57 protein-coding genes and 1 tRNA gene (2 of these 58 running past the window's edge) are annotated in these 57,671 nt (G+C 41.5%); 50 read left to right on the top strand and 8 right to left on the bottom strand.

Annotation, left to right across the window (positions count from 1 at the left end):
• On the bottom strand, positions 1–325 hold the 5' end (the start) of the coding sequence (locus tag OCV88_RS03295; protein WP_158424199.1) for a PHP domain-containing protein. 530 nt of this gene lie to the left of the window's left edge; only the first 325 of its 855 coding nucleotides appear in the window; its start codon is at positions 323–325; its stop codon lies off the left edge, out of view.
• A gap of 285 nt (positions 326–610) precedes the next feature.
• On the opposite strand from OCV88_RS03295, the gene infC reads away from it, so the two are divergent.
• The 28 genes from infC to OCV88_RS03155 all read left to right on the top strand — a co-directional run bounded on the left by infC (position 611) and on the right by OCV88_RS03155 (position 32,869).
• On the top strand, positions 611–1,102 hold the full coding sequence (infC, locus tag OCV88_RS03290; protein ID WP_262590711.1) for a translation initiation factor IF-3: 492 nt from the start codon (positions 611–613) through the stop codon (positions 1,100–1,102).
• A 27-nt stretch (positions 1,103–1,129) separates the two neighbouring features.
• Positions 1,130–1,327 (top strand): 50S ribosomal protein L35, encoded by a 198-nt coding sequence (gene rpmI, locus OCV88_RS03285; protein ID WP_158424197.1) that lies wholly within the window; start codon positions 1,130–1,132, stop codon positions 1,325–1,327.
• Positions 1,328–1,350: 23 nt separating this feature from the next.
• Positions 1,351–1,707 carry a 50S ribosomal protein L20 gene (rplT, locus tag OCV88_RS03280; RefSeq protein WP_158424196.1) on the top strand — a complete coding sequence of 119 codons (357 nt, stop codon included), beginning with the start codon at positions 1,351–1,353 and terminating at the stop codon, positions 1,705–1,707.
• A 318-nt stretch (positions 1,708–2,025) separates the two neighbouring features.
• Positions 2,026–2,097, top strand: a tRNA-Glu gene (locus OCV88_RS03275).
• A 431-nt stretch (positions 2,098–2,528) separates the two neighbouring features.
• Positions 2,529–4,235 carry an AAA family ATPase gene (locus OCV88_RS03270; RefSeq protein WP_158424195.1) on the top strand — a complete coding sequence of 569 codons (1,707 nt, stop codon included), beginning with the start codon at positions 2,529–2,531 and terminating at the stop codon, positions 4,233–4,235.
• 301 nt (positions 4,236–4,536) lie between these two features.
• A complete protein-coding gene (locus OCV88_RS03265) occupies positions 4,537–5,004 on the top strand; it encodes a ribosome maturation factor RimP (RefSeq protein WP_158424194.1) in 468 nt (155 codons plus the stop codon).
• Between the two features lie 31 nt (positions 5,005–5,035).
• A complete protein-coding gene (gene nusA, locus OCV88_RS03260) occupies positions 5,036–6,316 on the top strand; it encodes a transcription termination factor NusA (RefSeq protein WP_158424193.1) in 1,281 nt (426 codons plus the stop codon).
• A complete protein-coding gene (rnpM, locus tag OCV88_RS03255) occupies positions 6,309–6,581 on the top strand; it encodes an RNase P modulator RnpM (protein ID WP_158424192.1) in 273 nt (90 codons plus the stop codon). Before nusA ends, rnpM begins: the two co-directional genes overlap by 8 nt.
• Positions 6,568–6,888 (top strand): L7Ae/L30e/S12e/Gadd45 family ribosomal protein, encoded by a 321-nt coding sequence (locus OCV88_RS03250; RefSeq protein ID WP_262590617.1) that lies wholly within the window; start codon positions 6,568–6,570, stop codon positions 6,886–6,888. The genes rnpM and OCV88_RS03250 overlap by 14 nt, the downstream gene beginning before the upstream one ends.
• A gap of 13 nt (positions 6,889–6,901) precedes the next feature.
• Positions 6,902–9,757: a translation initiation factor IF-2 gene (gene infB, locus OCV88_RS03245; RefSeq protein WP_158424191.1), complete on the top strand. Its 2,856-nt coding sequence runs from the start codon at positions 6,902–6,904 to the stop codon at positions 9,755–9,757.
• 15 nt (positions 9,758–9,772) lie between these two features.
• A complete protein-coding gene (gene rbfA / locus OCV88_RS03240) occupies positions 9,773–10,150 on the top strand; it encodes a 30S ribosome-binding factor RbfA (protein ID WP_158424190.1) in 378 nt (125 codons plus the stop codon).
• Positions 10,151–10,173: 23 nt separating this feature from the next.
• Entirely contained in the window at positions 10,174–11,139 is a 966-nt protein-coding gene (locus OCV88_RS03235) for a DHH family phosphoesterase (RefSeq protein WP_158424189.1), read from the top strand.
• Positions 11,132–12,049, top strand: coding sequence for a tRNA pseudouridine(55) synthase TruB (gene truB, locus OCV88_RS03230; RefSeq protein ID WP_158424188.1), 918 nt, complete (start codon positions 11,132–11,134; stop codon positions 12,047–12,049). The genes OCV88_RS03235 and truB overlap by 8 nt, the downstream gene beginning before the upstream one ends.
• A 3-nt stretch (positions 12,050–12,052) precedes the next feature.
• On the top strand, positions 12,053–12,979 hold the full coding sequence (locus OCV88_RS03225; RefSeq protein ID WP_158424187.1) for a bifunctional riboflavin kinase/FAD synthetase: 927 nt from the start codon (positions 12,053–12,055) through the stop codon (positions 12,977–12,979).
• A gap of 208 nt (positions 12,980–13,187) precedes the next feature.
• Positions 13,188–13,454 carry a 30S ribosomal protein S15 gene (gene rpsO, locus OCV88_RS03220; protein ID WP_158424186.1) on the top strand — a complete coding sequence of 89 codons (267 nt, stop codon included), beginning with the start codon at positions 13,188–13,190 and terminating at the stop codon, positions 13,452–13,454.
• 269 nt (positions 13,455–13,723) lie between these two features.
• A complete protein-coding gene (locus OCV88_RS03215) occupies positions 13,724–15,826 on the top strand; it encodes a polyribonucleotide nucleotidyltransferase (protein ID WP_158424185.1) in 2,103 nt (700 codons plus the stop codon).
• A 124-nt stretch (positions 15,827–15,950) separates the two neighbouring features.
• A complete protein-coding gene (locus OCV88_RS03210; protein ID WP_158424184.1) occupies positions 15,951–16,832 on the top strand; it encodes a S8 family peptidase in 882 nt (293 codons plus the stop codon).
• Between the two features lie 35 nt (positions 16,833–16,867).
• Complete coding sequence (locus tag OCV88_RS03205; RefSeq protein WP_158424183.1) at positions 16,868–17,629, top strand: segregation and condensation protein A; 762 nt, start codon at positions 16,868–16,870, stop codon at positions 17,627–17,629.
• Positions 17,630–17,657: 28 nt separating this feature from the next.
• Positions 17,658–18,227 (top strand): SMC-Scp complex subunit ScpB, encoded by a 570-nt coding sequence (scpB, locus tag OCV88_RS03200; RefSeq protein ID WP_158424182.1) that lies wholly within the window; start codon positions 17,658–17,660, stop codon positions 18,225–18,227.
• 445 nt (positions 18,228–18,672) lie between these two features.
• Positions 18,673–20,505, top strand: coding sequence for an NAD(P)-binding protein (locus OCV88_RS03195; protein ID WP_158424181.1), 1,833 nt, complete (start codon positions 18,673–18,675; stop codon positions 20,503–20,505).
• A complete protein-coding gene (locus OCV88_RS03190) occupies positions 20,499–22,232 on the top strand; it encodes an NADH-dependent [FeFe] hydrogenase, group A6 (RefSeq protein WP_158424180.1) in 1,734 nt (577 codons plus the stop codon). Before OCV88_RS03195 ends, OCV88_RS03190 begins: the two co-directional genes overlap by 7 nt.
• Before the next feature lie 192 nt (positions 22,233–22,424).
• Positions 22,425–23,687, top strand: coding sequence for a D-alanyl-D-alanine carboxypeptidase family protein (locus OCV88_RS03185; RefSeq protein WP_158424179.1), 1,263 nt, complete (start codon positions 22,425–22,427; stop codon positions 23,685–23,687).
• 41 nt (positions 23,688–23,728) lie between these two features.
• Positions 23,729–24,652 (top strand): MurR/RpiR family transcriptional regulator, encoded by a 924-nt coding sequence (locus tag OCV88_RS03180; RefSeq protein ID WP_158424178.1) that lies wholly within the window; start codon positions 23,729–23,731, stop codon positions 24,650–24,652.
• Complete coding sequence (locus OCV88_RS03175) at positions 24,649–25,926, top strand: BaiN/RdsA family NAD(P)/FAD-dependent oxidoreductase (RefSeq protein ID WP_158424177.1); 1,278 nt, start codon at positions 24,649–24,651, stop codon at positions 25,924–25,926. The genes OCV88_RS03180 and OCV88_RS03175 overlap by 4 nt, the downstream gene beginning before the upstream one ends.
• A 62-nt stretch (positions 25,927–25,988) precedes the next feature.
• Entirely contained in the window at positions 25,989–26,669 is a 681-nt protein-coding gene (gene cmk, locus OCV88_RS03170; RefSeq protein ID WP_158424176.1) for a (d)CMP kinase, read from the top strand.
• The gene (gene ispH / locus OCV88_RS03165; RefSeq protein WP_158424175.1) at positions 26,666–27,520 is read left to right on the top strand and encodes a 4-hydroxy-3-methylbut-2-enyl diphosphate reductase; all 855 of its coding nucleotides are present in this window, start codon (positions 26,666–26,668) and stop codon (positions 27,518–27,520) included. The genes cmk and ispH overlap by 4 nt, the downstream gene beginning before the upstream one ends.
• On the top strand, positions 27,501–28,583 hold the full coding sequence (rpsA, locus tag OCV88_RS03160) for a 30S ribosomal protein S1 (RefSeq protein ID WP_158424174.1): 1,083 nt from the start codon (positions 27,501–27,503) through the stop codon (positions 28,581–28,583). Before ispH ends, rpsA begins: the two co-directional genes overlap by 20 nt.
• Before the next feature lie 302 nt (positions 28,584–28,885).
• Positions 28,886–32,869: a DUF4062 domain-containing protein gene (locus OCV88_RS03155; protein ID WP_158424173.1), complete on the top strand. Its 3,984-nt coding sequence runs from the start codon at positions 28,886–28,888 to the stop codon at positions 32,867–32,869.
• Between the two features lie 70 nt (positions 32,870–32,939).
• On the opposite strand, the gene OCV88_RS03150 is transcribed toward OCV88_RS03155, so the two are convergent.
• On the bottom strand, positions 32,940–34,136 hold the full coding sequence (locus OCV88_RS03150; RefSeq protein WP_158424172.1) for a ribonuclease H-like domain-containing protein: 1,197 nt from the start codon (positions 34,134–34,136) through the stop codon (positions 32,940–32,942).
• Between the two features lie 34 nt (positions 34,137–34,170).
• Between OCV88_RS03150 and OCV88_RS03145 the strand changes: the two genes are divergently transcribed.
• The 14 genes from OCV88_RS03145 to OCV88_RS03080 all read left to right on the top strand — a co-directional run bounded on the left by OCV88_RS03145 (position 34,171) and on the right by OCV88_RS03080 (position 47,274).
• Complete coding sequence (locus OCV88_RS03145) at positions 34,171–34,563, top strand: hypothetical protein (protein ID WP_158424171.1); 393 nt, start codon at positions 34,171–34,173, stop codon at positions 34,561–34,563.
• Between the two features lie 61 nt (positions 34,564–34,624).
• The gene (gene rsxC / locus OCV88_RS03140) at positions 34,625–35,944 is read left to right on the top strand and encodes an electron transport complex subunit RsxC (protein WP_158424170.1); all 1,320 of its coding nucleotides are present in this window, start codon (positions 34,625–34,627) and stop codon (positions 35,942–35,944) included.
• Between the two features lie 26 nt (positions 35,945–35,970).
• On the top strand, positions 35,971–36,912 hold the full coding sequence (locus OCV88_RS03135; protein ID WP_158424169.1) for an RnfABCDGE type electron transport complex subunit D: 942 nt from the start codon (positions 35,971–35,973) through the stop codon (positions 36,910–36,912).
• A complete protein-coding gene (locus OCV88_RS03130; RefSeq protein WP_317258584.1) occupies positions 36,912–37,532 on the top strand; it encodes an RnfABCDGE type electron transport complex subunit G in 621 nt (206 codons plus the stop codon). Before OCV88_RS03135 ends, OCV88_RS03130 begins: the two co-directional genes overlap by 1 nt.
• On the top strand, positions 37,525–38,259 hold the full coding sequence (gene rsxE, locus OCV88_RS03125) for an electron transport complex subunit RsxE (protein WP_158424167.1): 735 nt from the start codon (positions 37,525–37,527) through the stop codon (positions 38,257–38,259). Before OCV88_RS03130 ends, rsxE begins: the two co-directional genes overlap by 8 nt.
• Before the next feature lie 14 nt (positions 38,260–38,273).
• Positions 38,274–38,849 (top strand): electron transport complex subunit RsxA, encoded by a 576-nt coding sequence (rsxA, locus tag OCV88_RS03120; protein ID WP_158424166.1) that lies wholly within the window; start codon positions 38,274–38,276, stop codon positions 38,847–38,849.
• Between the two features lie 12 nt (positions 38,850–38,861).
• A complete protein-coding gene (gene rnfB / locus OCV88_RS03115; protein ID WP_158424165.1) occupies positions 38,862–39,656 on the top strand; it encodes an RnfABCDGE type electron transport complex subunit B in 795 nt (264 codons plus the stop codon).
• Positions 39,657–39,819: 163 nt separating this feature from the next.
• A complete protein-coding gene (locus OCV88_RS03110; protein WP_262590616.1) occupies positions 39,820–40,890 on the top strand; it encodes a bifunctional glycosyltransferase family 2/GtrA family protein in 1,071 nt (356 codons plus the stop codon).
• Positions 40,887–41,951, top strand: coding sequence for a phosphodiester glycosidase family protein (locus tag OCV88_RS03105; RefSeq protein WP_158424163.1), 1,065 nt, complete (start codon positions 40,887–40,889; stop codon positions 41,949–41,951). The genes OCV88_RS03110 and OCV88_RS03105 overlap by 4 nt, the downstream gene beginning before the upstream one ends.
• 1 nt (position 41,952) lies before the next feature.
• Entirely contained in the window at positions 41,953–42,228 is a 276-nt protein-coding gene (locus OCV88_RS03100) for a hypothetical protein (protein ID WP_158424162.1), read from the top strand.
• Between the two features lie 16 nt (positions 42,229–42,244).
• Positions 42,245–44,569 (top strand): HAD-IC family P-type ATPase, encoded by a 2,325-nt coding sequence (locus tag OCV88_RS03095; RefSeq protein ID WP_158424161.1) that lies wholly within the window; start codon positions 42,245–42,247, stop codon positions 44,567–44,569.
• Between the two features lie 5 nt (positions 44,570–44,574).
• Positions 44,575–45,117 (top strand): phosphatase PAP2 family protein, encoded by a 543-nt coding sequence (locus OCV88_RS03090; protein ID WP_317258583.1) that lies wholly within the window; start codon positions 44,575–44,577, stop codon positions 45,115–45,117.
• Between the two features lie 34 nt (positions 45,118–45,151).
• Positions 45,152–46,570: a HAMP domain-containing sensor histidine kinase gene (locus OCV88_RS03085; protein ID WP_158424160.1), complete on the top strand. Its 1,419-nt coding sequence runs from the start codon at positions 45,152–45,154 to the stop codon at positions 46,568–46,570.
• Positions 46,571–46,575: 5 nt separating this feature from the next.
• Positions 46,576–47,274, top strand: a complete 699-nt coding sequence (locus OCV88_RS03080) for a response regulator transcription factor (RefSeq protein ID WP_158424159.1) — start codon at positions 46,576–46,578, stop codon at positions 47,272–47,274.
• A 20-nt stretch (positions 47,275–47,294) separates the two neighbouring features.
• On the opposite strand, the gene OCV88_RS03075 is transcribed toward OCV88_RS03080, so the two are convergent.
• Positions 47,295–48,311, bottom strand: coding sequence for an FAD:protein FMN transferase (locus OCV88_RS03075; RefSeq protein WP_158424158.1), 1,017 nt, complete (start codon positions 48,309–48,311; stop codon positions 47,295–47,297).
• A gap of 188 nt (positions 48,312–48,499) precedes the next feature.
• On the opposite strand from OCV88_RS03075, the gene proB reads away from it, so the two are divergent.
• The 4 genes from proB to OCV88_RS03055 all read left to right on the top strand — a co-directional run bounded on the left by proB (position 48,500) and on the right by OCV88_RS03055 (position 51,469).
• Complete coding sequence (proB, locus tag OCV88_RS03070) at positions 48,500–49,345, top strand: glutamate 5-kinase (protein WP_158424157.1); 846 nt, start codon at positions 48,500–48,502, stop codon at positions 49,343–49,345.
• Between the two features lie 11 nt (positions 49,346–49,356).
• A complete protein-coding gene (locus OCV88_RS03065; RefSeq protein WP_158424156.1) occupies positions 49,357–49,584 on the top strand; it encodes a DUF896 domain-containing protein in 228 nt (75 codons plus the stop codon).
• Positions 49,556–50,128: a 5-formyltetrahydrofolate cyclo-ligase gene (locus OCV88_RS03060; RefSeq protein WP_158424155.1), complete on the top strand. Its 573-nt coding sequence runs from the start codon at positions 49,556–49,558 to the stop codon at positions 50,126–50,128. The genes OCV88_RS03065 and OCV88_RS03060 overlap by 29 nt, the downstream gene beginning before the upstream one ends.
• Positions 50,129–50,224: 96 nt before the next feature.
• Complete coding sequence (locus tag OCV88_RS03055) at positions 50,225–51,469, top strand: glutamate-5-semialdehyde dehydrogenase (protein ID WP_158424154.1); 1,245 nt, start codon at positions 50,225–50,227, stop codon at positions 51,467–51,469.
• Positions 51,470–51,721: 252 nt separating this feature from the next.
• On the opposite strand, the gene OCV88_RS03050 is transcribed toward OCV88_RS03055, so the two are convergent.
• The 5 genes from OCV88_RS03050 to OCV88_RS03030 are packed head-to-tail and all read right to left on the bottom strand — an operon-like array spanning position 51,722 to position 54,866.
• Positions 51,722–52,435 (bottom strand): PHP domain-containing protein, encoded by a 714-nt coding sequence (locus OCV88_RS03050; RefSeq protein WP_158424153.1) that lies wholly within the window; start codon positions 52,433–52,435, stop codon positions 51,722–51,724.
• Positions 52,419–52,769, bottom strand: coding sequence for a hypothetical protein (locus tag OCV88_RS03045; RefSeq protein ID WP_158424152.1), 351 nt, complete (start codon positions 52,767–52,769; stop codon positions 52,419–52,421). Before OCV88_RS03045 ends, OCV88_RS03050 begins: the two co-directional genes overlap by 17 nt.
• Entirely contained in the window at positions 52,738–54,069 is a 1,332-nt protein-coding gene (locus OCV88_RS03040) for a [Fe-Fe] hydrogenase large subunit C-terminal domain-containing protein (protein WP_158424151.1), read from the bottom strand. Before OCV88_RS03040 ends, OCV88_RS03045 begins: the two co-directional genes overlap by 32 nt.
• Before the next feature lie 25 nt (positions 54,070–54,094).
• Entirely contained in the window at positions 54,095–54,517 is a 423-nt protein-coding gene (locus OCV88_RS03035) for an ATP-binding protein (protein WP_158424150.1), read from the bottom strand.
• The gene (locus OCV88_RS03030; RefSeq protein WP_158424149.1) at positions 54,507–54,866 is read right to left on the bottom strand and encodes a DRTGG domain-containing protein; all 360 of its coding nucleotides are present in this window, start codon (positions 54,864–54,866) and stop codon (positions 54,507–54,509) included. Before OCV88_RS03030 ends, OCV88_RS03035 begins: the two co-directional genes overlap by 11 nt.
• A gap of 332 nt (positions 54,867–55,198) precedes the next feature.
• Between OCV88_RS03030 and OCV88_RS03025 the strand changes: the two genes are divergently transcribed.
• The 4 genes in view from OCV88_RS03025 to nuoF are tightly spaced (at most 18 nt apart) and all read left to right on the top strand, a layout consistent with a single transcriptional unit that may run on beyond the window.
• Entirely contained in the window at positions 55,199–55,675 is a 477-nt protein-coding gene (locus tag OCV88_RS03025; protein ID WP_416795181.1) for an NADH-quinone oxidoreductase subunit NuoE family protein, read from the top strand.
• Positions 55,675–56,232 (top strand): ATP-binding protein, encoded by a 558-nt coding sequence (locus OCV88_RS03020; protein ID WP_158424147.1) that lies wholly within the window; start codon positions 55,675–55,677, stop codon positions 56,230–56,232. Before OCV88_RS03025 ends, OCV88_RS03020 begins: the two co-directional genes overlap by 1 nt.
• 13 nt (positions 56,233–56,245) lie before the next feature.
• Positions 56,246–56,620 (top strand): (2Fe-2S) ferredoxin domain-containing protein, encoded by a 375-nt coding sequence (locus tag OCV88_RS03015; protein WP_158424146.1) that lies wholly within the window; start codon positions 56,246–56,248, stop codon positions 56,618–56,620.
• An 18-nt stretch (positions 56,621–56,638) separates the two neighbouring features.
• On the top strand, positions 56,639–57,671 hold the 5' portion of the coding sequence (nuoF, locus tag OCV88_RS03010) for an NADH-quinone oxidoreductase subunit NuoF (protein ID WP_158424145.1). The gene runs 758 nt beyond the window's last position; the window shows 1,033 of its 1,791 coding nt (coding positions 1–1,033); it begins with the start codon at positions 56,639–56,641; the stop codon falls past the right edge of the window.

The following is a 57,671-nucleotide window of genomic DNA, read 5'->3' as shown; positions in this document are numbered from 1 at the left end:
GAACCATTTTTTCATTTCGATGATCTCTGAAATCTCTGAACTGCCGGAGCTGATCTGTGAGAGCTTTGTTTTTATAATCAATATAAAGACCCACTACATGAATTTCTTTTCCATGATATTCAGTTGAAAATTCTGTTCCGGGGATCAGTTCTAACTGAAATCTGTCAGCTGCCATAAGGGCCTCCTCAATGCCGTCCACACTGTCGTGATCTGTAAGGGCAATAGCCAAAAGCCCCGTTTTGTGAGCAAGTTTTACAAGTTCTGCAGGTGTACATGTACCGTCAGATGCAGTAGAATGTACATGCAGATCAATAAATTTATCCATAATAACAATGTCCTTTCTGAAGGAAAATTTCCGTTTTTATCATAACGGATAATCAATATTTCGTAAAGAAAAAAGCTGGAAAGAAAAATCGTAAACAGTATTGACGAACATATAAATTTATGTTAGATTAAATGAGTTGTTAGAAACAAAGTAGAGTATCCACTCTCACCTTAGCGCAATTGGGCGACTATGGTTCATATTTCAAATACAATTTGGATTGATTGTGGATAGTCTGCCTATCCACTTTTTTTATTTTGGAGGTGTAAAACCATTAGCGAGTTAAAGATTAATGAACAGATCAGGGATAAGGAAGTACGCTTAATTGGTACAAACGGAGAGCAGCTTGGAATCATGTCTTCTAGAGAAGCTTACAGACTGGCACAGGAAGCAGAGCTGGATTTAGTGAAAATCGCGCCTACTGCAAAGCCGCCGGTTTGCAAAATTATTGATTACGGAAAATACCGTTATGAGCTGGCAAGAAAAGAAAAAGAGGCCAAGAAAAAACAAAAAACCGTAGAGGTGAAAGAAGTAAGATTATCTCCGAATATCGAGACAAATGATCTGAACACCAAAATGAACGCAGCAAGAAAGTTCATTTCCAAAGGAAATAAGGTAAAAGTAACGCTTCGTTTCCGCGGCAGAGAAATGGCCCATGTGCAGAACAGCAGACATATTCTGGATGATTTTGCCAAGGAACTGAGTGATATTTCTACAGTGGAAAAGGCACCAAAACTTGAAGGCCGGAGTATGAGCATGGTTCTGGCTGAAAAACGTTAGAGACTATTTATTAAGGAGGAAACAACAATGCCAAAAATGAAAACAAGCAGAGCAGCTGCAAAACGTTTCAAAAAAACAGGAACAGGTAAATTAAAAAGAAATAAAGCTTATAAAAGTCATATCTTAACTAAGAAAACAACTAAGAGAAAAAGAAATCTTAGAAAAGCTGCAATGACAGATGCTTCTAATGTTAAGAACATGAAGAAAATTTTACCATATCTGTAAGATAGTTAAGGAGGATAGAAATCATGGCAAGAATTAAAGGCGGCTTAAACGCTAGAAAAAAACATAATAGAGTATTAAAATTAGCAAAAGGCTACAGAGGAGCAAGATCCAAACAGTATCGTGTAGCAAAACAGTCTGTCATGAGAGCCTTAACAAGTTCTTATGCAGGAAGAAAACAGAGAAAAAGACAGTTCAGACAGTTATGGATTGCGCGTATTAACGCTGCAGCAAGAATGAACGGTTTATCATACAGCAAATTTATGTATGGTTTAAAACTGGCAGAAGTAGAAATCAACAGAAAAATGCTGGCAGAAATGGCAGTCAACGACGCAGCAGGCTTTACATCCTTAGTAGAAGTAGCCAAAGCAAAACTTGCTTAAGCTACAAGCCATGCATAAAAAAAGAATCCTCTGCTCTGAGAGAAATATTCATATTTCGAAAAGAGCAGAGGATTCTTTTTTTATATACGGCGCCAGCCGTGCATCGAGAAAATCTACGATTTTCGAGATGGGCATGGAGAAAGCCAAAGGAGAAAATCTACGATTTTCGAGATGGGGATGGCGAAAGCCAGTTGAGAAAATCTACGATTTTCGAGATGGGGATGGCGAAAGCCATTTTATGTTTTTTTCAGTTTTTTGAAAAAATTGTAAAAAGTACTTGCTTTTTTAGAAACAATATAATATACTAATTTTCGTTGAGGTTCGTTGGTCAAGAGGTTAAGACGCCGCCCTCTCACGGCGGAATCACGGGTTCGATTCCCGTACGAACTGCTGACTGTTTTTAACAGCCCAACCCGAAGAATGAGGATGCTGCAAAGTCATCAAATCAGATGATTGAGCGGCATCCTCATTCTATTTTTCACTCTATAGGAAATACCGTGTTGTGATAAAGCTGATAAGTATCGATTCCTATAGAGCAAAAAAACGCTCCGCTGTGGATCGCACTGCGGCGGAGCGGAGAATCCTGTCGTGGCAGGATTCTTTTTCACTTTAATAGGAAATACCGTGTTGTGATAAAGCTGATAAGTATCGATTCCTATAGAGCAAAAAAAACGCTCCGCTGATGATCGCACTGCGGCGGAATGGAGTCATGTTGCTTGCGCAACCCGCCGCCGCAGGATTCTTTTTCATAAGAATGGTTCATTGCCCCATTTTTGTGGTATACTCAATTTATACTGGAATTCTGTAACAGAAGGGAGATCATGTTGAATACACCATTGCCAATCGGTTTTGATGATTTTAAAGAAATTATTACAGGTAAATATTATTATGTGGATAAATCATGGTTTATCAAAGAACTTTTAGATCAGAAAGCAAAAGTTAATCTTTTTACCAGACCACGACGTTTTGGCAAGACGCTTAATCTGAGTATGCTCCGGTATTATTTTGAACGGACGGAAAATAAAGAAGATAACCGCAGTCTGTTTGATGGTCTGAAAATTATGCAGGCTGGCAGGCAATATACACAGGAGATGGGACAGTATCCGGTTATTATGCTGACGCTTAAATCTGCAAAACAGGGAACCTATGAATATGCATATACCTGTCTGTGTGAAGCAATTGCCAATGAATATGATCGTCATAAAATGATTATATCTGCCCTTGAATATGCGGATAAAGATAAATTCAACCGGATTCGTAATCAGCAGGGAGGGCCCGGTGATTACCTGACGTCGCTGGCTTTTTTATCCAAATGTCTTTACACTTATTACGAAAAGCCAGCGGTTATTCTCATTGATGAATACGATGTTCCCCTTGAGAATGCTTATTATAACGGTTTTTATGATGAGATGATTTGCTTTATCCGTTCGCTGTTTGAGTCAGCACTGAAAACAAATCCTTATCTGGCTTTTTCGGTTGTAACAGGCTGTTTGAGAATTAGCAAAGAATCTGTTTTTACCGGATTGAATAATCTGGATGTTATTTCTATTTTAAATGAAGATTATGATGAATATTTTGGATTCGTTCAAAAAGAAGTAACTGAGATGCTGTCGTTTTATCACTGTGAAGCAAGTATGCCCACCATGAAAGACTGGTATGATGGTTATCTGTTTGGACAGACAGAAGTTTATAATCCATGGAGTGTCATCAATTATATAAAAAGATTGTTGATTAACCCAAATTCATTTCCAACTGCCGCTTGGAGCAATACCAGCTCCAACAGTATAGTCAAAGATTTAGTCTATCATGCAAGCAGTGAGGTACGTGAACAAATTGAAAAGCTGATGAATGGTGAAACTATTGAGAAACGTATTCATGATGATATCACCTATGAAGATATCCATACTTCGGAAGAAAACCTTTGGAATTTTCTTTATTTTACAGGATATCTAAAAGGCGTATCTGTCCGGATGGATGGTGTCAATCGTTATATTACTATGGCCATTCCAAATAAAGAAGTACTTTATATTTATGACAACACTGTGACGAACTGGTTTAGGGATGAAGTAAAGATCAAAGATCTGTCTGCCATGTATGCGGCTATGCTGAAAGGGGATGTGGCTGTTTTTCAGCAGCTGCTGACTCAGGAGCTGCGTGGGACCATCAGTTATATGGATAATAAAGAAGCCTTCTACCATGGCTTTCTCGTCGGTATTTTGGCAAATCTTAAGGATTATTTGGTTAAATCAAATCGAGAAGGTGGAACAGGACGTTACGATATTTGTATTTATCATCTGGATGAGACCATTCCTCCGGTTGTCATTGAATTAAAAATTGCCAGGACTTTTGCTGACATGGAAAAGAGAGCACAGGAAGCTCTTAACCAGATTGAAGAAAAGCAGTATGATGCCTGGCTGCCTGATGAAGGATATACTGCCTGGATCCGGTATGGCATCGCTTTTTATAAAAAAAAGTGTATGATTAAGATGGAACGGAAAAAAATCCTGTCCTACAGCGATTCTTTTTAAGATTCCCCTTGAATTACTGTACACAAAGTGTTATGATGGTAAACAAGAATATAAGATTATTAAAAAGGAGAGTGGGTGAAAGCCCACTCTTCATTTGTGATATGGGAAATATTTTGGGATTTACTGTATTATGAATGAAGTTCTCCCGGAGGGAACGCAAAGCGGCTGACAGGTGCGATACGTCAGGGGCTTTGTCACAGGTAAAGAATCCTGCTGCCAGAATTTCCTGTATAATAAGATATATTTAGCAGAGCGCGCAGCGCTCCTTTTATTTGTTTGATAGAGAAAGAAGGTGACAGAAATGTCGAAAAGAGAACTATATGAAGCGAAAACAGAAGAACTGATTCTGCCAATTACAGATAAATATCAGTTTGAACTTGTGGATGTGGAATATGTAAAAGAAGGCGGAACCTGGTATCTGCGGGCATATATAGATAAAGAAGGCGGAATTACCGTTGATGACTGTGAACTTGTCAGCAGAGAAGCCAATGAATTGCTGGATGAACAGGAATATATCGAAGATTCCTATATTTTTGAGGTAAGCTCTCCGGGGCTTGGGCGTCCTTTGAAAAAAGAAAAAGATTACATCCGCAGTATGGGGAAGGAGCTGGAAATCAGAACGTACCGGGCTTTTAATAAGCAAAAGGAGTTTTATGGTATTTTAAAAGCTTATGATGATAAAACAGTGACCATTGAGAACCAGGACGGAGAAGAGCAGCTATTTCAGAAAAGTGACATTGCATTAATTCGACTTGCTTTTGATTTTTAGTTAAGTGAATAACAGGAGGAAAAAGGAAAAAATGGCTAGATCAACCAAAAACAGCGATGCGAACGAATTATTAGAAGCGTTAACGATTTTAGAAAAAGAAAAGAATATCAGTAAAGATACATTATTGGAAGCAATCGAAAATTCATTGATTACTGCCTGTAAAAATCATTTTGGAAAATCAGATAATATTAAAGTTACCATAGATCCGGTAACCTGTGAATATCATGTCTATTCAGAAAAAAAAGTAGTAGAGGAAGTGACGGACCCAGTTCTGGAAATCAGTCTGGCAGAAGCTAAAATGAAAGATTCCTCTTTAGAAGCGGGAGATGTTCTCAATATTGAAGTAAAATCAAAAGAATTTGGACGTATTGCCACTCAGAATGCTAAAAATGTAATTCTGCAGAAAATCCGGGAAGAAGAAAGAAAAGTACTTTTCGATCAGTATACCGGAAAAGAAAAAGACGTTGTAACAGGAATTGTTCAAAGATACAGCGGCAAAAATGTGAGTATCAATCTTGGAAAAGTGGATGCGATGCTGAATGAGAATGAAATGATCAAAGGCGAAACATTCAAACCAACGGAGCGCGTAAAAGTTTATATCCTGGAAGTAAAGTCCACATCAAAAGGTCCAAAGATTCTTGTGTCTAGAACACATCCAGAGCTTGTAAAACGTCTGTTTGAATCTGAAGTCACAGAAGTAAGAGAAGGAATCGTGGAAATTAAGTCAATTGCAAGAGAGGCTGGAAGCAGAACAAAAATTGCAGTCTGGTCCAATGATCCGGATGTAGATCCTGTAGGAGCCTGTGTTGGTATGAACGGCGCTCGTGTCAACGCCATTGTGGAAGAGCTAAAGGGTGAAAAAATTGATATTATCAACTGGAATGAAAACCCGGCAATGCTCATTGAGAATGCGTTAAGCCCGGCAAAGGTGATTTCGGTTATTGCAGATGGAGAAGAAAAATCAGCAAAAGTTGTTGTTCCGGATTATCAGCTGTCTCTTGCCATTGGAAAAGAGGGACAGAATGCCCGGCTTGCGGCAAGATTAACCGGTTTTAAAATTGATATCAAGAGTGAATCACAGGCCAGAGAAGCAGGTGATTTCATGGATTATGAGACAGAGTACGAAGATGATTATTTGGAAGATGCTGAGTATTCAGACGAGAACGAATACGATGAGTTTCCAGAAGATGCTGTGTATGAAGCACAGGACGCCGGGGATTACGAAGATCATGGAACTGCTCTAGAGACAGAGGAGTTTGAATATTCAGAAGAACCGGACCTTCAGGAAGAAGGGGAAGAGGACCATGAATAAAAAGATTCCGCTGCGTCTCTGTGTGGGATGCGGTGAGATGAAAACAAAAAAAGAAATGATGCGGGTGATTAAAACCCCAGAGAATGAAGTTTTTTTAGATGCTACCGGCAAAAAAAACGGCCGCGGAGCTTATATCTGTAAAAATGTGGAGTGCCTAAAAAAGGCTTTTGCCAATCGGGGACTGGAAAGATCACTGAAAATGGGCATCCCCAAAGAGATGATGGAAAATCTGTCAAAGGAGATGAAAATATTTGTTGAAAAATAGGTTGTTTTCTAATCTTGGCCTGGCGCAGAAGGCAGGAAAGATTGCCAGTGGTGAATTTGCTGCGGAAAAAGCCGTAAAAAGTTATATGGCTGCTATGGTAATTGTAGCGGAGGACGCTTCTGACAATACCAAGAAAAAAATGACAAATATGACGAATTATTATAAAGTACCTTTGTATTTGTTTGGTACCAAAGAGGAATTGGGACATTGTATCGGAAAAGAATACCGTTCCATGCTGGCCGTTCTGGACACAGGTTTTGCAAAATCATTTGAAAAACAGATTCGAAATATAATGACAACTAAATAAGGGAGGAACAGGCATGGCAAAAATCAGAGTACATGAACTTGCAAAGGAATTAAATATTCAGACAAAAGATATTATTACGTATCTTGGAAATCAGAAAATAGAGGTAACCAGCCATATGAGCACATTAGATGACGGCGCAGTACAGATGGTTCGGAATAAATATACAAAAAAAGCAGATACTTCTTCTGCAGAGGTGAAAAAAGTTTCGGACGATGGAAAAACAGCGGAAAGACCAAAGAAAAAATCCAGTATTTCTGCTGTTTATAATCCACAAAACAGCAAAATGGGGGACAAAAGATCCGGCAGCAATGGCCAGCGTCCACAGGGCGCACGTCCGGCAAGAAGCCAGGGTGACCGTCCAAGGTATCAGTCAGACCGCCAGGGAGGAGCCCAGGGGGACCGCCCAAGATATCAGTCAGACCGTCCGGCAGGAAGCCAGGGGGACCGTCCGAGATATCAGTCAGACCGCCAGGGAGGAGCCCAGGGGGACCGCCCAAGATATCAGTCAGACCGTCCGGCAAGAGCCCAGGGAGACCGCCCGAGATATCAGTCAGACCGTCAGGGAGGAGCCCAGGGAGACCGCCCAAGATACCAGTCAGACCGTCCGGCAAGACCTCAGGGAGACCGCCCAAGGTATCAGTCAGACCGCCAGTCAGATCGTCCAAGGTATCAGTCAGACCGTCCGGCAGGAAGTCAGGGAGACCGCCCAAGATATCAGTCAGATCGTCCGGTAAGACCACGTCAGGAGAATGGTGAGAGATATGCGCGTAATGAAAGGACCGACAAAAACGGTCAAAGAAATTATCAGAATAACCGGGGCGGCTTTAATAACCGCCAAGGTGATCGAAACAGCCGTCAGGACGGTCAGAATTATTCAAGAGAACCGAAAAAACGGTTAGAGCAGGAAATTTTCCGAATGAATAAGGATACAGCAAAACCAGCTGCTGAGGAATTCAGAGGAAAAGATTCCAGAGATACAAACCGGAAAAATACCAAAAAACAGAATTATGATAAAACAGGCGGCAAGAAACAGGAACGCTATGTAAACCTGGAAAAGAAAACAGGACACAAGAAGAGAAATGCGCAGCCACAGCAGCCGGCAGAAAAGAAAGAAGAAGTTAAGACAATTATTCTTCCCGAAATTATGACGGTACGCGAGCTGGCGGATAAAATGAAAATTCAGGCATCTGCAATTGTGAAAAAACTGTTTTTACAGGGAGAAATGTTAACTGTAAATCAGGAAATTAATTATGAGAAAGCAGAAGAAATTGCACTGGAATTTAACTGTATTGCAGAGCCGGAAGAAAAAGTTGATGTTATTGCAGAGCTGCTGAAAGAAGAAGAGGAAGCAGAAGAGACTATGGTGTCAAGAGCTCCGGTAGTCTGCGTTATGGGGCATGTTGACCATGGTAAAACCTCTCTTTTGGATGCCATCAGAAGCACCCGGGTAACAGACCGTGAAGCCGGCGGGATTACACAGCATATTGGTGCATCTGTAGTAACTATAAATAATCAGAATATCACATTCCTGGATACTCCCGGACATGAAGCATTTACAGCTATGCGTATGAGAGGTGCAAGCTCTACCGATATTGCAATCCTGGTAGTGGCGGCAGACGATGGCGTTATGCCGCAGACAGTAGAGGCTATTAACCATGCAAAAGCTGCCGGAATTGAAATCATTGTAGCTATCAATAAAATTGATAAACCAGGCGCAAATATAGAAAAAGTAAAACAGGGATTATCTGAATATGAACTGATTCCGGAGGATTGGGGCGGAAGCACCATCTTTGTTCCGGTATCGGCAAAAACAAGAGACGGTATTGACCAGCTGCTGGAGATGGTTCTTTTAACAGCTGAAATTCTGGAATTAAAGGCAAATCCCAATAGAAATGCAAGAGGTCTTGTTATTGAGGCACAGCTGGATAAGGGCCGGGGCGCAGTAGCAACTGTTCTTGTTCAGAAAGGTACTTTAAAAGTAGGCCAGCCGGTTGCGGCAGGCAGCTGTTATGGTAAGGTGCGTGCTATGCTGGATGATCAGGGACGCAGAGTAAAAGAAGCAGGCCCCTCCATCCCGGTTGAGATTCTTGGATTAAACAGCGTTCCAAATGCCGGAGAGGTATTTGTGGCATGTGATTCTGAAAAAGATGCAAGAAGTTTTGCAGAAACATTTGTATCCCAGGATAAAGAACGTCTTCTGGAGGAGACCAGACACCGGATGTCTCTGGATGATCTGTTTTCTAAAATTCAGGCAGGCAGCTTAAAAGAGCTGAATCTGATTGTAAAAGCAGATGTACAGGGCTCTGTGGAGGCTGTAAAACAAAGCCTTACAAAGCTGTCCAATGAAGAGGTTGTTGTAAAAGTAATCCACGGCGGAGTAGGTGCTATCAACGAATCTGATGTCACTTTAGCATCTGCATCAGATGCGATTATTATCGGATTTAACGTAAAACCGGATGTGACAGCAAAGTCAATCGCAGAGCAGGAAGGCATTGATATGCGTCTGTATTCTGTGATTTACAACGCCATTGAAGATATCGAAGCAGCCATGAAAGGAATGCTGGATCCGATCTTTGAAGAAAAAGTTCTGGGCCATGCAGAAATCCGTCAGTTATTTAAAGCTTCCGGCGTAGGCACCATCGCAGGCTCCTATATTCTGGATGGCAGCTTTGAGAGAGGATGTAAAGTCCGCATTTCCAGAGAAGGAAATCAGATCTTTGAGGGAAATCTTGCATCCTTAAAACGATTCAAAGATGATGTAAAAGAAGTAAAAGCCGGTTATGAATGTGGTCTTGTATTTGAAGGATTTAATGACTTCCAGGAGCTTGATATTGTGGAAGCATATAAAATGGTAGAAGTACCTCGCTAGAAAAGAGGCAGTAAAATGAGAAAAAACAGTATCAAAAATACCCGGATGAATGAGGAGGTTCTTCGTGAACTCTCCGGAATTATCCGGAATGAAATAAAGGATCCGCGGATTCATCCCATGACAACCATTTCATCGGTGGAAGTGGCTCCGGATTTAAAGACATGTAAAGCATTTATCAGTGTGCTTGGAGATGAGCAGGAACAGAAAAATACACTGGAAGGCTTAAAAAGCGCTGCGGGATATGTGCGCAGATGTCTTGCCAAAGGTCTGAATCTGCGCAATACACCGGAAATCCGGTTTATTTTGGACCAGTCTATTGAGTATGGGATTGAAATGTCAAAAAAGATTGACGCACTGACCTATCACTGTACGGAAGATGATACGAAAGCGTAAAGGCAGTATTCTGGGAGTGAACAATGAACTCATTAAAAGAAATTTTAAAAGGTGTAAAAACAGCAGCCATCTCCGGACATGTGCGTCCGGACGGTGACTGTACAGGTTCCTGTCTCGCCACATACAATTATATCAAGGAAAATTATCCTGATATTTCAGTGGACCTTTATCTGGAACCTGTTCCCAATATATTTAAGTTTTTAAAAAACTCAGGCGATATTATATCTGACTGCAGCCAGGATAAAGTCTATGATATTTTCTTTGCTCAGGACTGCAGCGATTCAGAACGTCTAGGAGAGGCGGGAAAGTATTTTTGTGCAGCAAAAAAGACCGTCTGCATAGATCATCATAAAAGCAATCTGGAATTTGCTGATGTGAATTATATTTTTCCGGATGCAAGTTCCACCAGTGAGCTTGTTTATAATCTGATGGAAGAAAGCAAAATATCCAAAGCTGTGGCAGAATGTATTTATCTTGGTATTATTCATGATACAGGGGTATTTCAATACTCTTGTACATCATCTAAAACCATGCAGATTGCCGGAAAGCTCATGGACAAAGGAATTGATTATCCTGCGATTGTAAATGATACATTTTTTACCAAAACTTATGAACAGATTCGGATTTTTGGCCAGGCAATGTTAAAAAGCCAAAGATATCTCAATGATACATGCATTTATACTGTGATCACAAAAGATGAAATGGAGCAATTTGGCGTCTTGCCAAAGCATCTAGAGGGGATTGTAAGTCAGCTGCGGTCAGTAAAAGGCATAGAGGCAGCCATTTTTCTCTATCAGAATGAAAAAGACAATTATAAAGTCAGCTTAAGATCCGGGAATCTTGTGGATGTATCGGAGGTTGCCCAGAAATTTGGCGGAGGCGGCCATGCCAAAGCTGCCGGCATAACGATGCATGGAGAGGCCGGACAGATCAGAGAACTTTTACTAAAAGAAATTCAGCTGCAGCTGGAGAACAGAATACATGTATAATGGAATAATTGTAGTAAATAAAGAAACAGGATTTACCTCGTTTGATGTGGTGGCTAAAATGAGAGGAATCTTTAGGCAGAAAAAAATCGGCCATACAGGAACACTGGATCCGGATGCCACAGGCGTCCTTCCTGTCTGCCTTGGGAATGCCACGAAAGTCTGCGATATGCTTATGGACAGTGATAAAGAGTATCGTGCGGTACTGCTTCTTGGAACGGAAACAGATACGCAGGATATTTCCGGAACAGTAACTGCCCGGCATGAAGTAACCGTTTCTCCCAAAAGAGTAGAAGAAGTCATTACTTCTTTTGTTGGGGCCGGGATGCAGATTCCGCCAATGTACTCTGCCCTGAAAGTAAACGGACAGAAATTATGTGATCTGGCAAGAGCCGGAAAGACGGTGGAACGAAAGGCCCGCCCAATTCACATTTATGAAATTGAGATTTTGAACCTGGAGCTTCCAAGGGTTGAGTTTCGGGTATTGTGTTCCAAAGGTACTTATATCCGCACGCTGTGTCATGATATTGGCAGGATGCTTGGCTGCGGAGGCTGTATGGAATCTTTGATTCGGACAAAGGCGGCCGGATTTATGTTGAAAGATGCCGTTTTACTGGAAGAACTTCAGGCAGCAAAAGCAGCCGGTACATTGTCTGACTATATAAAAAGTACAGACAGTGTATTCCGTGCACTTCCAGCTGCCAGAACCCATGCGGCTTTTGATGTTGTCCTAAAAAACGGAAATCCACTGGAAGAAAAAGATTTAAACTGGCTGGAGCAGAATGCAGAAATATCCTCCTTTCAGGATCAGGATTCTGTTCGGATATATGATTCATCAGGAAAATTTCAGGCAGTTTACCGGTATGATGTGGCCCGAAACAGCTTTCGGCCGCTGAAAATGTTTTTGGAGTAATGGATGAAGATAATAAAAGATACGCTGGATTTTAAAATTAATGAAGATGTGATTTTATCCCTTGGAAAGTTTGACGGAATTCACAGGGGGCATTCTCTTTTGATGGATGCCCTTAAGGAGGGAAAAAAGCGGGGATTAAAAAGCGCGGTGCTTACCTTTAGTATCTCCCCGAAAGTACATTTTGATTCCGAAATGAAAATATTGACAACGGATGAAGAAAAAATGCAGCTGCTTTATGAAGATGGGATTGATTATGTCATTGAGTGTCCATTTAATGATGAAATTATGAAAATGGATGCAGAAGCATTTTTAAAAATGCTGGCAGACCGGATGCCCATCAGAGAAATTGTGGCAGGGACGGATTTCAGATTCGGATATAAACGTCAGGGTGACCATGAATTGTTAAAGCGCTGTGCCCCTAAATACGGATATCAAATAAAAATTTTTGAAAAACGGCAGTTTGAAGGGACCGATATCAGCAGTACAAGGATTCGCCGGCTGCTGACGGAGGGGGAGATCGAGAAAGCCAATGAGCTTCTTGGATATGAATATTTCTTTTGCGGTAAAGTCCTGCATGGAAATGAGCTTGGCAGAACCATTGCGGCGCCCACGGCCAATCTGCTGCCTCCGGCAGCTAAACTGCTTCCTCCTTTCGGGGTATATGCCGCGCATATAGCGATTAATGGTGATATTTACCGGGGGATATCCAACATCGGAAAGAAGCCGACAGTAAACGGGGAGTATCCGGCGGGAGTAGAAACTTATATCTTTGATTTTGATGATAACCTTTATGATAAAGCCATAAAAGTGTCTCTCTGCAGCTATATCAGGCCGGAGAGAAAATTCAGATCTCTAGAAGAACTTAAAAAGCAGATGAAGAAAGATATTCAGATCTGCAAAGACAGACTGGACAAATATGAAGCATCTTAATTGGTGTTTGTGGAAAGTAAGGGGAACGAAGTTTTTTGGAAACATGCCGGCCTCTTAAGGAAGTAGAAAGATATCTATTTACATTAGGAAAAATTTATGATATATTGAACAAAGTGTGAACAGCCCATACTCAGTGTCTGGAATCTCCAACCTGATACTTAGTAGCACACAATTAGAGGGCGATAATTGAAAACAGGAGGTAGAAACAATGATTTCTAAAGAAAAAAAAGCAGCTATTATGGCGGAATATGGCAGAACACCCAATGATACCGGTTCACCGGAAGTTCAGATTGCAGTATTAACAGCAAGAATTAAAGAACTTACCGAGCATTTAAAAGAGCATCCGAAGGATCATCATTCCAGAAGAGGTCTTCTTAAAATGGTAGGTCAGAGACGTGGTTTACTTGCATATCTTCAGAAAAAAGATCTGGAAGGTTACCGTACTTTGATTGCAAAATTAGGTATCAGAAAATAATTTCCGGATTGCAGCGTGCTATCCTGCACGGAGTGTTTTGAACCAATAGAGAATGAAGTTTCCTATTGAAAAAGATTTTCTATTGGATCAAAAAATAGAGCGGTACTCCGCTCTATTTTATTTACCAGGTATGTTTATTTCTGGTAAGTGTGTATCTTGCAGCAGAAGGAGGATTTCCGAGACCACTGATGTATATACAGCATAGTCTGTGTATAGATCAGTAGTTTCGGTTTCTTCTGCTGAAATTTATTTCAAAAGGAGAATGATATATGTTTAAAAGTTATTCAATGGAACTTGCCGGCAGAACGTTAAGAGTGGATATCGGCAGAGTGGCAGCCCAGGCAAACGGTGCAGCACTTATGCATTATGGTGATACGGTTGTATTAAGTACAGCCACAGCTTCAGACAAACCTCGTGATGGAATTGATTTTTTCCCGTTATCCGTAGAGTTTGAGGAAAAAATGTATGCAGTAGGCAAAATCCCGGGAGGATTTAATAAGAGAGAGGGAAAGGCGTCCGAAAATTCCGTTCTCACAGCCCGTGTTATCGACCGTCCCATGCGTCCTCTATTCCCGAAAGATTACAGAAACGATGTAACTTTAAATAATCTTGTTATGAGTGTAGATCCGTCCTGCCGTCCGGAAATTGTGGCAATGATCGGTTCTGCAATTGCTACCTGTATTTCAGATATCCCATTCTGCGGTCCCTGCGCTATGACACAGGTGGGTATGATAGATGGGGAATTTGTTGTGAATCCATCCCAGGAGCAGTGGGACAGCGGAGATTTACAGCTGACAGTTGCGTCCACTTCTGAAAAAGTAATTATGATCGAAGCCGGCGCCAACGAAATTAAAGAAGACAAAATGATTGAAGCTATTTATATGGCTCACGATATCAATCAGACAATTATTGCATTTATCAATGAGATTGTTGCAGAAGTTGGTAAAGAAAAGCATGAATACACAAGCTGTGCCATTCCGGAAGAAATGTTTGATGCAATCAGAGAGATTGTTACTCCCGCTGAAATGGAAGAAGCAGTATTTACAGATGTAAAACAGGTGCGTGAAGAAAATATCCGCGCTATTACAGAAAAGCTGGAAGAAGCATTTGCTGAGAAGGAAGAGTGGCTGGAAGTATTAGGCGAGGCTGTTTATCAGTACCAGAAAAAGACAGTGCGAAAAATGATCTTAAAAGACCAGAAGCGTCCGGACGGCCGCGCCGTGACACAGATTCGTCCGCTGGCTGCAGAAGTGGATATTATTCCCCGGGTTCATGGTTCCGCTATGTTTACCAGAGGTCAGACACAGATTTGCACCATTACAACACTGGCGCCACTTTCAGAGGCACAAAGAGTTGATGGTATGGACGAAAACGTAACATCGAAACGATATATGCATCATTATAATTTCCCCTCTTACTCTGTAGGAGAGACAAAACCTTCTAGAGGACCGGGAAGACGTGAAATCGGACATGGAGCTCTTGCAGAAAAAGCGCTGGTAGCTGTACTTCCAACAGAGGAAGAGTTTCCGTATGCAATCCGTACTGTTTCAGAGACCTTTGAATCCAATGGTTCTACTTCACAGGCCAGCATCTGTGCATCTACAATGTCTCTGATGGCAGCCGGCGTACCCATTAAGAAACCAGTTGCAGGTATTTCCTGCGGTCTTGTGACCGGTGATACCGATGATGATTATCTTGTGCTGACCGATATTCAGGGACTGGAAGATTTCTTTGGGGATATGGATTTTAAAGTTGCCGGCACACATGATGGTATTACTGCCATTCAGATGGATATTAAGATTCATGGTCTGACACGACCCATTGTAGAAGAAGCAATTGCCAGAACAAAAGAGGCAAGAGAATACATTTTAAATGAAGTAATGACACCTGCAATTGCAGAACCTAGAAAAACAGTAGGTGAGTTTGCTCCAAAAATTATTTCCATGCAGATTGATCCTCAAAAGATCGGCGATGTTGTAGGTCAGAGAGGAAAAACAATCAACAGTATTATTGAAGAGACCGGCGTTAAAATTGATATCTCTGACGAAGGAAATGTCTCTATCTGCGGACTGGATGCTGCAGCTATGGAAAAAGCTTCCGAATACATTAAAATCATTACAACTGATTTTGAAGCAGGCCAGATATTTACCGGGAAGGTTATCAGCATTAAAGAATTTGGTGCTTTTCTTGAGTTTGCTCCGGGAAAAGAAGGAATGGTTCATATTTCAAAAATTTCCAAAGAACGTATCAACAGGGTAGAAGATGTTCTGACACTTGGTGATATAGTAACGGTTGTATGCCTTGGCAAAGATAAAATGGGCAGAATCAGTTTCAGCATGAAAGATGTAAAACCGGAAATGCTGTCAAAATAAACACGAAAGAATGATTGCTGAGTGTAAAATCCAAATGCAGCTGTGTCTGGATCTTTAGACTCAGCATTTCATTATAAGGAACCCATGATCTTATTTGGAATAACTTAAAATAAAAAGGAATTTTATGAATCGGGTTCTGAAATTAGTTCATGCAGAATATGCCTACGAAAGAAATATATATGGCAGGGGTGTTCATGTAGCGGTTCTGGATACCGGTGCTTTTGCCCATGCTGCGTTTGAGGGTCGGATTATTTCGTTTCAGGATTATGTATATGCACTGCCCCAAATGTATGATGATAACGGGCACGGAACACATGTAACCGGAATTATCGGCGGCCATCTTCCCCAGGCCAGATTTCAAGGAGTGGCTCCGGGGTGCCTGTTTCATATATATAAGGTATTAAATGCCGGGGGAAACGGAAAAATCCGTTCTGTCATTATGGCCATTGATGACATTGTAAAAAATAATCAGAAAAATAAAATTAAAATTATAAATATATCTGTAGGTATGGCGGAAAGTACTGAAAAAACAGATCAGAATAAGCTTCTGGATATTGTTGACTATGCCTGGTCTAAGGGCATTGTAGTAGTAGCTGCCGCCGGAAATAACGGTCCCGGAGAAAATACGGTTACCTATCCCGGAATTGCAAAAAAAATTATTACAGTGGGAAGCATTGATGACAGAAATGCCGGAAGCCGGCTGGGATTAAAAAAAGGATATTCCGGTACCGGTCCCACAAAGGAATGTATTATTAAGCCGGAGATACTTGCCCCTGGAACGAATATCCGAAGCTGCGGCATTCAGTCCCAAAACGGTATGGCTATGAAAAGCGGTACCTCCATGGCTGCGCCGGTTGTAACGGGAATGATCGCATTGCTGCTGGAGAGATATCCGGATCTTACACCTACAGAGGTAAAACTGAAGCTTTACAAAGCAATTGTAGAAATTAAAGGGAACCCAAACTGCTGGGGATTTTTATATGTGGACAGGATGCTGAATGCCTGAAATCTGTACGTTATTGGTAGTAAAGGATAAATAATATGGATTTGCAAGTGAAACTGGAAACTTTTGAGGGGCCGCTGGATCTGCTGCTTCATCTTCTGGAAAAAAACAAAGTAAATATTTACGATATTCCAATTGTAGAGATTACAAATCAGTATATGGAATATATCCGTCAGATGCAGCGAGAGGATCTCAATATTATGAGTGAATTTCTTGTTATGGCTGCTACATTGCTGGACATTAAATCCAGGATGCTGCTTCCGGCAGAAGCAGAAGATGAAGAAGCAGAAGATCCCAGGACAGAGCTGGTGGAACAGCTGCTCCAGTATAAAATGTATAAATATATGTCCTATGAGTTAAAGGACCGTCAGATGGACGCCGGCCGTCTGTTGTTTAAAATGCCCAGTATTCCGGAGGAAGTAAAAAAATATGAACAGCCTGTGGATCTGGATGAGCTTACAGCAGACCTAAATCTTCAGAAGCTGAATCAGATTTTTCAATCTGTAATGAAAAAACAAGTGGATAAAATTGATCCCATTCGTTCAAAATTTGGCAAAATTGAAAAAGAAGAAGTTTCAGTGGAAGATAAAATGGAGTATCTAGAAATCTATGCAAAAAATCATACCAGTTTTCGTTTCCGAAGTCTTTTGGAGCGCCAGAGGAGCCGTACGGAAGTAATTGTAACATTTCTGGCTGTTTTAGAGCTTATGAAAACCGGAAAAATCAGCATTACCCAGGAACATTTATTTGATGAAATTTTAATCCGGTCAAATATTAAAGATCCGGTTAAAGTTTCTTAAATCATAGCGATATCATTTGGTGGAGAATATGGAACAGGAAAAATACGAGGCGGTTATTGAATCAATTTTATTTACCATGGGGGATTCCGTGGAACTTTCTAAAATAGCCAGAGCATTAGAGCTTCCGGAAGAGGAGACCCGCAGAATTATAGAAAATATGATGGAGCGCTATCAGTGGCCGGGACATGGTATTCAGATACTGGAGCTTGACGGTTCCTACCAGATGTGCTCGAAGGCTGAAATGTATGAGTATCTCATTAAAATTGCAAAACAGCCGAAAAAACATGTGCTGACGGATGTGATACTGGAAACACTTTCTATTATTGCATATAAACAGCCGGTAACAAAACTGGAAATCGAGAAAATCCGGGGGGTATCCTGCGGTCATGCGGTGAATAAGCTGCTGGAATATCAGCTGGTGGCAGAAGTGGGACGTCTGGATGTTCCGGGGCGTCCGATTCTTCTTGGGACAACAGAAGAATTTTTAAGATGCTTTGGGGTTCAGTCTGTAGATGAGCTTCCGGTATTAAACCCGGAAAAAATAGAGGAATTTAAGCAGGAAGCCCAGGAGGAGATTCAGTTAAAGTTAGATGTATAGAAATAGAATAGTGTTTCGTAAAATACAGATGGAAAAGGAATATCGGGCAGGTCCGGTATTTCTTTTTCACTTTTATGGATAGCATTGCACCGGATTGGTATTATTAACTAAAGATACCAATTAAAAATTAGTTAATTATGATTGTATTTATATTAATACAATTTTAAAAGAAACCAATATGCACAAAAAACAATTAAAAAGAACAGCATATTCCACAAAAAAAGAGTTACATATTTGTAATTGACTTACGAATCCATCATTGACTTGCACAATAGTTAGTATTGTATTAAATGGGATTATCCTTTAGAATAAGTGTTAAGATATTTGGGGGTTCCATTTCCATTTTTTGTTCATCTTTAACAAAAGAAAAAGGGCCTTTAAATAACTACGGCTTATTTCTTATAGATAAAAATTATTTATAAGAAAAAATTTAGGAGGATAGGATATGAGCAGGTTATCAGTAGTTTCTACAGACAAAGTAAATTCTACCACAGAAAAACTGATGAAAGAATTTACACAGCGAATCGTCGCTAATCCACCAGGGGTCTGTCCTGTAGACATGCAATTAGCATTTTTGAAAGTTTGCCATGCACAGACATGTGGCAAATGTGTTCCATGCCGTGTAGGGCTTGGAAAATTGGAAGAGCTTATGGAGAGCGTATTGGATAATACCGCAACCATGAGAACGCTGGATTTAATTGAAAAAACAGCAGAAAATATTAAAAATTCTGCAGACTGTGCTATTGGATTTGAGTCAGCTAGAATGATTCTGGCAGGATTTGAAGGATTTAAAGAAGATTACATATCTCATGTAAAAGAACATAAATGCACAGGTACTTTTGAGCAGCCAATTCCGTGTGTTACGCTGTGTCCTGCAAATGTGGACATTCCGGGATATATTGCGCTGGCAGGTGAAGGACGTTGTGCAGATGCAGTCCGTCTGATCCGGAAGGACAATCCGTTCCCTACAGCATGTGCACTGATCTGTGAGCATCCATGTGAAGCAAGATGCCGCCGCAATATGATTGATGATTCCGTAAATATCCGGGGCATGAAACGTTATATTGTAGATCAGGCACCTACCAATACAGTGCCCACACCGGCATGTGCTCCGTCTACCGGCAAAAAAGTTGCCATTATCGGCGGCGGCCCAAGTGGACTGACAGCAGCATATTTTTTACAGCTGATGGGACATCAGACAACTGTATTTGAAGAAAAAGCTCAGCTTGGCGGTATGCTTCGGTATGGTATTCCAAATTACAGGTTCCCAAGGGAAAGACTCCAGGAAGACATTGATGCAATTCTTTCCACTGGTGTAGAAGTAAAATTAAATGCCAATATCGGAACAGCGGAAATCGAAAAAATCCGTCATGATTACGATGCAGTATATATGGCAATCGGCGCTCATACAGACAAAAAACTGGGTCTGGAAGGGGAAGACAGCAGCAATGTGATTTCAGCTGTCGATATGCTTCGTGAAATCGGAGATAACAATTATCCTGACTTTACCGGAAAACGTGTTGTTGTTGTTGGCGGCGGAAACGTTGCTATGGACTGTGCAAGAACTGCAATGCGTGCAAATGCAAAAACAGTAAGTATTGTATACAGAAGACGTCAGGAAGATATGACTGCCCTGCCGGAAGAAGTAGAAGGCGCAATTGCAGAAGGTATCGAGCTGGTAACATTAAAAGCACCCCTCAGGGTGGAAGCTGACGCTTCAGGAAATGCCTGTGCTCTCTGGGTGCAGCCTCAGATCATCGGTCCTGTAAAGGGCGGAAGACCTGCACCAAGAAAAGCCAATAAACCGGAAGAGAGAATGGAATGTGATGTGGTTCTTGTGGCAATCGGACAGGATATCGTTTCCAAACCATTTGAAGATTTTGGTATTGCTGCAAACCGCGGACGTCTCTGTGCAGACGAAACAGGCGCTTTAAATATGGTTGGCATTTATGCAGGGGGCGACTGCGTATCCGGTCCGTCAACTGTAATCAAAGCTATCGGCGCAGGTAAAGTTGCTGCGGCAAATATTGATGAATATCTTGGATACCACCATCCGATTTCTGTGGATGTTGAGATTCCGGAACCACTATTAAATGATAAAGTACCATGCGGACGTGTAAATCTGGCGGAGAAAGAAGCCTGGGCGCGCAAACGGAACTTTGACCATATTGAATACAGCATGAGTGATGAAGAAGCAGTTCAGGAAGCAAGCCGCTGTCTGCGCTGTGACCGCCACGGATGCGGAGTTTTGAGAGGAGGCAGACAGGACAGATGGTAAATTTAACAATTAATAATAAAAAAGTTCAGGTACCGGAGGGTACTACAATTTTAACTGCCGCTGCAACTGTTGGTATTAAAATCCCTACTCTTTGTTATCTGAAAGAAATTAATGAAATCGGTGCATGCCGTGTCTGTTGTGTAGAAGTAGAAGGTAAAGAGACACTGGTAGCATCCTGTAATACAAAAGTAGAAGAAGGTATGGTTGTTTATACAAACAGCAGGAAAGCCCAGTATGCAAGAAGAATGAATGTACAGTTTATACTGTCACAGCATGACTACCGGTGCGCAGCCTGTCAGAGAAACGGAAACTGTACCTTACAGCAGATCGCTTCTGATCTGAACATTAATGACGTTCCTTTTGACCAGGATTACTCTCCATTTGAATGGCAGGAAGATTTTCCGCTGATCAGAGATGCAAGCAAATGTATCAAATGTATGCGCTGCGTGCAGATTTGTGATAAAGTACAGAGTTTAAATATCTGGGATATTGTAAATACAGGAAAGCGTACCAATGTAGATGTATCTAAAATGCGTAAAATCACAGATGCGGACTGTGCAGTCTGCGGTCAGTGTATTACACATTGTCCTACCGGAGCACTTCATGAAAGAGATGATATCCAGAAAGTTATGGATGCCGTTCATGATCCGGATAAAATTGTTGTTGTGCAGATCGCTCCGGCTGTTCGTGCAGCATGGGGAGAAGGTCTTGGACTTCCTGCTTCCATGGCAACAGAAAAACGTATGGCGGCAGCTGTTCGTGCTGTAGGTGTGGATTATGTATTTGATACCAATTTCAGTGCCGATCTTACGATTATGGAAGAAGGAAATGAGTTTCTAGAGAGAATGACACACCGCGATCAGTATAAATGGCCCATGTATACATCCTGCTGTCCGGGATGGGTTCGTTTCTTAAAATCCCAGTATCCGGAAATGACAGATCAGCTGTCTACTGCAAAATCTCCGCAGCAGATGTTTGGCGCGGTTGCGAAATCCTATTATGCTCAGGTTCTGGATGTAGATCCTTCAAGAATCTTTTCTGTATCTATTATGCCATGTACCGCTAAAAAAGCAGAGTGTGCCCTTCCGGTTATGAATGATGCAGGTGCAGGACAGGATGTAGATGTATCCCTTACCACAAGAGAGCTGGATCGTATGCTGAAAGCAGAACTGATTTCTCCGGCGTTACTTCCGGAAGAAGAGTTTGATATGCCTCTTGGGGCAGGTACCGGTGCCGCTGTTATCTTCGGAGCAACCGGCGGTGTTATGGAGGCTGCTTTAAGAACTGCATACTTTGTATTAAATAAAGAAAATCCTGATCCGGATGCATTCCAGATTGTTCGTGGTATGGAAGGCATTCGTGAAGCAAATATTGAGATTGCAGGTATTCCCATTCGTGCGGCAATTGCCAGCGGACTTGGAAATGCAAGAAAACTAATTGAAAGAATTAAGGCCGGCGAAGCAGAATATGATTTTGTTGAGATCATGGCATGCCCGGGCGGATGTGCAGGCGGCGGCGGCCAGCCTATTACAGACGGCGTGGAACTGGCTGATGTACGTGGAGCAAGACTGTACGATCTGGATAAAAAGAATCCCCTTCGTTTCTCACATGAGAATCCGTCTGTAATTGCAGCGTACAAAGATTTCTTTGAAAAACCATTATCTCACAAAGCACATGAGCTTCTTCATACAGATCATGATGCGTGGGATATGCCAACATCAAGGTAATTACCTATCCTTTAAATAACAGCAGGCAAAAGGAGCAGCTGGGGACGTACGAAATTGTATGTTCTTTAGCTGCCTTTTGCATGTTTAAAATCCTGTATTCAATGAGCGGCACAAACAGACTTTCAGAGTCCTTTTTGTAATATTTTTACGGGATTGGCCATAAAGTATAGAAAAACGGACTGGATATCATCTGTGAAACAAAGAAAATTTAAAAGAATTCTTGTCTGCTTTCTGCTTGTCTGCCAGCTTGCCGTATTTTCTGTTTCCAGCCATCTGATTCTGGCACAGGAACAGAAAACGGAAGAACAGGGGGGAGAAAAGGAGGCCAAAACTGACCAGCAAAAGGACCTTGGACTGTATGCAAAGTCAGCCGTATTAATAGATGGAGAAAATAACCGGATTTTATATGGAAAAAATCAGGACACAGTGATGCCCAATGCAAGTACAACAAAAATTCTGACCTGTATACTTGCCATTGAAAATGGCAGCATGGATCAGATCTGTACGGTATCTGAATATGCCTGCAAAATGCCGGAGACAAAATGCGGATTTTCCAAGGGAGATCAGTTTTATCTGAAAGATCTTCTGTATTCACTGATGCTGGAATCCCATAATGATTCCGCAGTTGTGATTGCAGAAGCACTGGGAGGCTCTGTAGAAAATTTTGCAAAAATGATGAATGAAAAGGCAGAGGAGCTAGGGTGTGAAAACAGTCATTTCGTGACACCTAATGGACTGGATGGCTCGGATGATGGAGGGGATCATGGAACTACCGCCTATGATCTTGCTAAAATTATGAGTTACTGTATTAAAAATGATACCTTTTTGGAAATTACCCAGGCAAAAAATCATACGTTTACAGATCTGAAAAAGAAGCATACGTATCAGCTGTCTAACAAAAACAGTTTCTTAAGTATGCAAAAGGGGGCCGTCAGCGGAAAAACAGGCTACACAGCAAAGGCCGGTTACTGCTATGTATGTGCCTATAAAGAAAACGGAAGGGTTTATACACTAGCGTTGCTTGCCTGCGGCTGGCCTAATCACAAAAGCTATAAATGGTCAGATTCCAAAAAACTGATTGCTTACGGAAATGAAAACTATGAAAAACAGGTGATCAGTAAAGACGAAGAGATTCCTGAAATAAAAATATCCGGCGGGGTAAAAAAAGAATCAGAAAAGTATGAGTTTCCAAAGAACGTAAATTTAAAAGAAGAAGAAAAAGAAATTTCCTGTCTCATTTCGGATTCAGATCAGATATCCGTTACTTATGATTGTCCGGATACGCTGCATGCACCGCTGAAAAAAGGTCAGGAAGCAGGTACGGCAAACTATTATGTAAATGATACATATATTGGTTCTAAAAAACTTTTTGTCAACGAAAATGTGACAGCCTTTGACCTGGGATGGTGCGTGGAACAGTTTTTGCAGGAATTCCTTCAAAAAGCTTCTCAATAAAAACGGAAAATGCTATACTGTAACCCGGTGGAGGTTTTGGTATGAGCAATACAAATGAATTAACGAATCGCATAAATGAAAAATACAGCTCTATGAGCAAAGGGCAGAAACTTCTGGCCACCTATATTACAGATAACTATGACAAGGCTGTATTTCTGACCGCGGAAAAGCTGGGAAAAATTGTAGGTGTCAGTGAGTCCACAGTGGTGCGTTTTGCCACTTATCTTGGATACAAAGGATATCCGGAGTTTCAGAAGGCACTTGAAGAACTGGTTCGCAATAAATTAAATTCCATTCAGAGGATGGAGGTTACTTACGGAAGAATCAGTCAGTCAAAAATTCTAGAAACCGTGCTTCAATCCGATGCGGAAAAAATAAAAAGCACGTTGGATGATATTGACCAGAATGCCTTTGAGCTGGCTCTTGATATTATCTTAAATGCAAAACATATTTATATTATCGGCATTCGAAGCTGTGCTCCTTTAGCAAGCTTTCTAGCCTTTTACTTTAACCTGATGTTTGATAATGTTCACCTTCTTCATACAAATAATTCCAGTGAATTATTTGAACAGATGGTTCGAATCAGTGAAGAGGATGTCATTATCGGCATCAGTTTTCCACGTTATTCCATGCGTACTTTAAAAGCAATGGAGTTTGCCAATAACAGAAGCGCCAAAGTAATTACGCTGACAGACAGCATTCATTCTCCTATGAATCTGTATTCCTCCTGTAATTTGATTGCAAAAAGTGATATGGCTTCCATTGTAGATTCTCTGGTGGCCCCTTTAAGTGTGATTAATGCACTGATTGTTGCCCTCTGCATGAAAAAGCAGGGAGAGGTAGCCAAGACCCTTGAGATGCTTGAGGATATCTGGGATGAATATCAGGTTTATGAAAATGATGAAATTAATCATATCGACGATCATATGAAGATGCGGTATGCCAGACTGGAGGATCTTCCATGAGTGATGTAATTATAATAGGAGGAGGAGCGGCCGGAATGATGGCTGCCTATGGCGCCGCTCTCTGCGGACATAACGTGCTGCTTCTTGAACGGAATGAAAAGCTGGGAAAAAAACTTTATATTACAGGAAAAGGACGCTGCAATCTGACCAATGCATCGGATCTTGATACATTGTTTGCATCATTTGTCCGCAACAGCAAGTTTTTATACAGCAGTATCTATGCCTTTGACAATCAGGCTGTTATGCAGCTGATGGAAGATTATGGACTGAAATTAAAAACTGAGCGTGGAAACCGGGTGTTTCCCCTGTCAGATCATTCTTCGGATGTGATCAAAACCTTTCATAAAATTTTAAAAAATTATCAGGTGGAAATCTGTTATAATACAAAAGTGACGAAATTACTGATTTCTAATCAGCAGGTTACAGGTGTGGAAGCCCTCTGTAATGGAAAAAAGAAAGTATGGAATGCCCATAGTGTGATTCTGGCAGCGGGAGGCTGTTCGTATCCGGTAACCGGTTCAGACGGACAGGCTTATGAGCTGGCCGCACAGGCAGGCCATACCGTTCTTGAGCCAAAACCGTCGCTGGTTCCTCTGGAAGTGAAAGAAGCTTATATTAAGGAAATGCAGGGGCTGTCACTGAAAAACGTATCCGTTGTATTAAAAAAGGGAAAAAGAGAATTGTTTCAGGGGTTTGGCGAAATGCTGTTTACTCATTTTGGAGTCAGCGGACCGCTGATTTTAAGCGCCAGCGCCGTGGCCAATGATGCCATTTATCATGGCGAAACGCAGCTTTTGATTGATTTAAAGCCGGCCCTTACAAAGGAACAGCTGGATAAGCGGATCTGCCGGGATTTTCAGGAGAATCCCAACAGAGCTTTTAAGAATGTGATAGGAAAGCTGCTTCCTGCAAAAATGATTTCCGTGATTATTGAATTATCAGGGATTGATCCTGACAAACAGGTAAACAGTATTACAAAGGAAGAACGTCTCGATCTTGTTGAATTATTAAAAGCATTTCCGTGTACAATTACCGGAACAAGAGGTTTTCAGGAAGCTGTTATTACCCGGGGCGGTGTTTCGGTAAAAGAAGTCAATCCGTCCACAATGGAGTCTAAAATAGTAAAAAATCTGCATTTTGCCGGAGAAATTCTGGACGTTGATGCGCTGACCGGGGGATTTAACCTTCAGATTGCGTGGTCTACAGGATATCTGGCAGGAATCAGTATATCAGATGTGCAGCGCTTGGGAATAGAATATTGTCAGCAAAGCTGACTTCAATTGCGCACACAGTCTTGCGAGAGCGGGACTTGAACAGAATAGAAAGAGGATAAAAAATGAGTTATAATATTGCCATTGACGGACCGGCAGGAGCCGGAAAAAGCACCATTGCAAAACTGGCGGCAGGAAAGCTGAATTTTCTGTATGTGGATACCGGAGCTATGTACCGGGCCATGGCCTATTACTTTATGACACATCAGATTGCACCGGAACAAGAGGAGCTGATTACCGCGTGCTGTGATCAGATTCAGATTCAGTTAAAGTATGAGAACGGCTCACAGCAGATTTATTTAAACGGGCAGAACGTTTCTTCTGAGATCAGAAAGGAAGAGGTGGGAAAAATGGCTTCCGTTACAAGCGCCTATCCGGCAGTGCGCAGGAAACTTACCAGCCTGCAGCAGGAAATCGCTGCAGCGGAGGATATTATTATGGACGGACGTGATATCGGAACATGTGTATTACCCAATGCTCAGTTAAAGATTTATTTAACGGCCAGCGTTCATACAAGAGCAGTCCGCCGGTATCAGGAACTTATAGAGAAAGGCATTGACTGTGAGCTCAGCGAAATAGAGAAAGATATTGAGGACCGGGATTACCGGGATATGCACAGAGAAATTTCCCCTTTAAAAGCGGCTGACGATGCGGTGGTTTTAGATTCCTCTGATTTAACAATAGAACAGGTAACAGAAAAAATTATAAAGCTCGCCGGGGCGGCGAAAATTACAGAAAAAAGATGAAACTGAAAACAGCAAAAAGCGCAGGATTTTGTTTTGGCGTACAAAAGGCCATAGACGCCGTTTATCATGAAATTGAATACGGACAGCGGCCCATTTATACCTTTGGACCGATTATTCATAATGAAGAGGTTGTCAGCGAACTAGAAAGAAGAGGGGTAACGGTTCTTAAAACGGTGGAAGAAATAGAACAAAAAGAGTGCGGCACTATTATTATCCGTTCCCATGGCGTTTCAAGAAAGATCCGGGAGAGAATGGAACAAAGCCGTCTGCGGGTAGTGGATGCAACCTGTCCCTTTGTGCTGCGGATCCACAAATATGTCAGAGAATACAGCAGTCAGGGATATTATGTTGTTATTATCGGAGACGCGGCCCATCCGGAAGTACAGGGGATTTATGGATGGTCAGACCCCCAGCGAACAACGATATTGTCGGAACAAGAGGAAGCAGAAAAGTTTACCGTTCCAAAAGAGGGCAGGGTCTGTATTGTTTCCCAGACAACTTTTAATTATAATAAATTTCAAGATTTAGTTGAAATTATATCTGAAAAAGGTTATGATAGAATTGTTTTAAATACAATTTGCAGTGCCACTGAGCAGCGCCAGAAAGAAGCGGAAGCGTTATCCGGCCAGGTGGATGCAATGATTGTAATCGGCGGAAAGAGCAGTTCCAATTCCAGGAAACTGTTCGAGATCTGCAGTAAAAAATGCAAAAATACTTACTTTATACAAACGAAAGACGATTTGGAAAACTCCACGTTTCAGCGTTTCGGCTACGTAGGTATTACAGCTGGGGCGTCAACCCCAAATAATATTATTGAGGAGGTTCAAAAGTATGTCAGAAATGAGCTTTGAACAAATGTTGGAAAAATCTTTAAAAACAATTAGGAATGGAGAGGTAGTCGAAGGCACTGTTATAGATGTGAAACCAGATGAAATTATTCTGAATATTGGCTATAAATCAGATGGTATTATTACACGTAATGAATATACAAATGATTCCAGTGTTAATTTACTCGATGTAGTTTCTGTAGGAGATACTATGGAAGCAAAAGTTATGAAAGTAAATGACGGTGAAGGACAGGTTCTTCTTACATACAAACGTCTTGCGGCAGAAAAAGGCAGCAAACGTCTAGAGGAAGCGTTCAACAACGGCGAAGTACTTACAGCTCCTGTTACACAGGTTTTAGACGGCGGCTTAAGCGTTGTTGTAGATGAAACACGGGTTTTCATTCCTGCAAGCCTTGTATCCGATGTATATGAAAAAGATTTAAGCAAATACAAAGATACAGAAATCGAATTTGTATTAACAGAATTTAATCCGAGAAGAAGAAGAATTATCGGTGACAGAAAACAGCTTCTGGTTGCTAAAAAAGAGCAGATGCAGAAGGAATTACTGGAGAAAATCCAGGTAGGCGATGTAATGGAAGGCACTGTAAAGAATATTACAGATTTTGGTGCATTTATTGATCTTGGCGGAGCTGACGGTCTGCTTCATATTTCTGAAATGTCCTGGGGACGTGTTGAGAATCCAAAGAAAGTATTTACCGTTGGACAGGCTGTAAAGGTATTTATTAAAGATATTAAAGATACTAAAATTGCTCTCAGCATGAAATTTGCTGAGGAAAATCCATGGAATAATGCTGCGGAAAGATATGCTGTGGGTACAATTGTCACAGGAAAAGTTGCAAGAATGACAGACTTTGGTGCATTTGTAGAGCTGGCTCCTGGTGTGGATGCTCTGCTTCATGTATCTCAGATTTCCAGAGAGCATGTAAATAAACCATCTGATGTTCTGGCAATTGGTCAGGAAATCGAAGCAAAAATTGTTGATTTCAGCGAAGAAGATAAAAAGATCAGCTTAAGCATGAAAGCTCTGATTACAGAAGATGATTTTGCGGAAGAAACAGAAGAATAAGAATTAGTCTCATCATAGATTGAGATCTCGGAAGGTCATTCTGAAAGCGTAAGCGGACGGAATGGCCTTTTTCCACTCTATAGGAAATACCGTGTTGTGATAAAGCTGAAAAGTACCGATTCCTATAGAGCCGCTCCGCTTTTGATCGCACTGCGGCGGAATGGAGTCATGTTGCAAAAGCGACCCGCCGCAGGCGGAGAATCCTGAAAGTCCGGTATTTACAATATTTTTTGAAGAATTTTCCTGGTTTTATACATACAGGTACAGGAAAATACCCTAAGAACAAAAAAGAGGAGCCGTTTATGAAGACAATATTTGTTTCTAGTACTTTTAAAGATATGCATTATGAAAGAGATTTAATCCATGAAAAAGTGCTCCCGCAGCTGAATGACTATGCATTGGAATATGGTGATAGTGTTTCCTTTTGTGATCTGCGCTGGGGAGTAAATACCGGAGACCTGGACAATGAGGAAGGTGCTAAAAAAGTTCTATCTGTCTGCCTGGATGAAATTGACCGGTGCCGCCCTTATATGATTGTAATCTTAGGAGAGCGGTACGGGTGGATACCGGAAGAGAAATTGATCTCAGAAACCATTGAACGTAAACAGAATTTTTCCCTTGAGGAACTGGAAAAAAGCGTAACAGCTCTGGAAATAGAATATGGTGCGCTGCGTTCGCCAAAGCAGCTGGAAACAACACTGTTTTATTATAGAGAATCAGAAGGCATTATGCCGGATATTTACCTGCAGGAGGATTCGGCACACGCTGAAAAGCTGCGCAGGCTAAAGGAGCGGATCTTTAAACTGACTGGCGGAAAAGTGAAAACATATAAGATTCACTGGGATGAAAAACAGTGTCGTCCTGTGGGACAGGAGCACTTTGCTGAACTTGTGACAAAAGATATTAGGGAGCTTCTGGAAAAAGACTGGGAGGCTTATGGAGCGCTCTCAGAATTTGAAAAGGATCAGCTTGCCCACTGGGAGCTGGCCCGGCAGAAATCCGGACAGTTTGCAGCCAGGGAAGCTTTTGTTGAGCAATGTATCCGGGAACTGACAGAAGACAAAAATCTGCTGGTAATTCAGGGCGGCGCAGGGAGCGGAAAAAGTACGCTGATGAGCCGTCTTGCAGTACGCCTTGCGGATGAGAAAAAAAACGTGCTGCCTATTTTCTGCGGATATACAGGGATGACGGGAAGCAGCATAGCTTTGATCCGGTATCTGATTTATTTTTTGGAAGAGCAGTTAGACTGGGAACATTTTTCAGCACAGGATGACGACAGTCAGCAGGTCTGGCTGGAACGTCTGGCAGAGCTTGCAGCTGCTTACAGCCGTCTGGGCAGTCAGGAGCTGACTGTTTTGCTGGACGGCATTGATCAGCTTCCAAAGGATGAAATCAGAGATGAGCTGTTGTTTATTCCGGGAAATTTATCTGAAAAGTTTAAGATTATTATTTCCTGTCTGGATACCGTTGCGCTTCCCAGAGTAGAGGAGGAGGCCATACATCAGGCGGGGATTTTACAGGAGGCAGAAAAAGCCCAGATGCTGGCAGGAATGGCCCGATATGCAGGCAGAGAACTTTCGGATGCTGTAGTTTCTCATATTCTGCAAAAAAAAGGCTCAGCGTCTCCACTGTACTTAAATTTAATGGTTTCCCGTCTGTTGATGATGAATAAAGAAGATTTTGATGAGATTACAGCCCGGGGAGACGGAATGGAGGCCATTACAGAACATCAGATCCGGATTGTGGATGCAATGCCAAAAGAGCTGGAAAAAATCTGTGTAAAGCTTCTTCATACTGCTTCTGAAAGAATTGGAGGGAATCTTGTAAAAATGGCTGCTTCCTATATAGCGGTTTCCAGGCACGGACTCAGAGAGCAGGAGCTTTCAAAACTTGCAGAAATGACAGGTGTTATGTGGAATCATCTGGATTTCTCCAGATTTGTGAAATATATGCACAGCTTTTTTATCATACGTGAAGATGGTAGATACGATTTTTCCCATAAGAGTCTCCGGGAAGGATTTTTGCAGCAGTGTACAGACATAAAAGAAATGCACAACCGTATACTAAGGTGCCTGATACAGCTGCCGAAAGAAGAATCAGTCAGAACCGGCGAATGGATGTATCACTGTATCCGGGCGGATGATAAAGCTTATGGGGTTTTTGGTATACAGCATAGCGAAATAGACAGCCCTCTTCGTCAGGCAGCAGCCAGGGATTTAAAAGAGGTGTCCATGGAGGATGGAGGAAATTGGCTGACAGAGCTGCTGAAAAGTGGAGCGGATTATGACGTAAAGGCAGAGTTCAGCTATTTTATCAGCCGGGAATACAGACTTTCATTTTCTGATTCGCTAGAGGAGTTAAGAGTAAGCGAGGGGGTGCAGATAGAAAACAAAAATTATATGGAACAGCTGGCCGCACGTTTTCCTAAGCCGGATAATAAAAGACAATTAAGTGTTTGTTATGAAAAAGTTGCGAATATTTGTATGCAGTATGAGGACAGAGAACATCTGTTACGGGCAAAAACATTGTATGAGCATGCATTCTCTATTAGCAAGGAACTGTTAGAAGCAGAAGAAACAAATGAACGCAGGCAGGATCTTTCCGTTGATTATGGCCATCTTGCGGATATTTATGAGGAATTGCAGGGGGAAGAAGATCTGCAGAAAGCTTTGGCATTTCGGAAGGAAGCTGTATATCTGCGGGAAAAAATAGTGCAGACGGATCCTTCGGCAAAGCATCAGACGGCATTCGTACTGGCACTAAATTCCCTTGGTGCAGTTTATGAAACTCTAGACGGGGAGCTCTGCCAGAAAAAAGCTCTTTCCTGTTATCAGCAGGCGTATGAGATGCAGCAAAAACTGGATGAAGAGGAAGCATCTTTAGAAAGTAAAAGACGATTAAGTAATTGTATGCGGAATCTGGCTGGTGCGTATTCTTTAAAAAAGACCAGAAAAGATCAGGAAAAGGCTGTTTTTCTGTATCAGGAGGTCTGCCGGATCCGGGAAAGGCTGGCAGATATAAAGGCATCTGCAGGTGCCCGTAAATCCCTTGCCATTGCATATATCAGCCTGGGAAATCTCTACATAGAAAATAAATCTCAAAAGGAACTGGATTTGGCAGTGGAGCTGTATGAGAAAGCATATACCATCAGAAAAATACTGGCAGAGGAATTAAAAACATCCGGCAGCCGCAGACAGCTGTCTGCTATTTGTTATAGTCTTGGAAAAGCATACCGGCTGTATCAGGAAGAAGAATATTATGAGAAGGCTCTTGTTTACCTTGGGATGGACCTTAAGCTTTCAGAACAATTAAATAAGGAATTGAAAACTGCAGCCAGTGAAAACTCCCTTGCACAAAGCTATATGGCTATGGGCCTGCTTCTGCGCCAGATGGGCGGAGAAAAAAATATAAGGGAAGCTGTCAGAAACGCTTTTTTGTCAGAAAAGATATTTCGGAAACTGTCAGAGGAGTTAAAGACAGCAGACAGCAGACAGAAACTTGGTGAATGCTGCAACCTGCTTGCCGGATGTTTTGATGACCTGGGCAGTGAAGAAGATTTCAGACAGGCTGTTATCTGGGGAGAAAAGGACCTGGAAATTTCCATAGAACTAGAAAAGGAGCTGCATACATTAAATAGTCTGGAAAACCTTGGATATTCCTATCTTAAATTGGGCAGCAGTTATTATAGCTGTGCTGATAGTGAGGATAACCTGAAAAAATCCCTGGAAGCGTGCCGGAAGGCTTATGATATTTTTGAAAAACTTCATCAGATCAGAAAGACAAAAGACAGTCTGGAGAATATAGGAATCTGTGCACAGCATCTGGCAAGGCACATATTTTTAGAACGTGGTTTCGTAGAGGCGGAGGAGACCATTAGAATGCAGGAGAAGTCTCTTGAAATCAGCCGGGCACTGGCAGAAGATCTGGGAACGCTGGAAAGCAGACAGGATCTTTTGCGTGATTGTATTCGAACCGGAGATCTGTACCGCTGTTTTAGCGGAGGGCAGGACTGGGAAGGGAAGGCTTTGGAGCTGTTCCAGGAAGCTGTTGGGATAGCCAAAGAAAACTGTGCAGGGGGAACTTATAATGCTTATGAGGATTTTGTTACGGCGTTGTCTAGGCTTACAGAGCATCCTTATGTTACGGCTGAATCGAAAAAAGTAAACCTGAAGCTTCTATTAACTGTTACAAGAAAGATGGCAGAAGAAAGGCCGGAAAAGAAATATGATCAATGGATAGACATGTTTAAATCAGCACTTGAAAAACTAAACACAGATCAGGAGTAAAAATGGGCGTCTGCCGGACAATAGTAAAAAGAAATCTTTGTCCTGTGCAGGCGCCTGTTTTGTCTGTAAGTCAGACAAGCTTTTTTAAATGCTTCAGATAATCTGATAAAACAGCAGAAAGATTCTGCATCAGATCTTTTTTCTGTTTGAATGGCCGGCCGGGAAATGGCTGTAAATCACTGACATCAAAATAAAAGTTTTTGCTTTTATAATGTTCCTGAAAATACGGGAGATTACCTGCATGGATCAGCCGTATAAAATATCCTTCTTTTTTCAGACAGCAGTTTTCTTTGCAGGCAGGAATCTTATATCCGGAATCAACATATTGTCCAACGCTCTTGTGTATTACAGTATCTTCTTCTGGAAGATAATAATAGTTTTTAAAGTCCTTTAGAAAATACTTTAAAGCAGCAGATAATACCGGAATTCGGATAAGTCCCCGGTTTTTCTTTAAAAGGATCTGGATATCCGGTTTGATTAGTGTAATATTTCTAGGCAGCATAGAATAAAGATCAAGCTGAAGTGTAAGATATAACTTTTGATTTCCTTCATAATCAATATCAGATTCCAGTTCTGCTTTTTTTATCTGAAAGTTACCTTGAAGAAACTTTAAATAACACCGGATGGATAAGAGTTCATACATTCCCTTCATGTCATCTAGATTATGAAGTAAAAGCAGATGCAGCAGTTCCTCCTTTGGTTCTTTCAGATACTGACGGTAAACCTCAATCAATTCTTTGCCGGAATACTCATCTTTCCGATCAGCGTGAAAAAATGCTTCAATCTGTTTTTGCTTTAAACCTGTGAAGCCTAAAAGCGGCTGGCAGAATCTGGCTTCCTGATATAAATCAATATGCAGAAATAATGCCGGGTTAAAGTTAAGAGAAAAGCTTTCGCATCGCTTTTTCAGAAAGGGGAGATCAAAGGAAGCGCCATTAAAGGTCAGTAAAGTTTCAATTTGTCTGTCCTTTAGAAGAACCAGAAACTTCTGGAGTATCAGGGGTTCCTCCTCTGTGCTTTCTGCAAACAGCTGACAGATAACATAATCGGCTGTTTTGGTATAAAGTGTTTGTGTATTAGAAGTTATTGCATTAGAAGTCTGCGTATCAAAAGTTTCAATATAAGAAGTTCCGATACAGTAAATCTGATCTTTTGCAGAAGAAAGACCGGTGGTCTCAATATCTGCAAACAGGGTTTTATCCGGTATCAGTGGAAGAAAAGAGACCTGATCTGAAGTTAATGTTATTCTTGTTATAATTTCTTTCATGTTTATTACCTCATAGTTAAAGTATAATCCAGAAATGATATCAGGTACAAGCTTAAAATTAAAGCTTTCCCCTGGCCGCGCCCTGCTCAAAGCTTTCCTTTTGCCTGCGCCATGCCCAAGCTCAAAATCAGAGATTTTTCGCTTTAGTGCTTTGCCTGGCTTGCGCCCTGCTCAAGCTTTGCCTGGCTGCGCCCTGCTCAAGCTTTGCCTGGCTTACGCCATGCTCAAGCTTTGCCTGGCTTACGCCATGCCCAAGCTCAAAATCAAAGATTTTTCGCTTTACGGCTGTCGCCGTATAATTTCAAAAGAATCAGCTCCTGCCTGCCAAGAACTAGTTCTTTGCCTGCAGGGTCTGCTCCTTTTGAAATTGCATGGCTTGTATCTAAAAAAATACTCGATTTTTTTGTTATTGGTTTACATTGTATGATATAATAGATTGGAATTTTTATGGGCAAACCATTAGTAAAAAAGAAAGAAGGGCACAGAATATGGGTTTATGTACTTTCAAGGGCGGTGTCCATCCTTACGATGGAAAAGAACTGTCTAAAGATAAGCCGATTCGGGAATTTTTACCCAAGGGAGATTTGGTTTATCCGTTGTCTCAGCATATTGGTGCGCCGGCGAAACCGATTGTTGCAGTTGGGGACAAGGTATTAAGAGGTCAGATGATTGCAGAAGCCGGTGGTTTCGTGTCTGCTCCGATTTACGCAAGTGCTTCGGGTACAGTAAAAGCAATTGAACCGCGAAGAGTTGCAGTGGGAGACATGGTAAACGCTATTGTTGTTGAAAATGACGGAGAGTTCAGTGAGGCTGCGTATCAGCCCACGGAAGATACGGCATCTTTAGCGAAAGAAGATATTATTAAGCGGATTCAGAATGCGGGGATTGTTGGTATGGGTGGAGCCGGTTTCCCGACTCATGTGAAACTATCACCCAAAGAACCTGAAAAGATTGATTACATTATTGCAAACTGTGCAGAATGTGAACCTTATCTTACATCAGATTACCGCCGTATGCTGGAAGAGCCTGAAAAACTGGTAGAAGGTATGCGCATTATTCTTTCACTGTTTGATAACGCAAAAGGAATCTTCGGTATCGAAGATAATAAACCGGATTGCATTGCGAAGTTATCTGAAATGGTGAAAGATGAACCACGCATGGAAGTAAAGGCATTAAAAACGAAGTATCCTCAAGGTTCTGAGCGTCAGCTGATTTATGCTGCAACAGGCCGTGCCATTAATTCCACAATGCTTCCTGCTGATGCCGGATGTATTGTAGATAACGTGGATACAATTGTTGCAATTTATCATGCTGTAAAACTTGGAAAACCGTTAATGGAAAGAATCATTACCATTACAGGTGATGCGGTAGCAGATCCTCAGAATTTCCGCGCATGTATCGGAACGAATTTTGCTGAGCTGGTAGAAGCGGCAGGCGGATTTAAAGTTCAGCCTGAAAAGGTGATTTCCGGAGGTCCTATGATGGGATTTGCCATGTTTGGACTGGATGTACCTGCCACAAAGACAAGCTCTGCTTTGCTGGCGCTGGCCAAAGATGATGTTGCTGCAAGCGAAACAACCGCCTGCATTAACTGCGGCCGTTGTGTGGAAGCCTGTCCATCCAGAATTGTTCCATCCAGATTAGCTGATTATGCAGAAAATTATGATGAAGAAATGTTTGAAAAATGGAACGGTATGGAATGTGTGGAATGCGGAAGCTGCAGTTTCACATGTCCTGCAAAGCGAAGTCTGGCACAGGCAATTAAATCTATGAGAAGAACAATTCTTGCAAATAGACGGAAAAAATAATATACGTTAGAAAGAGGTGGACTATTGTGAGTGATTTATATAATGTTGCTTCATCACCACATATAAGATCCAAGGCAAGTACAAGCAGAATTATGCTTTATGTAATTATTGCATTGCTGCCGGCTACTGTCTTTGGTATTTATAATTTCGGCCCCAGAGCCTTAGGCATCATTGTTGTTACAATTGCCAGCTGTATGGTTTCTGAATGGGTATTTAACAAAATCAGACATAAAAAACAGACAATCGGTGATTTAAGCTGTGTTGTTACCGGCCTGCTGCTGGCTTTGAACCTGTCTCATACGATTCCTTACTGGATGGCTATTGTAGGCGGCGGATTTGCAATTGTAGTAGTAAAAATGCTTTTTGGCGGACTTGGCCAGAACTTTATGAACCCGGCTCTTGGTGCAAGATGCTTTTTGCTTCTTGCCTTTACAGGTCCAATGACAAGCTTTACCTTTGACGGTGCCACAGGAGCAACTCCTCTGGCAATCATTAAAGGCGGAGAGTTATACAGCGACAGCATGGCTATGCTCACAGGACGGATTGCCGGTACTATCGGTGAGACTTCTGTAATTGCCCTGCTGATTGGTGCAATTTTCCTGATTCTCATGGGTGTTATTGATCTTAGAATTCCGGGAACTTACATACTTACATTTGCTGTATTTATTATTTTATTTGGCGGACATTTAACATCCGGCGATCTTGTACCTTTTGTTGTACAGGAAATCTGCGGCGGCGGTCTGATTCTGGGAGCCTTCTTTATGGCAACCGATTATGTAACTTCCCCGATTACCCCAAGAGGAAAGATTCTGTACGGTATTATCTGCGGATGCCTCCTTGGTATTTTCCGTATGTTCGGAGCATCAGCAGAAGGCTGTTCTTACTCAATCATCTTTGCAAACGTACTGGTTCCATTGATTGAAAGAGTAACCATTCCAAAACCATTCGGTAAAGGAGGGGAAAAATAGTGAAAATTATAAAAGACGCTTTAATCCTTTGTGTAATTACCGTAGCTGCTGGTTTGGGACTTGGTGCCGTATATGGAGTTACTAAAGAACCTATTGAAAAAGTAAATTATGAAACACAGCAGAATGCCTATAAAACTGTATTCGAAAATGCTTCTGAATTTAAAGATCTTCCTGATTTTTCTTCCGAGGAGGCTACTAAAATTGCAGCTGACAATGGATACGGCGATACTATTGAAAACTGTGTTCAGGCAGTGGAAGCTGATGGTTCTTTACTTGGTTATGTAATTACTGTTGTATCTCATGACGGATATGCAGGCGACATTAAGTTTTCCATCGGGGTTCAGCTTGATGGAACATTAAACGGCTATTCCATTACAGATATTAATGAAACAGCCGGTCTTGGTATGAAAGCAAAAGAAGAATCTTTTTACTCTCAGTTCCAGGATAAACAGGTAGAACAGTTTACAGTTACAAAAACAGGTTCTGCAGACGATTCTGAAATTGATGCGATCAGCGGTGCTACCATTACATCCAGCGCTGTAACAAACGGTGTGGACGCCGGACTTGCATATTTCAGATCATTACTTGAAACGACAGGAGGGGAACTTTTAAATGAATAAGTGTATTGAACGTATACAAAACGGTATTATTAAAGAGAACCCTACTTTTGTTATGCTGATAGGTATGTGTCCGACTCTGGCCGTAACTACCTCTGCAATGAATGGTATTGGTATGGGACTTTCCACCACATTAGTATTGGTATTTTCCAACCTTTTAATTTCGCTGCTCCGTAAAATTATTCCGGACAGTGCACGTGTGCCGGCGTTTATCGTTATCGTTGCGACTCTTGTAACAATTGTACAGTTCCTGCTTCAGGGATATGTACCGTCCCTGTATTCATCTCTTGGAATTTATATTCCATTGATTGTTGTTAACTGTATTATTCTGGGGCGTGCAGAAAGCTATGCTTCTAAAAATCCTGTGATTCCGTCAATCTTTGATGGTATCGGTATGGGACTTGGATTTACGGTTGGTTTGTTCTGTATTGGCGCAGTTCGTGAAATTCTTGGTTCTGGACAGCTTCTTGGAAAACAAATTCTTCCATTGGCAGATGCAGCCGCTGGAACTCCCGGTTTTACACCTATTACTATCTTTGTATTGGCTCCCGGAGCATTCTTTGTTCTTGCAATGCTGATTGCCATTCAGAATGCGTTTAAAGAAAGCAGACGTAAAAAGGGTCTGCCTGTAAAAGAAGGCGGCGGATGTCTGGCAGGAGATTGTGCGGCATGTCATAACAACAGCTGTGACGGCCGTGTATTTACAGTTGGAACAGATGAGAAGGAATAGGAGGAAAGGTTCAGATGAAAGAAGTCATTTTAATTGCAATTGGTTCTGCAATTGTAAATAACGTAGTACTGAGCCAGTTCCTTGGCTTATGTCCGTTCTTCGGCGTATCAAAAAAAGTAAATACTGCGGCCGGAATGGGTATGGCGGTTATTTTCGTTATCACAATTGCATCCTTTATTACAAGTGTTTTAGACAAGTTTATTCTGCAGAATTTTGATTTGGTTTATTTAAGAACCATTGTATTTATTCTTGTAATTGCAGCGCTGGTACAGTTTGTAGAAATGTTTATGAAAAAATCAATGCCTCCGCTGTATAATTCACTTGGTATCTTTTTACCTCTGATTACAACAAACTGTGCAGTACTTGGTGTTGCATTAAATAACGTACAGTATGGCTATGGCATCGGAGTTAGTACTATTAACGGTTTGGCTACAGCAGTTGGATTTACCATTGCAATCGTTATTATGGCCGGTATTCGTGAAAAAATTGAATATAACGACATTCCGACACCATTTAAAGGCTCGGCAATTGTACTTGTTACAGCTGGTCTGATGGCAATTGCATTTATGGGATTTTCAGGAGTCATTTAGGAGGGTGCGCAAATGGATATTCAAGCAATTATTATCGCCGCTGTAGTAGTTGGCGGTGTAGGTATTGTCATTGGTATCATCCTTGGGATTGCCGGTGAAAAGTTTAAAGTAGAAGTAGATCCAAGAGAAGAAGCAATTCTGGATGCACTTCCGGGAAATAACTGCGGCGGCTGTGGTTACGCAGGCTGTTCCGGACTGGCCGGCGCTATCGTAAAAGGCGAAGCAGAAGTAAATGCCTGCCCGGTTGGAGGTGCTCCCGTTGCGGCTGCAATTGGTTCTATTATGGGGCAGGACGCAGGGGAGAGTGTTCGCATGACCGCTTTTGTAAAATGTGCGGGTACCTGTGAATCTGCGAAACAGAATTATGATTATTATGGAATTGAAGATTGTTCTATGATGGGATTTATGCCCAGCGGAGGTCCAAAATCCTGCGATTATGGATGTCTTGGTTTTGGAAGCTGCGTAAAAGCTTGTCCTTTCGATGCAGTTCACATTGTAGATGGGATTGCCAGAGTAGATAAAGACGCATGTAAAGCATGCGGAAAATGTATCAAAGCATGTCCGAAGAACTTAATCGAATTAATTCCTTATGAAGCAAAACATGCCGTACAGTGTAACTCAGAAGATGTGGGTAAAAATGTGATGAAGGTATGTAAAGTCGGATGTATCGGGTGCAGAATGTGTGTGAAAGCATGTGAAGCAGGCGCTGTTACAGTTGAAAATAACATTGCGCATATTGATCAGACAAAATGTACCGGATGTGGTGCATGTGCTGAAAAATGTCCGAAAAAGATTATTACAAAATAAGAGCGTAAAGCAAAGAGAGTGTTTCTTAAGTCATTTTGTGGCTTTTGGGATGCTCTCTTTTTATATAATTATATTGTTTAAAAAAAGTTTAAAAAATCCATGCAGAAAGGTTAGATATTCCGGGTATGGTATGTATGAACAAACAACAGAAAAGAGGGATCATATGGACCAAATTGTAATCATACCGGCACTGAATCCGGATGAATGCCTGAAGGATATTGTAGATAGAAACTGGGAGCTTGAAAATCAGATTATTGTTGTAGACGACGGAAGTGATGAAAAATATCATTCATTTTTCTGGGAACTGAGTGAAAAATGTATTGTGCTGCACCATGATCATAATAGAGGAAAAGGAGAAGCTATCAAAACAGCTCTTCGATATATAAAAAAAGAATTGTGGGAGTACACCATGATTGGCATTATGGATGCGGACGGACAGCATCTGGCCGATGATATGGAAAAACTTCTGGTGAAAGCAGCCGGAAATCCAAAATCTCTTATATTAGGGTGCAGGGAAATGGATGCGTCAGTGCCCTGGAAATCAAAAGCAGGAAATCAATTAACCAAAAAAGTGTTTTACTTAAAGACCGGTGTAAAAGTATCGGATACCCAGACTGGACTTCGTGCATTTTCTTCAGACTTATTGGATTTTATGCTGGAGATTTCCGGTGAAAGATATGAATATGAAATGAATGTTCTGGTAACCTGTGCAAAGAGAGGAATTGAAATTATTGAAGTACCAATACAGACAATTTATCATGATAAAAATAACAGCTGTTCCCATTTCAGAAAATTTTGGGATTCCTTGCGAATATATAAAAGTTTACTAAAATTTTCTCTTGTGTCCTTTTCCAGCTTTTTACTGGATTATTGTTTATTTTCACTTTTGGTTTTTTTGTTTCCGGGAGCAGGATGGGCAGCTGCAGGAGCTAATATAGGGGCGAGAGTCATCAGCGCTGGTTACAATTATATGATGAACTGCCATGTAGTATTTCATAAGAAAGAAACTCTTAAAACAGCACTGGAATATCTGCTGTTAGCGGGAATGATACTATTCATAAATAATATGGTTCTGCAGGTATTTATATCCGGCCTGCAGATAGAAGTTCATGCTGCAAAGATGATGACAGAAATACTTTTATTTTTAATCAGCTGGCTGATTCAGAGGGAAATTATATTTAAAAACAATAAATTACAGTGGAATCCAGTTGAAAAGAGCGGTGAACCCATATGAAGAAAATCGTTTTATTTACAATAGATATTTTAATTGCAGCTCTGCTGGTTTTAGGAATCTGGGGAGTGAATTACCTGGTTCCCCAAAAAGGGATACAGGCACAGGCGTTTTTGTCTTCGTCCGGAAATAGTAAAAGCAGTGGGGCCCAGTCAAAAAGCCTGGCGGAGCAAAAAATCCAGAGTCTGATAGAAGCAGAAAGCAACGGTCTGCAGATAACGAAAGTAAAGCTTGATCATCAGGACTGGCATGAAAAATTTTCGGAGAAATTTACAAAGACGGTTGTATCAACAGATACATCCTATACCAGCCCAAATCTTTCCATTCAGCTGACATCCAATGTTGTGCAGACAAATCAATTAGATTATTCAGAGGATGGACAGCATAAAAAATATGGAACAAATATTTCTTATATACTGGCAGATATATATGTTGGAGATATTACTTGTATTCAGACTGCATTTGCCCAGAACACATATGGAGTAGGGTATGAAGAAAAACTTACCGATATGTCTGCTTACATGAAATCGGTTCTGGCAGTAAATGGTGATTCATACAGCAACAGCAGACATGCGGGTAATGGTACTATTATTCGTAATGGAATTATTTATCGTTCCAGTCCTGGGGATATGGAAACCTGCGTTTTAAATTGGGATGGAACCATGAAAATATATGCACCACAGGAATTAAATAAGCAGCAGCTGATCAATGAAGGTGCTTATCAGAGCTGGGTTTTTGGTCCCAGTCTGCTGGATGAAAATGGAAAAGCAAAGACTTCTTTTTTAACATGGGATTATATTCGGCAGTCTCACCCAAGAACAGCAATAGGTTATTATGAGCCGGGTCATTATTGTCTGTTAGTAGTGGATGGAAGACAGAAAAATACAAGAGGTATGTTTTTAAGTGAAATGGCTTCTATGTTTGAACAGCTTGGATGCAAAGCAGCTTATAATCTGGATGGGGGACATTGTTCCTTTATGACAAAAGGAAATCAGATTGTAAATCATCCGTATAAACCGGAGCATAAAATCCAGGACGGGATTTTTTTGACGGAGGGTCTATAAAATGGAAGCAAAAAAAATGATTATAAATCTGGCAGGTAATATATGTATTATCTGCAGTCTGGCACTTTTAGCCGTTTTTATACTGGACTGGTATAATCCGTTTATGGATTTTTTAGGACATGCAAAGGTTCTTTTGTATCCATTATGTATTTGTTCAATTATCATATCCGGATGCAATCTGTTACAGAAGGAAGAATATGGCAGAAAACGAAAGAGAACCAGGCGGCAGCCCCATATGGAAAATAAACGTTTTCGGGATTTTGGGAATAAGAAATAAGAAGGAGAGTTAGAAAATGGAAGAACAATTAAAAGGACTTTCTGCAGAAGAAGTAACAAAACGCAGGGAAAAAGGAGAGGGGGAGCATCAGCCGGAAGGTATTACGAAAAGCAGAACACAAATCATAAAGGATAACACAATTACATTATTTAATATATTAAACTTTATCATTGCCGGATTGCTGCTGGCAGTGGGCGCATATTCAAATCTGCTTTTCATCGGGATTATTATTCTGAATATTCTGATAGGAATTGCACAGGAATTTAAAGCAAAGAAACTGGTGGATGAATTATCTGTTTTAAACCGCCCAAGGGTCTGTGTCCGGCGTGAAGGTCAGGAACTGGATATAGAAAGAGATGAGATTGTAAAGGGTGATCTGCTGGTATTAAAGAGCGGAAATCAGATCTGCAACGATGCCGAAATAATAAATGGAAGCCTGGAAGTAAATGAATCTCTTCTTACCGGTGAAAGTGATGGAGTCGTAAAAGAAACCGGTGATAAACTGTATTCCGGCAGTTTTGTAATTTCCGGCAGAGCGGATGCAAGGGTGATTCATGTAGGAACTGAAAATTATGCAACAGGATTGATTCAGGAAGTAAAAAAAGAAAAGCAGGTACAGTCTGAATTGATTGGATCTATGAATAAAATCACAAATATCACAAGTTTTTTGATTATTCCATTAGGGATTATACTTTTTGTTGAAGCAGTTTTTTTCCGGAATACTCTAATCAGCGATGCAGTTGTATCTTCTGCAGCGGCGCTGCTTGGAATGCTGCCAAAGGGTCTGGTTTTGCTGATTTCCGTATCCCTGGCAGCCGGAGTTATCCGGCTGGCAAAGATGAAGATTCTTGTACAGAATATTTATTCTTTGGAAACACTGGCTCATGTAGATACTCTGTGCCTGGATAAAACAGGTACCATTACGGACGGGAAACTAAAAGTGTGCAGAAAAATTCCAATGATGACATCCCATCAGGGGGATATAGACAGTTTCATCCGGGCTTATATGGATGCTTGTGAAGATAATAATGCTACTTTTGAGGCATTAAAAAAAGCATTTCCGCCTGAACCACTGTATCATCCGGTTTACAAAATTCCGTTTTCATCAAAAAGAAAGTGGGGCAGTGTAAGCTTTGATGCAGCAGGAACCATATTTGTGGGCGCACCGGAAAAACTGATAGGAAAACTGTCAAAAAATCTGGAAGAGGAATTGGCACATGGGCGCCGACTGATTGCCATCGGATATATCCCGGAAATCTGGAAAAACGACAAAGAACTGCCCGGTGGGATACAAATCCTTTATGCTGTGGTTTTAGAAGACAGAATCCGGCGTAATGCAAGGGAGACTCTGGAATTTTTTAAAGAACAGGGAGTAGATGTGAAAGTTATTTCCGGAGATCATATCAAGACCGCTGCCATGACTGCAAAACGGGCCGGATTGGATACGTGGAAAGAGGCAGTGGATTTATCCAGATATGAAGATGAACCGGATTACGACACCATCTGCAGGAAATATTCTGTATTTGCCAGAGTGACTCCAAAGCAGAAGCAGGAGCTGGTAAAAGCGCTGCAAAGACAGGGGCGTCATGTGGCAATGACCGGGGATGGAGTGAATGATCTTTTAGCCCTCCGGGAGGCTGACTGTTCTATTGCTGTAGCAGATGGCAGTGATGCCAGCAGACAGCTGGCTCAGATTGTACTGCTGGATTCCGACTTTACCCATTTGCCCAAGGTAGTTATGGAAGGACGAAAGGTTGTCAATAATGTAACAAGAACAGCAGGCGTCTTTTTTATAAAGACAATTTATTCTGTGTTAATCTCTATATTTTGTGTGGCTGCCAATCTGCCATTTCCTTTTATTCCAATACAGATTACACTGCTGGATGCCTTTATCGAGGCATATCCTTCTTTTGTGACGATTTTGGAATCCGATACCAGAAGGCTTAAAGGCAGTTTTTTAAGAACAGCGGTATCAAAATCACTTCCATTCGGACTGGCGGCCACAGCAGTAATTGCGCTGATGAGTCTGCTGATGCCTTTTGCAGTTTCTGACAATCAGACGGTAATGTATCTTGCGCTGATTTTGATTTCTATTACAGCAGTTGTAAGAAGCTGTATTCCATTTAATCTGCTTCGCGGATTTATTTGTGTAACAATGGTCTGCGGTATTTTTGGAGCCCTTATGGTATTACCGGAACTATTCCACGTAAACAGAGTTACCGGCGAAATGAAGATGTGCCTGATTGTTATTATGGCTGCTGTGTGGGGATTTCTTATTGTATTAGAAGCAATAAAACATGTATCTAGAAACAAAAGAAAAGAATATACTTTGGAGATGTAAATACAATGACGATAGAATTACAGATTTTAGATATGATCCAGCAGATGAGAACTGTCTGGCTGGATCATATAATGGTAGCAATTACCACTTTGGGAAACGGAGGAATCATTTGGATTATTGCAGGACTGCTGCTGCTTATCAGCAAAAAACACCGGAAAACAGGTATTCTGTTATTGGCGGCTTTTATCCTTGAGATTATCCTTTGTAATGGAGTGTTGAAACCGCTGGCAGCCAGAGTAAGGCCCTGTGATATTAATTCTACGGTACAGCTTTTGGTTTCCCGTCCGACAGATTATTCTTTCCCGTCCGGACATACAGGAGCTTCTTTTGCAGCCGCTTCTGTATTGTGGAGCAGAAAGGAAAAAGGACGTTTAGCGGCAATGATTCTGGCAGTGCTGATAGCTTTTTCCAGAATGTATTTATATGTTCACTATCCAACGGACATTCTTGGAGGAATGATAGTAGGAAGTCTCAGCGCTGTAATCGTTTGTATGGGATTCAAATTATTTGAACAAAAGTATGGTAAAAATAATGAAATCACTGTATGATAATCGTAATAAATGTTAGGAACGGGGGAGCCTTATGTCTTTGAAAAAACGGATGTTCCGTTCAAATATGATGATCTTATTTTTGTCCTTGCTTTCTTTGCTGGCAGTGGTTTTTTTGGTCCTGATTCTGTTTGAAGACAGGATAGAAAGACGTTTCTTTACCATGGGGCAGTCTAAACTGGATACAGAAGTTTTAAAAGCAGTCTCGCTGGTGGATCATGCCGGAACGGATGATATAGAGACGTTAGAACAGGAAATGGAGCCAATTGGATACCAGACAGCACTTATCCGTGAGGAGCAGATACAAGCTGGAAGTACAGATGAACAGATGCTTAAGCTTGCTCAGGCTTTGGATACGGAATATCTGCAAAAGGAGCAGTCGGAACTATTTTATTATCGCAATGCAACTGTTGTTGTAAAATACATTCCTCAGGAGAACGCCTGTATTGTATCAGCCCATTTTGCAAAAGTGGATTTTCTGAAAACATCTCTTTTACATTCCTCCCGGACATTGCTCTGGGTGTTAATTTTAATTAGTGCAGGGGTAGTAATTGTTCTGCTGATTCTTTCTTCTTACTTTACAAAACGGATGAACCGGGTTGTAATGGAACCTCTAGAGGAGCTGGTAAAGGGAGCGGAGCGGATATCGCAGGGGAATCTGAAAGAGGATATACGGTATCATGGAGAAAAAGAGTTCGAAGACCTGTGCCTGACTTTTAATTCCATGCAGAAAACAATTTTAGCAGATCAGGAGCGGAGGCAGAAAACAGAACAGTCAAGGATCGACATGGTAACCGGTATTTCCCACGACCTTCGCACACCGCTTACTTCGATACAGGGATATATCAAGGGAGTGATAGATGGGGTGGCAGATTCCAGTGAGAGGCGGCAGCTGTATTTGAAAACCGCCTATGAATCCACAGAAGATATGAACCAGCTGCTTCAGAAGCTATTTGATTTTTCAAGGCTTGAGAGTGGACAGATGCCTTTTCATATGGTCAGAGTAGACTTGTGTGAGTTTGTGAATACTTGTATTGCACAAAGAGAAACTGTGCTTGATGCAGAAAAACTACAGTTTTTCTTTGAGAGTCAAGAGCAGCTCCCGGAGATTCTGCTGGATATTCAGCAGTTTGGAAGAATTTTTGACAATCTGCTGGAAAACAGTATGAAATATACCAATGTCTGCCCGGTAAAGATTCAAGTGAGAGTGTTTAATACAGAAGAATCTGTCTGCCTGGAATGGAAGGATAACGGACCGGGAGTACCGGAAGAGAAAATAGGAAGAATCTTTGATCGGTTTTACCGGTGTGACGGCTCAAGAAAACAAAAAGGCAGCGGAGTAGGACTGTATGTAGTAAAATATATTATAGAACGCCACGGCGGCTGTATTTGGGCGGAAAATGACAGTGGATTAAAACTGACCCTCACATTTCCAAAAGCAGAGGAGGAATAGGACGGATGCCGAACATATTGATTGTGGAGGATGATGCGAAGATTGCCCAGCTGGAAAGTGACTATCTAGAAATTAACGGATACGAAACAGCCATTGTTTCGGATGGAAGCTTAGTGATTGCAGAACTGCGAAAGAAGAAGTACGATCTTGTACTTTTGGATATTATGCTGCCCGGATGCAGCGGATACGATATCTGCCGTCAGATACGGGATGAGATAGATATTCCTATTTTGATGGTAACGGCAAGAACTGAGGCAGTAGATGTGATCCGCGGACTTGGCCTTGGAGCAGATGACTATATTACAAAACCCTTTGATCCTTCCCAGCTTGTGGCAAGAGTGCGTTCCCATTTAAAACGTTATGCCAGGCTTACAAAAGACAGGAACAAAAACAGGGAAGAATCAGAAAGAATTATAATTCAGGATCTTGTTATTGAACCGAAGACATGGAAAGTTTTTAAAGGGGAGCGAGAGCTTAAGCTGCCCAACAGAGAATTTGAACTCTTATGTTTTCTGGCGGAAAATCCCAATATTGTTTTTTCAAAAGAGGCGCTGTTTGAGAAAATATGGGGATTTGATTATGTATCAGATGCAGCTACTGTTTCCGTGCATATTAACCGTCTGCGTGAAAAAATAGAAGATGACTCCAGAAATCCCCAAATTATAGAGACCGTCTGGGGAGCCGGATACCGTTTGAACGGATAAACATGAAAAATTGAAACCTGCTACTTATAAGGTATAAACTGGTATTGATCTTCAAAACCGGAAGTTGTATGGACTTTTCCGTCATCTGTTATAAAAACTGCCTCTGTATGGTCTGTGTTTTCGATTAATTCCATGCCTTTTTCCAGTCCAAGAGCCAGACAGGTAGTGCTAAGGCCGTCTCCGTCCACTGATTGGTCGCTGATAATCGTAACTGACTCCAGATGATTTTCTATGGGATATCCGGTTTTTGGATCCAGAATATGATGATAGATGATTCCGTCCTTTTCAAAGCAGCGCTGATAAGTTCCGGATGTAACCATAGATTTATTATCTATTTTTACAGAACCTATGGGGGTGCCGCTTTCATCGAATGGCTTTTGAATTGCAATCTGATAATCGGTGCCATCCGGTTTTTCCCCAATGGTAATTACATTTCCGCCAAGATTAATCATTCCGGAAGATACGCCGTTATCTTCTAGATATTCCTTCATCCGGTCGGCAATATATCCTTTGGCGATTCCGCCAAGATCAAGGCTGGCATCAGGATCGGTTAATGCAGCTTTTGTGCCTTTAAGTTTTACGTTTTTATAATTGACGTGGGAGACCGCCTCTTTTATGCTGTCAGGATCTGGCAGGCTGCCGTCCTTATGTTCTTTAAAGTTCCACAAATCAGAAACTTCTCCAAGGGTAATATCAAAAACCCCGCCGCTTAACTGGCAGTATGTTAAGCCGGCCCGGATCAGATCTATGGTTTCCTGGTCTACCTGCACATAGGCTCCCTCTGCAGCGTTAATTCTTGATATATCGCTGTCTTTGATTGTTCTGCTGAAAAGCTGTTCATAATGAGCGGCCAGTTCCATGCAGCCATCTAGATATCGGGCATCTTTTGACTGATAAACAGTAAGCTTTATAACAGTATCAAAATAGGTACCTGTTTTGCTGTAGGACTGCTGCGCCGGCGTACATCCTGCTGGCAGAATTATTAATAAAAGCAATGCGGCAGACAGGCAGAAGAATTTTTTTATCAATGTGTTCATGTTCCATCACCGGACTTTCTTAGAGTGTATCAAAAACTAAATCCAAGTGTATCATATCCCCTGAATTACTACAAGCCGGAACCTGCCGGCTTTTCTTATCTTTTCTTATTGCCTTTTCTTATTGTATCAATAAATTGAATTTTCTTTTTATATATGATAAAGTATAAATTCATAAGGGAGAGATGAAAATGAATTTACATGACTATTTAAAATATAAAAAAAGAGTGGTAGTAAAGATTGGTTCTTCTTCGCTTCAACACGCAGATAACGGCGAATTGGATTTAATTAAGCTGGAAAAGCTGGTGAGAGAATTATGTGATCTCAGAAACAGAGGGATGGATGTGTGTCTGGTCAGCTCTGGGGCTATTGCGGTGGGAAGAAGGGCCATCGGTCTTACGGAGCGGCCGTCAGAAGTATCCACCAAGCAGGCATGTGCGGCAGTGGGGCAGGCCCGTCTGATGATGATTTACCAGAGGCTTTTTAGTGAATACTCCCAGGTTGCCAGCCAGATTTTAATGACGAAATATACTATGGTAAATGAAACCACAAGAGAGAATGCCAGAAATTGTTTTGAAGAATTGTTCCGGCTTGGAATTATCCCTATTGTCAATGAAAATGATACCATTTCTACTTATGAAATGCATTTCGGTGACAATGATACTCTTTCTGCAATTGTAACATCACTGACAAATGCGGATCTTCTTATTTTATTATCAGATATTGACGGATTATATACGGATGATCCAAGAAGCAATCCGGATGCGGTTTTAATTGAGCGGATTGACCGGTTAGACGAACATTATATGGAGATGGCCAAGGATACTACCGGGAGTGATGTGGGCACCGGCGGTATGGCTGCCAAGTTAACAGCTGCCAGAATCTCTGTTCATTCCGGAGCGGATATGATTATTGCAAACGGAAAAGATGTTGGAATTCTCCATGAGATAATAGAAGGTGAATTTAAGGGAACTTTTTTCAAAGGTCAGAAAAATGTAGATTTTGATTTGAATCAATATATAAAAACAGGATTTTAGAGGTACCGGCTATGAATGATATAAAAATTGCAAGAATTAATGAATTATATAAAAAATCTAAGGCGGAAGGTCTGACCATGGAAGAGAAAAAGGAGCAGGCGCTGCTTCGGAAAGAGTATATTGCAGATTTTCGCAGAAATCTGGTTGGACAGCTGAATCAAATTGATGTTCAGCAGGAGGATGGCAGCATTGTAAATCTTGGAGAAAAGTATGGAAACAAAAAAGGACATACGAACTAGCGCCCTTCAAATCCGCAGCCAGCTGCCAAAAGAAGTGCGGAGAGCTAACAGCAGAAAGATCAATGAGCTTTTAATGGCTTCTGAGTGTATGAGAGCAAATGATTATTTTTTCTGCTATGCTCCTGTCAATTCTGAAGTGGATATTACCGAATTTACCGAATTTTTAATCCGCTGTGGAAAACATATCGCATTGCCAAAGGTATCTGGTGAAAAGATGCGTTTTGTGGAGGTGAGCGATCTGTCCGGCCAGCTGCAAAAAGGGGCGTTTCAGATTATGGAGCCTGTTTCTGATATAGAAGCAGTATGGGACCAGGCAGTTGTTCTGGTGCCGGGACTTGCTTTTGATTTGTCAGGAAACCGCATTGGATATGGAAAAGGTTACTATGACAGGTATTTTTCATGTCATTCCTGTAAGCTTAAAATAGGTGTTGCTTATGACGAAACGTTAGTAGATCATATTCCGGCTGGGCCCCATGACCTTGTTATGGATATGCTTTGCACCCAGAAAAATCTGATTGCGCTGGTATCCAGCCGGCGGATATAAAACAGGAAACAAAAGACAAGACAGATAAAAGGTACAATATAAATATTTATTCAAAGAAAAATATTTGTATGAAACAACAGAAAGGAGTATAAGACCATGCAGTTGTTGGAGATTTGCCAGAAAGCAAAAGAAGCAGAACGAAAAATCTGTAAAATCAAAACCGCGCAGAAGGATCAGGCGCTGATAGCCATTGCCAGGGAGCTGTGCAGACATGCAGATGTGATATTAGCAGAAAATGAAAAAGACTTAAAGAATGCTGCCATAAAGCAGATGCCGGATGGGCTGGTAGACCGTTTGAAACTTAACAAAGACAGGATAGATCAGATTGCGGAAGGATTAAAGCAGATAGCAGGTCTTGAGGATCCTATAGGTGAAGTGCTGGGGATGAAAAAACGTCCCAACGGTCTGATGATCGGGCAGAAAAGAGTTCCTCTTGGGGTAATCGGAATTATATATGAATCCCGCCCAAATGTGACTGCTGATGCTTTCGGACTTTGTTTTAAAGCAGGTAATGTAGTTATTTTAAAGGGTGGAAGTGATGCACTGCACAGTAATCTTGCCATTGTTTCCTGTATCCGGGAGACATTAAAACAGCAGAATCTGGATCCGGATTTTATTCAGATCATATCGGATACAGACAGAAAAACAACAGCGGATTTTATGAAAATGAATCAGTATGTAGATGTGCTGATCCCAAGAGGCGGTGCAGGTCTGATCCGCTCTGTTGTGGAAAATTCAACAATACCGGTGATTGAGACAGGAACTGGGAACTGTCACGTATACGTGGATGAATCAGCGGATCTTTCCATGGCTGCGGATATTATTATCAATGCAAAAACTCAAAGAGTAGGAGTCTGCAATGCCTGTGAATCACTTTTGATTCATGAAAATGTAGCTTCGCAGATTATGCCAGAGCTTACCAAAAGACTGCAGAAACATCAGGTGGAAATTTATGCAGACAGTTATCTTTCGGAAATGGCAGAGGGAATTTTACCGGCAGCTGAAGAAGACTGGGGAAGAGAGTATCTGGATTATAAAATATCTATGAAAACGGTATCCGGCATTGATGAAGCAATTGACCATATTAACCGGTATAATACAGGACATTCGGAATGTATTGTGACCAATAATTATAATCACGCTCAGCAGTTTTTAGATGAAGTGGATGCTGCAGCCGTTTATGTAAATGCATCCACCCGGTTTACCGACGGTTTTGAATTTGGTTTTGGAGCCGAAATTGGAATCAGCACCCAAAAGCTTCATGCCAGAGGTCCTATGGGACTTACAGCGCTTACCACTACCAAATATATCATTTATGGAAACGGCCAGATACGTCCATAAGAGTATAAAAATAAAAAAAGAACATTTCCGGCAAAACCAAAGGCTTCAACAGCTCTAAGTTTTTTTGGAAATGTTCTTTTTGACTCTATAGGAAATACTGTGTTGTGATAAAGCTGAAAAATACCGATTCCTATAGAGTCAAAAAAAACGCTCCGCTGATGATCGCACTGCGGCGGAATGGAGTCATGTCGCAAGAGCGACCCGCCGCAGGCGGAGAATCCTGCCGTGGCAGGATTCTTTTTTAAAAAAAAATTATGCTCCCGACAGGAAGCGAAAAATTTCCTCTGTATTATTTGAGGGAATATCAATCCAGTAAACCGGTTCGTGGATGTCATTTAGATAATGGGCATCAGAAGAACATAAAATACGGCATCCCTCCAGATACGGATAGGATTTTTGAAAAGTACTTTTCTTTTGAAGATCATGAAGCTCTGCCGTTTTAAAGGTACTGTCCGGGGGAATAAAGCCCAGATTGCTGATGAGACTGTTGGATGGTTTGTCTATATGTGCCGGTATCATAATTCCTCCAAACCCATTTAAAATACCGGGAAGATCTGAGAAACTAATGGGGACTGCAGAAATCAGCAGTTTATCCAGTACGCCCTCTGCCTGGTCTTTTGTATTATAAATCAGCTGATTTCCAAAAAGCATAGGGTTATTTGGAATATCTGGAAGCTTTTCATATACAAACCGGTCAAACTCCATTGCCTGATTTAGAGATGAAAAAAAGCAGAGCACATGCACCTCTTCTTCTGTACAAAGTTCCATTCCGGGAATCACACTGATGCCATAGTCTTTTGCAGCCTCTGTGAGGGCGGGGCAGTTGCGGCAGGTATTGTGGTCTGTTAAAGCGATAGCCTTAAGTCCGATAATAGATGCCATACCGGCGATATTAGCAGGGGTCATATCGTCACTGCCGCAGGGGGACAGACAGGAGTGCAGGTGAAAGTCATAAGATATCTTCATGGTGGTTTAACTGCTGATAGATCCACAGAGCAGCAGGGAAGATGGCATCTTTGGTTCTTAAAAGAGTAATTCCTTCTGAGCGGGCCTTCAGCTTCATGTTTTCATCAATATTGACAGCTCCGCATAAAATTACACATCCGGCCTCTGTCAAAGATGCTACAGCCAGGGTATTCATATTTCCCATTACGGTACACCAGGCACATCCTGCAGGCGCGTTTCCCATAGCTATACTTAAAAGATCACAGCAGTACGGTTCTGTTAAAGTACGCTGCAGATTTGTTCCTTCATTAATTATTTCAAATTTATTTGTTGCAATCAGTTCCTGTATGGTCATTTTTTTCCTCCTTGAATAATGGACTTGCTTTTAATGCATCGTATTGATCTCTCATAAGATAAATACAATCTTCCTCCTGGGCGGAATTTTTCCCTGTAATAATGTCTTCGGCAAGTGCCCGGCAGGTAGGGGCCCCGCAGGCCCCGCAGTCAAGACCCGGCAGAGCTTCTAAAAGACGTTCAACAGCAGATAATTTTGCAAAGCTTTCCGTCATATTTGAGCCTAATTGGTAAACCGGTTCAAAATCCACGGCTTTGTTCCAGAAAATATCTTCTGGTGAAAAGTCTTCTTCAAAATTGCTGGCTCTGGATTTGGATACCTGCATGTATTTATTCAGCTGTTTGATTTTTGCTTTTGCAATATACGGATTTTCAACGGTCAGAACCCCTCCCACACAGCCGCCGCTGCAGGCAGTCAGTTCAATAAAAGCCAGCCTGGCCTGAAACTTTTCATCTTCTAGATCTTCTAAAACCTGAATTACATTTTCAATGCCGTCGGCAGCAAGATAATTATTGATCAGTGTTCCGGCAGCTTCTCCGCCGCTGATTCCCCAGCCTACACCGATTTTGCCGGATATGGAAAGGGGTTTGACATTTTTTTCGGCATTTTTCATGTGGGAGAGCAGTTCTGGATAAATATCTTTGATTGACAGCACTGCGTCCACATGACTGTGTTCTATCCCCAGAGGTTCCCGGATAAAGGTAGCCTTAGAGGGACAGGGGGAAATGAAGATAATTCCAATCTGACTGCTTACCAGGCCGGAATCCCGGAGCGCCTTTTTGCGGGCCAGCATTGCGGCTGCTTCCATAGGCGGTAGAATAGGCAGCAGATGATCAATGAGATTTGGAAAACGAACCCGTATCAATCTTTCAATGGTGGGACAGGCAGTGCTGATTAACGGCCACTGTTTTTCGTGAGTCTGAATATATTTTCTTGTGGCTTCTGAGACAAGTTCGGCTGCTCCGCTGACTTCAAACACATCATCAAATCCCATCTCTAACAGTGCTGTGAGAATAATATCAATATCAGAAAGATGGTTAAACTGGCTGTATAGTGTAGGAGCCGGTATAGCTACCGTGTATTCATACTGACTTAAAATATCCAATCTGTCATGCTTGGTCATTTTTGCATGATGGGGACAGCGGCGGATACATTCCCCGCAGTCGATGCAGTATTCGCTCATAATATGCGCCCGCCCATTATGTACACGGATTGCCTGTGTGGGGCAGCGTTTAATACAATTCAGACATCCCCTGCACCGTTCTTCATTCAGATAGACAGAGTGAAAAAATTTATTCATGAAAGTTACATCCCCTTATTTACACTTAGAAATTAATTGTCATTGTAACAGTGGTACCCACCCCCACTGTGGAGGAAACATCCATTTCATCAGATGCCCGTTTCATATTTGGTAGTCCCATGCCTGCGCCAAATCCCAGACTTACAATCTCGTCGGGAGCGGTGGAGTAGCCTTCCTCCATAGCCTGTTCAATATTTTTGATGCCGGGCCCGGAATCCTTTAAGATCATGGTCAGCTTTTCCGGATATACATCTACATCAATGACGCCCCCGTTGGCATGGATGATCATATTAATTTCTCCCTCGTACATTGCGATGGCAACTCTGCGGACGATATCCGGCTGAATCTGCATCAGCTTTAACTTACTTTTGATATCGCTGCTGGCTTCCCCGGCCCGGGTAAAATCCTCACCGTCTACTTCATATTTAAAGTGAATTTTATTTTCCATTTTTAATATTACCTCCGCGTATTCCAGCCTGATAAAGCAATCCGCTGGTTTCAAACATTGTCAGCTCTGTGCCAAGTACTGTAATCCCAAGCTTCTCCGCCAGCGAAATGGCAGTATCTGCAGGTCTCTTTCCCCTGACATATAATACGCAGCCAATATCAAGCATCTCCGCAGTGCGTATAGTCTGCGGATTGGCAAGACCTGTAATCAGCATCATATGCCGCTGGGCATAGGCCAAAACATCACTCATCATATCGGAGCTGAAGGCGTACTGTATATTCAGCCCGGAATTTTCGGATGGCGTAAGCAGGCTGGCGTTTACAATAGTTTTGATTTCACAAATGCGCATAAGCTTCTCCTTTGAAAATATGTAACCATTCAATTATATATGGAATGAGTAGATACAAAAATAAAATACATGAAATCAATTTATAGACAAATTTTATTGCTTAGTATAGCACAAAAATTGTGTACTTTCAACAAAACACATTTGTTATTTTTATAACAAACATACAAGTGTATGGGAATTAATACAATTAAACAAAAAGAGGGCGCAAAAATAGACAATTTTTGTTCGCATACACGATTGAAAGTTGTGTAGTATGATGATAGGATAATACGTATAGTGTATTAATTTTTGTACACTACGAAATAGGAGGGATAATTTTGGAAAAAACAAAGATGGTTCCATTTAATGGAACAAAGGAGCAAGAGGAAAGTCTGCGCCAGGTTATCGAAGAGCTGAAAAATGATAAGGGATCTTTAATGCCGATTATGCAGAAGGCGCAGGATATATACGGATATCTTCCGTATGAGGTACAGAAAATAATTTCAGATGAAATGGATGTTCCATTGGAAAAAATATATGGAGTGGCAACATTTTATTCTCAGTTTAATCTTTTCCCAAAGGGAAAATACAAAATTTCTGTCTGTCTTGGAACTGCCTGTTATGTAAAAGGTTCCGGTGATATTTACAACAAGTTAATGGAAACACTTGGAATTGCCGGAGGAGAATGTACATCTGACGGAAAGTTTTCACTGGATGCCTGCCGCTGTATTGGAGCCTGCGGACTGGCACCTGTTATGATGATAAATGATGAAGTATATGGACGTCTGACAGTGGAAGAGATTGATGGAATTCTCTCAAAATATGAATAATGCTGCCGGAAATTTCTTTAAATATTCTTGATATTGCGCAAAACTCCATACGCGCAGGGGCATCTCTTATTGAGATTTTTTTACATATTAAGTCTGCAGAGCACACACTTTCTGTTGAGATTAAAGATAATGGCTGCGGTATGAGCGCTGAGCAGATTGCTAAGGTTACAGATCCGTTTTACACCTCCAGGACAACAAGGCGTGTTGGGCTGGGGATTCCATTTATCAAACAGTCGGCGGAATGTACCGGAGGAAGTTTTGTTATGAACTCTGTGGCAGGAGCAGGAACCTGCGTATCTGTGTTATACCATCTGAATCATATAGACTGTATGCCTCTGGGCAATATTTCAGATACCATTCTAATGCTTGTTACCTCTTATGAGGACCTGGATTTTATTTACCGGTATGAGATAGATGACGTGGGATTTGAACTGGATACCAGACAGATGCGGGAAATTCTTGGAGGGGTTTCCTTTTCTCAAGGAGATGTAAGAGAATTTATCAAAGGATATTTAGAAGATAATAAAAACGAAGTAGATGCAAAATTCCATGAATGATAGGGAGGATTTTATGAAATCACTGGAAGAATTAAGAGCGATCAGAGAAAAAATGCAGGGAAACATTGGTTTCCGTTCTGAAAATAGTAATGATACCCGGGTTGTTGTGGGTATGGCTACCTGTGGAATCGCCAGCGGTGCAAGACCGGTTCTGACAACATTATCAGATGAGGTTCAGAAACGCCAGCTTGAACATGTAAAAGTATCTCAAACCGGCTGTATCGGGTTATGTCAGTATGAACCCATTGTAGAGATCTATGAGCCGGGAAAAGAAAAAGTTACATATGTAAAAGTAAATCCGGAAAAAGCGCTTGATATTTTAGAGCAGCATGTAATACGGGGACAGGTTGTGGATCAGTATATGCTGCACACAGATGAAAATATTTAAAATGGAGGTTTGGTGACTATGTATCGTTCACATGTATTAATCTGCGGTGGTACTGGTTGTACTTCATCGGGAAGTCAGCAGATCATCCGGGTATTAAAAAATGAGTTAAAAAATCATAAACTTCAGGATGAAGTTGCAGTAGTAAAAACAGGCTGTCATGGTCTGTGCGAAGAGGGCCCTATTATGGTGGTCTATCCGGAAGCAATCTTTTACTCCAGAGTAAGACCGGAGGATATTCCGGAAATTGTTTCTGAACATTTGTTAAAAGGCCGTCCGGTAGAACGCCTTGTCTACCATGATGCAGAAATTCCAGAAGGAATCCGGTCAATTAATGAGACTGCCTTTTATAAAAAACAGCATCGTGTCGCTTTGAGAAACTGCGGTGTTATTAACCCAGAAGAAATTGATGAATATATCGGTACCGGCGGCTATGAAGCATTAGGAAAGGTACTTACAGGAATGTCTCCGGATGAAGTAATTCAGACAATTCTGGATTCCGGTTTAAGAGGCCGCGGCGGTGCAGGCTTCCCTACCGGTTTAAAATGGAAATTTGCTTCCGGTAACAGAGGAAACGTGCAGAAGTATGTCTGTTGTAATGCGGACGAAGGTGATCCGGGAGCATTTATGGACCGTTCCGTACTGGAAGGGGATCCTCATGTAGTAATTGAGGCCATGACAATTGCCGGTTATGCAATCGGCGCTTCCCAGGGATATATTTATGTCCGTGCCGAATATCCAATTGCTGTAGAGCGTTTGAAAATTGCTATTAACCAGGCTAGAGAATACGGTCTGTTAGGAAAAGACATTTTTGGTTCCGGATTTGATTTTGATCTGGATTTAAGACTTGGTGCAGGCGCATTTGTCTGCGGGGAAGAGACTGCCCTGATGACTTCTATTGAAGGAAACCGCGGCGAGCCACGTCCAAGACCTCCGTTCCCGGCAGTAAAAGGTCTGTTCGGATGTCCTACTATTTTAAATAACGTGGAAACCTGGGCCAACATTCCACAGATTATTTTAAACGGACCAAAGTGGTTCGCATCTATGGGTACAG

The organism is Brotonthovivens ammoniilytica, assembly GCF_025566885.1.
In the GTDB taxonomy this organism is placed as follows: Bacteria; Bacillota; Clostridia; order Lachnospirales; family Lachnospiraceae; genus Brotonthovivens; species Brotonthovivens ammoniilytica.
Note: the sequence above shows the minus strand (reverse complement) of the source record. Positions and strands in the feature narration are given on the sequence as shown.

Coding starts and splice junctions, on each gene's coding strand:
- rpmI (WP_158424197.1), top strand. CDS start 1,130: ATGCCAAAAATGAAAACAAGCAGAGCAGCTGCAAAACGTTTCAAAAAA.
- rplT (WP_158424196.1), top strand. CDS start 1,351: ATGGCAAGAATTAAAGGCGGCTTAAACGCTAGAAAAAAACATAATAGA.
- OCV88_RS03270 (WP_158424195.1), top strand. CDS start 2,529: ATGTTGAATACACCATTGCCAATCGGTTTTGATGATTTTAAAGAAATT.
- OCV88_RS03265 (WP_158424194.1), top strand. CDS start 4,537: ATGTCGAAAAGAGAACTATATGAAGCGAAAACAGAAGAACTGATTCTG.
- nusA (WP_158424193.1), top strand. CDS start 5,036: ATGGCTAGATCAACCAAAAACAGCGATGCGAACGAATTATTAGAAGCG.
- rnpM (WP_158424192.1), top strand. CDS start 6,309: ATGAATAAAAAGATTCCGCTGCGTCTCTGTGTGGGATGCGGTGAGATG.
- infB (WP_158424191.1), top strand. CDS start 6,902: ATGGCAAAAATCAGAGTACATGAACTTGCAAAGGAATTAAATATTCAG.
- rbfA (WP_158424190.1), top strand. CDS start 9,773: ATGAGAAAAAACAGTATCAAAAATACCCGGATGAATGAGGAGGTTCTT.
- OCV88_RS03235 (WP_158424189.1), top strand. CDS start 10,174: ATGAACTCATTAAAAGAAATTTTAAAAGGTGTAAAAACAGCAGCCATC.
- truB (WP_158424188.1), top strand. CDS start 11,132: ATGTATAATGGAATAATTGTAGTAAATAAAGAAACAGGATTTACCTCG.
- OCV88_RS03225 (WP_158424187.1), top strand. CDS start 12,053: ATGAAGATAATAAAAGATACGCTGGATTTTAAAATTAATGAAGATGTG.
- rpsO (WP_158424186.1), top strand. CDS start 13,188: ATGATTTCTAAAGAAAAAAAAGCAGCTATTATGGCGGAATATGGCAGA.
- OCV88_RS03215 (WP_158424185.1), top strand. CDS start 13,724: ATGTTTAAAAGTTATTCAATGGAACTTGCCGGCAGAACGTTAAGAGTG.
- OCV88_RS03210 (WP_158424184.1), top strand. CDS start 15,951: ATGAATCGGGTTCTGAAATTAGTTCATGCAGAATATGCCTACGAAAGA.
- OCV88_RS03205 (WP_158424183.1), top strand. CDS start 16,868: ATGGATTTGCAAGTGAAACTGGAAACTTTTGAGGGGCCGCTGGATCTG.
- scpB (WP_158424182.1), top strand. CDS start 17,658: ATGGAACAGGAAAAATACGAGGCGGTTATTGAATCAATTTTATTTACC.
- OCV88_RS03195 (WP_158424181.1), top strand. CDS start 18,673: ATGAGCAGGTTATCAGTAGTTTCTACAGACAAAGTAAATTCTACCACA.
- OCV88_RS03190 (WP_158424180.1), top strand. CDS start 20,499: ATGGTAAATTTAACAATTAATAATAAAAAAGTTCAGGTACCGGAGGGT.
- OCV88_RS03180 (WP_158424178.1), top strand. CDS start 23,729: ATGAGCAATACAAATGAATTAACGAATCGCATAAATGAAAAATACAGC.
- OCV88_RS03175 (WP_158424177.1), top strand. CDS start 24,649: ATGAGTGATGTAATTATAATAGGAGGAGGAGCGGCCGGAATGATGGCT.
- cmk (WP_158424176.1), top strand. CDS start 25,989: ATGAGTTATAATATTGCCATTGACGGACCGGCAGGAGCCGGAAAAAGC.
- ispH (WP_158424175.1), top strand. CDS start 26,666: ATGAAACTGAAAACAGCAAAAAGCGCAGGATTTTGTTTTGGCGTACAA.
- rpsA (WP_158424174.1), top strand. CDS start 27,501: ATGTCAGAAATGAGCTTTGAACAAATGTTGGAAAAATCTTTAAAAACA.
- OCV88_RS03155 (WP_158424173.1), top strand. CDS start 28,886: ATGAAGACAATATTTGTTTCTAGTACTTTTAAAGATATGCATTATGAA.
- OCV88_RS03150 (WP_158424172.1), bottom strand. CDS start 34,136: ATGAAAGAAATTATAACAAGAATAACATTAACTTCAGATCAGGTCTCT.
- OCV88_RS03145 (WP_158424171.1), top strand. CDS start 34,171: ATGATATCAGGTACAAGCTTAAAATTAAAGCTTTCCCCTGGCCGCGCC.
- rsxC (WP_158424170.1), top strand. CDS start 34,625: ATGGGTTTATGTACTTTCAAGGGCGGTGTCCATCCTTACGATGGAAAA.
- rsxE (WP_158424167.1), top strand. CDS start 37,525: ATGAATAAGTGTATTGAACGTATACAAAACGGTATTATTAAAGAGAAC.
- rsxA (WP_158424166.1), top strand. CDS start 38,274: ATGAAAGAAGTCATTTTAATTGCAATTGGTTCTGCAATTGTAAATAAC.
- rnfB (WP_158424165.1), top strand. CDS start 38,862: ATGGATATTCAAGCAATTATTATCGCCGCTGTAGTAGTTGGCGGTGTA.
- OCV88_RS03110 (WP_262590616.1), top strand. CDS start 39,820: ATGGACCAAATTGTAATCATACCGGCACTGAATCCGGATGAATGCCTG.
- OCV88_RS03105 (WP_158424163.1), top strand. CDS start 40,887: ATGAAGAAAATCGTTTTATTTACAATAGATATTTTAATTGCAGCTCTG.
- OCV88_RS03100 (WP_158424162.1), top strand. CDS start 41,953: ATGGAAGCAAAAAAAATGATTATAAATCTGGCAGGTAATATATGTATT.
- OCV88_RS03095 (WP_158424161.1), top strand. CDS start 42,245: ATGGAAGAACAATTAAAAGGACTTTCTGCAGAAGAAGTAACAAAACGC.
- OCV88_RS03090 (WP_317258583.1), top strand. CDS start 44,575: ATGACGATAGAATTACAGATTTTAGATATGATCCAGCAGATGAGAACT.
- OCV88_RS03085 (WP_158424160.1), top strand. CDS start 45,152: ATGTCTTTGAAAAAACGGATGTTCCGTTCAAATATGATGATCTTATTT.
- OCV88_RS03080 (WP_158424159.1), top strand. CDS start 46,576: ATGCCGAACATATTGATTGTGGAGGATGATGCGAAGATTGCCCAGCTG.
- OCV88_RS03075 (WP_158424158.1), bottom strand. CDS start 48,311: ATGAACACATTGATAAAAAAATTCTTCTGCCTGTCTGCCGCATTGCTT.
- proB (WP_158424157.1), top strand. CDS start 48,500: ATGAATTTACATGACTATTTAAAATATAAAAAAAGAGTGGTAGTAAAG.
- OCV88_RS03065 (WP_158424156.1), top strand. CDS start 49,357: ATGAATGATATAAAAATTGCAAGAATTAATGAATTATATAAAAAATCT.
- OCV88_RS03060 (WP_158424155.1), top strand. CDS start 49,556: ATGGAAACAAAAAAGGACATACGAACTAGCGCCCTTCAAATCCGCAGC.
- OCV88_RS03055 (WP_158424154.1), top strand. CDS start 50,225: ATGCAGTTGTTGGAGATTTGCCAGAAAGCAAAAGAAGCAGAACGAAAA.
- OCV88_RS03050 (WP_158424153.1), bottom strand. CDS start 52,435: ATGAAGATATCTTATGACTTTCACCTGCACTCCTGTCTGTCCCCCTGC.
- OCV88_RS03045 (WP_158424152.1), bottom strand. CDS start 52,769: ATGACCATACAGGAACTGATTGCAACAAATAAATTTGAAATAATTAAT.
- OCV88_RS03040 (WP_158424151.1), bottom strand. CDS start 54,069: ATGAATAAATTTTTTCACTCTGTCTATCTGAATGAAGAACGGTGCAGG.
- OCV88_RS03035 (WP_158424150.1), bottom strand. CDS start 54,517: ATGGAAAATAAAATTCACTTTAAATATGAAGTAGACGGTGAGGATTTT.
- OCV88_RS03030 (WP_158424149.1), bottom strand. CDS start 54,866: ATGCGCATTTGTGAAATCAAAACTATTGTAAACGCCAGCCTGCTTACG.
- OCV88_RS03025 (WP_416795181.1), top strand. CDS start 55,199: ATGGTTCCATTTAATGGAACAAAGGAGCAAGAGGAAAGTCTGCGCCAG.
- OCV88_RS03020 (WP_158424147.1), top strand. CDS start 55,675: ATGCTGCCGGAAATTTCTTTAAATATTCTTGATATTGCGCAAAACTCC.
- OCV88_RS03015 (WP_158424146.1), top strand. CDS start 56,246: ATGAAATCACTGGAAGAATTAAGAGCGATCAGAGAAAAAATGCAGGGA.